Here is a 54,854-nt window from a genome sequence, read left to right as displayed (position 1 = left end):
CGGTAATGGCCTTGTGGGACACCAGCTGACGCGCTTCGGCGCGAGTGGAGCCAAAGCCCATGCGGTACACCACATTGTCCAGACGCGATTCCAGCAGGAACAGCAGATTGGCACCGGTGTTGCCGCGACGGCGATCAGCTTCTTCAAAATAGCGGCGGAACTGACGCTCCAGCACGCCATACATGCGCTTGACCTTCTGCTTCTCACGCAGTTGCAGACCGTAGTCAGACGTACGGGCACCAGAAGTGCGACCGTGCTGACCAGGCTTGGAATCGAATTTGGCCTTGTCGCCGATGGAGCGTCGTGCGCTCTTCAGGAACAGGTCGGTGCCTTCACGGCGGGAGAGTTTGGCCTTGGGGCCTAGGTAACGTGCCACTTGAACTTCCTTTTATGTCATCTTCCGCACTACAAATGCGGGAGCCACCATCAAGAGATGGTGGCGGTGGGCTTGTGAAAAATTAGATGCGACGACGCTTCTGTGGACGGCAGCCGTTGTGCGGCACCGGTGTCACGTCAGCAATCATGTTGATGCGAATGCCCAATGCGGCCAAAGCACGCACGGAGGACTCACGTCCAGGACCAGGTCCCTTGATTTCAACGTCAAGGTTCTTGATGCCCTGCTCAAGTGCTGCACGGCCAGCCACTTCGGAAGCAACCTGAGCTGCAAACGGAGTGGACTTGCGAGAGCCCTTGAAGCCTTGGCCACCCGACGAAGCCCAGGACAACGCATTGCCTTGGCGATCGGTGATGGTGATGATGGTGTTGTTGAACGAAGCGTGCACGTGAGCGATACCGTCAGCAACGTTCTTGCGGACTTTCTTGCGAACGCGCTGTGCCGCGTTATTGGAGGGAGCTTTTGCCATAGTGGTTTCTCAATCCCGATTATTTCTTCAAAGACGCAGCAGCCTTACGCGGGCCTTTGCGGGTACGTGCGTTGGTACGCGTGCGCTGACCACGCATGGGCAGACCGCGACGATGGCGGAATCCACGGTAGCAACCAATGTCCATCAAACGCTTGATGTTCATTGTTGTTTCACGACGCAGGTCACCTTCGATGGTGAACTGAGCGATCTGATCGCGAATTTTTTCCAAATCCGCGTCGGTCAAGTCCTTGACCTTCTTGGAATATGCGATGCCACAAGCTTCGCAAATCTTGCGTGCGCGGGTGCGACCAATTCCGAAGATAGCCGTGAGGCCAATTTCAGAATGCTGTTGCGGCGGAATATTGATGCCAGCGATACGTGCCATTTTCGTCCTCTAAAACTCTTGCAATTAACCCTGACGCTGCTTGTGGCGTGGATCTGTACAGATCACGCGCACAACGCCCTTGCGTCGGATAATTTTGCAGTTACGGCAAATTTTCTTGACCGAAGCCGAAACTTTCATATTTCTCTCCTAAAAACCTTCGCCATGTTCCGACTTTGAATCGCGCGGAACCTGCGATATTACTTTGCTCTGAAGATGATGCGTGCACGGGTTAAATCGTACGGCGTCATCTCAACTGTTACCTTGTCACCGGGCAGTATCCGTATGTAATGCATTCGCATTTTTCCGGATATGTGCCCCAGCACCACATGGCCATTTTCCAATTTCACACGGAAGGTAGCGTTTGGTAGGTTTTCGACCACCTCGCCCTGCATCTGTATGACATCGTCCTTTGCCATCTACCACCCCACACTGCCCTAAGAAGACTTGAAATTCGCCTTCTTCAACAGTGATTCATATTGCTGGGACATCAAGTAGTTCTGCACTTGGGCCATGAAGTCCATGGTGACCACCACAATAATCAGTAGCGACGTTCCACCGAAGTAAAACGGCACGTTGTATTTCAATATCAAGAACTCGGGCAACAAGCACACGAAGGTGATGTAGACCGCACCTGCCAAAGTCAGGCGCAACAAGATCTTGTCAATGTACTTCGCAGTCTGGTCACCCGGGCGGATGCCTGGAATGAACGCGCCACTCTTCTTCAGGTTATCTGCAGTTTCACGGCTGTTGAAAACCAGCGCCGTATAGAAGAAGCAGAAAAACACAATCGCAGCGGCATACAGCATCACATACACGGGCTGGCCTGGGCTCAGTGTGCTGGAGATATCCTTCAGCCAGCGCATGGAGTCACCCGTACTGAACCAGTTTGCCACCGTTGCCGGCAACAAGATGATGCTGGAAGCAAAGATGGGAGGAATCACACCTGCCATATTCAGCTTCAGAGGCAGATGGGAAGACTGTCCACCGTAGACCTTGTTGCCAACCTGCCTGCGGGCATAGTTGACCAGTATCTTGCGTTGACCGCGTTCCACAAACACCACGAAATACGTTACCAGCGCAACCAATACCACGATCAGCAGCGACACGATGATGCTCATGGCACCTGTGCGCACCAGCTCGAGCAGACCACCAATGGCATTGGGCAAACCTGCCGCGATACCACCAAAGATCAGGATCGATATGCCATTGCCCAGACCACGCTCAGTGATCTGCTCACCCAGCCACATCAGGAACATCGTTCCTGCCGTCAAGGTAACCACCGTAGTCAGACGGAAACCAAATCCCGGGGCGATCACCAGACCTGCAGAAGACTCCAGCGCTACTGCAATACCCAGAGACTGGAACAACGCCAGACCCAGCGTGCCGTAACGCGTGAACTGCGTAATCTTGCGACGACCTGCTTCGCCTTCCTTTTTGAGCGCCTCAAACGAGGGCAGCACATAGGTCAGCAATTGCATGATGATGGATGCCGAGATGTACGGCATGATCCCCAATGCAAAGATCGTGAAGCGAGACAAAGCACCACCGGAGAACATATTGAACAAACTCAATATGCCACCCTGCTGCCCTTTGAAGAGCTGCTGCAACTGCGATGGATCGATACCAGGCACAGGAATGTGCGCTCCGGTACGGTACACCACCAGCGCAAGCAGCAAGAAGACAAGCCGGCGACGCAAGTCACCGAACTTACCTGTCTTTGCAATATCAGCTGCGCTAGTTGCCACGTGGATATCCTTCAGTCAGCAATTCAGGCAACGCTTCCGCCAGCTGCTTCAATAGCAGCCTTGGCACCAGCAGTAGCACCGATACCGGTCAGCTTGATAGCCTTGGTGATTGCGCCGGTGTTGATCACCTTTACAACCTTGGCAATCTCACCCACGGCACCAGCTTGCTTCAGGGTCAACAGATCCACTTCAGCAACACCCAGAGCTTCCAGGGCAGTCAAAGTGATTTCTGCATTGAACTTCAGCAAATGCGACTTGAAGCCGCGCTTGGGCAAGCGACGATGCATAGGCATCTGTCCGCCTTCGAAACCAACCTTGTGGTAGCCACCGGAGCGGGACTTTTGTCCCTTGTGACCACGACCAGCCGTTTTACCCAGACCAGAGCCAATACCGCGACCAACGCGACGCTTGGCGTGTTTTGCACCCTCTGCGGGTTTGATGTCATTGAGTTCCATCATCAACCTCTTAGAGAACCTTGACCAGGTAGCTGATCTTGTTAATCATGCCGCGCACTTCAGGAGAATCCTTCAGTTCGCTGACGCTGTTGAGCTTACGCAGACCCAGGCCGCGCACGGTGGCACGGTGGGACTCTTTGGTACCAATCGGGCTACGCACCAATTGGACTTTGACGGTTTGTTGTGTAGTCATGTTTGAAATCTCCGATTACGCGAAGAGTTCTTCGACAGTCTTGCCACGCTTGGCAGCCACTTCAGCCGGTGTCGTAGACACAGACAGGGCATCCAGAGTCGCACGGACCATGTTGTAGGGATTGGTAGAACCGTGGCTCTTGGCCACGATGTCGGTGATGCCAACCACTTCGAATACGGCACGCATAGGGCCGCCTGCAATGATGCCGGTACCCTTGGGAGCCGGAGCCATCATGACGCTGGCAGCACCGTGGTGACCCATCACTTTGTGATGGATGGTGCCGTTCTTCAGGGAAACCTTCAGCATGTTGCGACGGGCTTCTTCCATGGCCTTCTGCACAGCAGCAGGAACTTCCTTGGATTTACCCTTGCCCATACCGATGCGACCATCGCCATCACCCACCACGGTCAGCGCAGCGAAGCCGAGAATACGACCACCCTTCACAACCTTGGTGACGCGGTTGATCGCGATCATCTTCTCGCGCAGACCGTCCTCAGGACCCTCGGCCTTACCTTGCATTTTTGCTTGAACTTTAGCCATTTGTGTATTCCGATCTGCTTAGAACTGCAAGCCAGCCGCACGTGCGGCATCAGCCAACGCCTTGACACGGCCGTGGTACGCAAAACCTGCGCGGTCGAATGCAACCTTCTCGATACCAGCAGCCTTGGCTTTCTCAGCCACACGCTTGCCAATGATCTCTGCTGCTGCGACGTTTCCGCCCTTGCCAGTAGCACCCAATGCCTTGCGCACTTCGGCCTCTGCCGTGGAAGCAGAAGCGATCACCTTGCCACCGTCGCCAGAGATAACGCTGGCGTAGATGTGCAGGTTGGTACGGTTCACGGTCAAACGGGCAACACCTTGTGTGGCGATGCGGATACGCGTCTGACGGGCTCTGCGAAGACGCTGCTCTTTTTTGGTCAACATGATGCAGCTCCTTATTTCTTCTTAGTTTCTTTGATCGTGATCTTCTCGTCCGCATAACGGATGCCCTTGCCCTTGTAAGGCTCGGGAGGACGAACAGAACGGATCTCAGCAGCAATCTGGCCAACGCGCTGACGGTCAGCGCCCTTGATCAGGATTTCTGTAGGTGTGGGGGTGGCCACCGAAATGCCGGCAGGCATGTCAATGTTCACGGGGTGCGAATAACCCACAGCCAGGTTCAACTTGGCGCCTGTAGCCTGGGCCTTGTAACCCACGCCGATCAGGCTCAGCTTCTTTTCGAAGCCTTTGGTCACGCCGACCACCATGTTGTTCACCAGCTGACGCATGGTGCCAGCCATGGCATCTGCTTCGCGGGATTCGTTGGCAGGGGCAAAGCTCAGCTTGCCTGCGTTATTAGCCACATTCACCAGGGTGTTCAGTGTCAATTGCAGAGCGCCACCAGTGCCTTTGACACTGATCTGGCCTGCATTGATGGACACATCCACACCTGCGGGAATGGTGACGGGAAGTTTGCCTACACGGGACATCTTAAATACTCCTCAATGTGGCTTAGGCGACGTAGCACAGCACTTCGCCACCGACACCGGAAGCGCGCGCCTTGCGATCAGTCATCACACCCTTGGGTGTTGTCACGATAGCCACACCCAATCCGTTCTGGACTTGGGGGATAGCATCGCTGCCACGGTAAACGCGCAGGCCGGGACGGCTCACACGCTCAATGCGCTCGATCACAGGGCGACCGGCGTAATACTTCAGTGCGATTTGGAGTTCAGACTTTCCACCTTCGGTAGAAACCTTGAATCCGTCGATATAGCCTTCGTCTTGCAACACTTGGGCAATCGCAATCTTCACTTTGGAAGAGGGCACGGACACTGTCGTCTTTGCCACCATTTGCGCATTGCGGATGCGTGTCAACAGGTCGGCGATGGGATCACTCATACTCATATTGGATTCTCCTGTCGCTTACCAGCTGGCCTTGACGATGCCGGGGATCTCACCGGCAAAGGCCATTTCACGAATCTTTGCACGTGCCAGACCGAAGTGCTGGAACGTGCCACGAGGACGACCGGTGATGGAGCAACGGTTGCGCTGGCGTGTGGGGTTTGCGTTGCGGGGCAACTTTTGCAGACCCAAACGGGCTGCAGCACGCTCTTCGTCAGAACGCTTTGCGTCACCAGCAATTGCCTTCAGTTCCGCATATTTTTTAGCGTACTTGGCAGCCAACTTGTCGCGTTTGAGCTCGCGCTCGATTAAAGCCATTTTAGCCACAGGTCACCTCAGTTCTTGAACGGGAAACGGAAAGCTGCGAGCAGTGCTTTGCACTCTTCGTCAGTCTTGGCCGTCGTGGTGATGCTGATATTGAGGCCGCGCAAGGCATCCACCTTGTCATATTCAATCTCAGGGAAAATGATCTGTTCTTTGACGCCGATGTTGTAGTTACCGCGACCGTCGAAAGCACGACCAGAGATACCACGGAAGTCACGTACACGGGGCAGAGCCACGGTAACGAAACGATCCAGGAATTCATACATTTGCACGCCACGCAGGGTCACCATGCAACCAATGGCCTGGCCTTCGCGGATCTTGAAACCGGCGATAGCTTTCTTGGACTTGGTTACCACGGGCTTCTGGCCAGCGATCTTGGTCAGGTCGCCCACGGCGTTGTCCATGACCTTCTTGTCGGCGACCGCTTCGCTCACACCCATGTTCAGGGTGATCTTGGTCAGGCGAGGCACTTGCATGGGCGACTTGTAGCCAAACTTGGCTGTCAGCTCAGGCGCTACTTTTTCGCGATAGTGTTGTTGAAGACGTGCCATGCTTATGCCACCTTGATTTCTTCGCCGCTGGACTTGTAAACGCGAACGCGCTTTCCATCCGCCAGCACCTTGATACCAACACGGTCCGCCTTGCCGGTAGCCGCATTGAAGATGGCTACGTTGGATTGGTGGATAGGCATGGTCTTCTCAACGATGCCGCCGGTTGTGCCTTTCATCGGATTGGGCTTGGTGTGCTTCTTCACCAGGTTGATGCCCTCTACGATGACGTGAGAGTCATCCTTGCGCAGGCTGATCTTGCCGCGCTTGCCCTTATCGCGACCTGCGATAACGATGACTTCGTCGCCTTTGCGAATCTTGTTCATGGCGGGTCCTTACAAAACTTCAGGAGCCAGGGACACGATCTTCATGAACTTCTCGGTACGCAATTCACGCGTAACCGGTCCGAAGATGCGGGTGCCGATGGGCTCCAGCTTGGCGTTGAGCAACACTGCTGCGTTGCCGTCGAATTTCACCAAAGAACCGTCGCCACGGCGGATGCCCTTGGCCGTACGAACCACCACAGCGCTGTAGACCTCGCCTTTTTTGACGCGGCCGCGCGGAGCAGCTTCTTTGATGCTAACTTTGATGATGTCGCCAACACTTGCATAGCGACGCTTAGAACCACCCAGCACTTTGATGCACAGGACGGACTTAGCGCCGGTGTTGTCGGCAACTTCCAATCGAGATTCAGTTTGGATCATTTCAAATATTCCCAACTTGCACCTGAATCAACATCTGCCTCATGGCAAACCATCTCATCAAGTCAGTCTTGGGCCCGCTGTCCGCCGCTCAAACCACTCAAGCGACCTTCATTTGGGCAGAACCTTCATACTTTTTCAAGCGAAGCCCACAATTATGCCCACGCTTTTCTGGGCGGTCAACAACTTTTTTCAAGGGACTTGCAAATAGTGGCGCGCCAACTGGATGAAATCGTCCAGTTTGGGGTCCATTCCCGCTTCTTCCTGCAGTATTTGGGCCACGCGCGGCGCCAGTTCTGCCGCCAGCCTGGCGTCCAGGAAGAGCATGCGGCAACGGCGGGCCAGCACATCTTCCACCGTGACGGCGTATTCGTGGCGCGCAGCAAAACGCACCATGGCTTCTGTCAGCCCCGCGGCAAGAACGACGCCAGCCCCCGGCAAAGCCTCCACCAGGTTTTTTTCGCTTCCGTACGAGTGCCCGCCCTCTGCCTGGCTGACCGAGACCGGGGTGAATTCCGACCCGAATTGCGCCCCGACCAGGCGTAAATCCGTGGTCTGACCTTCCGGACGTGCGGGCAACAAGTGCTTTTCTGCACATTTTTTAAGCACATCCTCCGCCATGGCGCGGTAGGTAGTCCATTTGCCGCCGGTGACGGTCACCAGCCCGCTGCGGCTGACAATCACGGTGTGCTCCCGGCTGATGGCTTTGGTGCTTTCGCCGTCCTCATCCTGGGGTTTGACCAAGGGACGCAACCCGACCCAGATGCTCTTGATATCCTTTCGCGTAGGTGCACGCTTCAGGTAGCGGGCCGACTCCTTCAAAATGAACTCCACCTCTTCCGCAAATGGCTGCGGTTCGCGCGCCAGATCATGGCGCGGCGTATCGGTAGTGCCCAGAATGACCTTGCCCAACCACGGCACGGCAAACAACACCCGTCCATCCGAGGTTTTGGGCACCATCAGTGCCGAATTCGAATCCAGGAAGTCCCGGTCCACCACGATGTGCACGCCCTGGCTGGGTGCCACCATGGGCTTGACCGCACGACCACCGCCCGCGCTGTGCGCGGCGCTGTCCATCTCGCGCAGAGAGTCCACCCAGACGCCTGTGGCATTGACCACGCAGCGCGCCTGAACCTGGTACTCCGTGCCGCTGAAGGTGTCCTGTGCCACCAGTCCGGAGATCTTCCCCTCCTTATAGAGAAGCTCCTTGACGCCACAGTAGTTGACCAGCAGGGCCCCCTTGGACGCTGCCGTGCGCGCCAGCGCCAGCGCCAGCCGCGCATCGTTGAACTGGCCATCCCAGTACAGAACGCCGCCTTTAAGACCCGCCGTACGTACCGTGGGTAACGCTTCGGCGGTGGCATGCGCGCCCAGAAAGCGGGTCTTCCCTAGCCCGGCCTTGCCAGCCAGCACGTCGTACATGGTGAGTCCGGCACCGTAGAAAGGCGCTTCCCACCAGCGATAGGACGGCACCACAAAGGCCAGCGGCTGCGCCAGGTGCGGCGCGTTGTGCAGCAGCGTGGTGCGCTCGTGCAAGGCTTCGCGCACCAGGGAAATATTGCCCTGGGCCAGATACCGTACGCCGCCGTGCACCAGCTTGGTCGCCCGTGATGAGGTTCCCTTGGCAAAGTCGTGCGACTCCAGCAGTACCACCTTGAAACCACGCGCCGCTGCGTCCAGAGCCACGCCCATGCCGGTGGCACCGCCCCCCACAACCGCCAGGTCGTACACCACATCCTCTGCCAGACGTGCCATCAGCTCAGCGCGGTGGGTCAAAAGAGGTGGCTGGGGAGTTAGCATGCGTGTTCTTTGAAAGTGGCAGATCTGCCCCGATTATCACGAAAGGAATGCCATGTCTTACCTGCTGGCCCTGGACCAGGGCACATCCAGTTCGCGCAGCATTGTTTTCGATACACCCGGCACGATCCAGGCCATGGTGCAGATGGAATTGCCGCAGATCTACCCCCAACCCGGCTGGGTGGAGCACGATGCCAACACGATTTGGCAGATGCAACGGGCCACCGCCCGCCAGGCCCTGGAGAAAGCGGGCATCACCGCCGCGCAAGTTCACGCCATAGGCATTACCAACCAGCGCGAGACCACCGTGGTCTGGGATCGCAAGACCGGCACCCCGATTCACCACGCAATCGTCTGGCAAGACCGCAGGACAGAGCCGCTTTGCGCCGAGCTGCGTGCCCAAGGTTGGGCGGACCCCATCCGCAGCAAGACGGGCCTGCTGTTGGACGCCTACTTTTCGGGCACCAAGCTCAAGTGGCTGCTGGACAACATCCCCGGCGCGCGTGCCCGGGCCGTCAACGGGGAGTTGGCCTTCGGAACCGTGGACAGCTGGCTAATCTGGAACCTGACCGAAGGACGGATCCATGCCACCGACGTGAGCAATGCCTCACGCACCATGCTGTTCAATGTGCATGCCAACCAGTGGGACACCGAGTTGCTGGCCGCTCTGGATATTCCGGTGAGTCTCATGCCCACGGTCCAACCCAGCGCATCGCACTTTGGTGAGGCGAGCCCCTCCCAACTGGGTCGCGCCATCCCCATAGGCGGTGTTGCCGGAGACCAGCAGAGCGCACTGTTCGGTCAGGCCTGCTTTCATGCCGGGATGGCCAAGAACACCTACGGCACCGGCTGCTTCATGCTGATGCATACCGGCACGGCCTTTCAAACCTCGGGCAACGGGTTGATCGCCACCAGCGCTGCCCAAACCACAGCGACACCGGAATTCGCCCTGGAAGGCAGCGTATTCGTGGGTGGCGCCGTCGTGCAATGGTTGCGTGACGGCCTGCACGCCATAGACCACAGCGCACAGGTGCAAGCCTTGGCAGAGAGCGTGCCCGACTCCGGCGGCGTGATGGTGGTGCCCGCCTTTACCGGCCTGGGCGCTCCATACTGGAAGCCCGATGCGCGCGGCTCCATCACCGGGTTAAGCCGGGGCAGCACGCTGGCACATATTGCGCGTGCCGCGCTGGAGAGCATCGCATTCCAGAGTGCTGCCCTGCTGCAAGCCATGGCGCGGGACGCAGCCAATGCAGGCAGTGCACCCGTATCCGAACTGCGCGTGGACGGCGGTGCGTGCGTCAACAACCTGCTGATGCAATTCCAGGCGGACCTGCTGGGCATTGCCGTGGTGCGCCCCGTCGTCACGGAAACCACGGCACTGGGCGCGGCCTATTTGGCGGGCCTCACCACAGGTGTGTACCAGGGCACGGAAGAACTCAGTGCCCTGTGGCGCGCCGAGCGCCGGTTCGAGCCCACCATGTCCCGTGCGCAGGTGCAAGAACACATGCAACGCTGGGAGCACGCGGTGCACCAAACCATTTTGTAAAACCATTCCCTTTCCACAAGACGATCTGTATGACACAAACCATTGCATTCATAGGCGGCGGCAACATGGCCAGCGCCATCATCGGCGGCCTCATCAAACAAGGCATGACGGCCAGCAACATCCTGGTGGTGGAGCCCTATGAGGAAGCACGTACCAAGCTCAAGGAGCTGTTCGGCATAGAGGCATTGAGTGCACCCGGCTCCGAACTGGCACGAGCCGGCCTGATCGTGTGGGCGGTCAAGCCCCAGACCTTCAAGGACGCCGCCCTGCAAACCAAGGCCTACACTGCCAACGCCTTGCACCTGAGCGTGGCCGCAGGCATACGCAGCGACAGCATCGCCGCCTGGCTGGGCAATGAACGCATCATCCGCTGCATGCCCAATACCCCGGCGCTAATCGGCAAAGGCATCACTGCGCTGTATCCGCGCACCGGGGTCAACGCTGTTGATCGCCAATGGGCGGGAGAAGTGATAGCCACCACGGGCCAGTTCCTCTGGCTGGAGCGTGAGGAGCAGCTCGATGCAGTCACCGCCATCTCGGGCTCCGGCCCGGCCTATATGTTCTATTTCATGGAAGCCATGACCGCTGCCGGGGCGGAAATGGGCTTACCTGCAGAGCAGGCCTACCAATTGGCCGTGGCTACCTTCATCGGTGCGGGCGAACTGGCGCGGGCATCCACCGAGTCACCTGAGGTGCTGCGCCAGCGCGTCACTTCCAAAGGTGGCACCACCTATGCTGCCATCACCTCCATGGACGAAAGCGGCGTGAAGGCGCTGTTTGCCAAGGCGCTGCATGCAGCCCGCAACCGCGCCAAGGAAATGGGCGACGAATTCGGCAGCGCGGCCTAGGTTTGTCACACAGGATTCACTCGGAGGGGTGAAGCTGTACCTGCGGCATGTGCCGTGGTTCAGCCCAAAGTGAGTACCTATGAACGACCAGACCATTCTTGACGCGGAAGTTGCGGTGGACGAAGAGTTTGAAACCATCGGCGACTACCACCGCATAGCCGCCCACCACTTCACTGTGGCAGCCAAACACCACCTGGCGGCTGCCGATGCCGATGACGAAGGCGACGATGAAGCCAGTGCCCGCCACACCCTGTTGGCCTATCGCCACCAGCTCAATGGCGTGCAAGCCGCCGAAATCGCCACGATGGAAAGCGACACCCTCGAAGACGCGTTCGACGTCCCCGCTGAAGAACTCTAAGACTGGCGCGCCACCGCCTGCCAATAGTCGGGCATGGCGTAATGGTCCTTGAGGAATTCGATCCACAGCCGCACCCGCAGCGGCATGTGCTTGCGCTGCGGGAACACGGCGTAGATGCCATTGGGTGGTGCCGTAAATTCCTCCAATACAGCCACCAATTTGCCTGCTGCGACTTCTGCTTCCACTTCCCAGGTGCTGCGCCAGGCAATGCCATAGCCGGCCAGGCACCAGTCATGTAGCACCTGCCCGTCCGAGCAGTCCAAGGGGCCTGCAGGCTTGAGATAGTTCACCTCACCGCCCGGCATCTGGAAAGCCCAGCCACGCGTTTGCGAGGCGTCGCTGGAAAGCGTCAGGCAGTGGAAGCGTGGCAGGTCCGCAGGCGAGCGAGGCACGCCGTGGCGCGCCAGATATTCGGGCGTGGCCACGCACAGCCGCCGGTTATCCGCCATGCGCACGCTCACCAGTGAAGAGTCCGGCATGTCGCCCACGCGCACGGCACAGTCAAATCCCTCGCCTGCAATATCTATCACCCGGTCGCTCAGGTTGAGTGAGATGGTGACTTCCGGGTGGCGCTCGTAGAAACGGGGAATGAGCGGCGCCACATGGCGCCGGCCAAAACCCGCCGGCGCCGTGATGCGCAAATGGCCGCTGGCCTTGACACCACCGGCACTGACGCTGGCTTCGGCGTTGGCAAGGTCCGACAGCAGCCGCTGGCAGTCCTCCAGAAAGGCGCTGCCCTCGTGCGTGAGCGTGATGCGGCGCGTGGTACGCACCATGAGCTTCACACCCAGTCGCTCTTCCAGCGCGTCCATGCGCCGCCCGATGATGGCTGGCGCCACGCCTTCTACGTGGGCCGCGGCCGTCAGGCTTCCGCGCGCCACCACCGCCACAAAGGACTCCATCTGCTTGAGCTTGTCCTGCGACATGGTTATTCGGGCAACAGGATGCCGCCAGCGCGCATGGCGGCAATGTCCGATTCGGAATAGCCCAGTGCCAGCAGCAGTTCGCTGCCGTGCTCGTCCAACTTGGGCGGGTCCAGGCGCAACCCCAGACGCTCACCGTCCAGCTTGAGCGGCAACAGCGGCACCTGCGTCTGGCGCCCGTCGGGCAGGTTCATGGGCGTCAGGCCGCCGGTCTGCTGCAGATGCGGGTCTTCAAACAGATGCTGCGGGTCGGTGATGGGGGCAAACGGCAGGCCGTTTTGTTCAAACACGGCGGCCAGTTCCGCGGCAGTGTGGTCTGCCAGCCGCTCCCGCAGCAGGGGGATCAACCAGGCGCGCGCCAGAACGCGGTCGTTGTTGGTGGTCAGGCGCGTATCGGCATGTAGGTCGTCAAAACCAAAGGCCTTGCAGAACACGGCCCATTGGGTGTCGCCCACCACGGCCAGGAAGATCTGCTCCTGGTCGCGCACGCTGAACACGTCGTAAATGCCCCAGGGCGAAATCTTCTGTGGCATGGGGTCGGGCGCCTTGCCAGTGATGGCAAACTGCATCATGTGCTGGGCCACCAAGAACACATTGTTCTCAAACAGCGCGGACTCCACTTCCTGCCCCTTGCCGGTGTGCTGGCGCTGCATCAGCGCGGCCATGGCACCGATGGCGCCAAACATGCCGCCCATGATGTCGTTCACGCTGCTGCCCGCGCGCAAGGGGTCGCCGGGGCGCCCGGTCATGTAGGCCAGCCCGCCCATCATCTGCACCACTTCGTCCAGCGCGGTGCGGTGGTCGTAGGGGCCGGGCAGGAAGCCCTTGTGGCTGACGTAGATGAGGCGCGCGTCCAACTTGCTCAGGGTGGCATAGTCCAGGCCCAGTTTTTGCATCGTGCTGGCCTTGAAGTTTTCGCTGACGATGTCGGCGGTGGCAATCAGGCGCAGCACCACCTCCCGGCCCTTGGCACTCTGCAAATCAATGGCCAGGCTCTTCTTGTTGCGGTTGAATAGAGGGTAGAAGCCCGCGCCACTGCCCAGCAGCTTGCGGGTGCCGTCACCGCCCAGGGGCTCGACCTTGATGACCTCGGCCCCCAGGTCTGCCAGCACCATGCCACAGGTGGGGCCCATCACCATGTGGGTGAACTCGACCACGCGGATGCCGGCCAGTGGAAGGGGTTTGCTGGGAGTGGTCATGTGCTACTACCTTCTTTTTTGTCACGAATAGATTGATATTTTTCCATATAGTGAATGGATAAGTATCGAATACAGTAGGGCAATCGGTTCAATCTCTCGGTTTTATTTTTCAACAGGGCATTCCATGGCAACCTCCTCCAGCACCCCTCGCACCCAGGTCCATCGCCTGCAGGTGGCAACCAATCTGCTCCAGTTCATTGAATCCAAGGTACTGCCCGGAACGGGCGTTACGCCGGAGGCGTTCTGGAAAGGCTTTGACGCCATCGTGGCCGATCTGGCGCCCAAGAACATTGCGCTGCTGGCCGAGCGCGACCGCCTGCAATCCGAGCTGGACGCCTGGCACAAAGCCAACCCCGGCCCCATCACCAATATGCCTGCCTACCGCGCCTTCCTGGAGAAGATCGGCTACCTGGTGGAGCAGCCCAAGAAGGTCAAGATCACCACGTCCAATGTGGACAGCGAACTCTCCAAACAGGCCGGCCCACAGTTGGTGGTGCCCATCACCAACGCCCGCTACGCACTCAACGCCGCCAACGCGCGCTGGGGCAGCCTGTATGACGCGCTGTATGGCACCGATGTGATCAGCGAAGAAAAAGGCTGCGAGAAAGTCGGCCCCAAGGGCTACAACCCCAAGCGCGGCAAGAAGGTCATCGAATACGCACGCCATGTGCTGGACCGCACCGCACCGCTGAAGAAGGGCTCGCATGTGGGCTCCACCGGCTACCGCATCAAGGACGGCCACCTGGTGGTCTCTCTGGCCGAAGGCGGAACGTCCAAGCTCAAGGACTACGACCAACTGATCGGCTTCCAGGGCGATGCCAAGAACCCCTCTTCCATCCTGCTGGCGCACAACGGCCTGCATTTGGACTTGCGTCTAGACCGCTCCACCGTCATCGGCAAATCCGACGCCGCAGGTGTGAGCGATCTGGTGCTGGAAGCCGCACTCAGCACCATCCTGGACCTGGAAGACTCGGTGGCCGTGGTGGACGCCGACGACAAGGTGCAGGCTTACGGCAACTGGCTGGGCATTCTGCAAGGCACGCTGGTGGAGTCGTTTGAAAAAGGCGGCAAGGTACTCACCCGCGGCCTCAACGCCGACCGCATCTACACCGCGCCTAACGGTAAAAAGAAGGTCACCCTGCACGGCCGCTCGCTGATGTTCGTGCGCAATGTGGGCCACCTGATGACCAACCCGGCCATCCTCTACACCGCGGCCGATGGAAGCACCCGCGAAATCCCCGAGGGCATTCTGGACGCGATGGTGACCACCACCATCGCCCTGCACGACCTGCAGCGCACCAAGAAGGACGCCATCCGCAATTCACGCAAGGGCTCGGTCTACATCGTCAAACCCAAGATGCACGGCCCCGCCGAAGTCGCATTTGCCGATGAGCTGTTTGGCCGCGTGGAGAAAGTGCTGGGTCTGCCCAAGAGCACGGTCAAGCTGGGCATCATGGACGAAGAGCGCCGCACCAGCGTGAACCTGAAGGCCTGCATTGCCGCCGCGCAAAGCCGCGTGGCCTTCATCAACACCGGCTTCCTGGACCGCACTGGCGACGAAATGCACACCGCCATGCAGGCCGGCCCCATGATCCGCAAGGGCGACATGAAGGCCAGCGCCTGGATCAGCTCCTACGAGCGCAACAACGTGCTGGTGGGTCTGTCCTGCGGACTGCGCGGACGGGCACAGATCGGCAAGGGCATGTGGGCCATGCCGGACCTGATGAAGGCCATGCTGGAGCAGAAGATTGCCCACCCCAAGGCCGGTGCCAACACCGCCTGGGTGCCCAGCCCCACCGGCGCCACGCTGCATGCGCTGCACTACCACCAGGTGCTGGTCAGCGACGTGCAAAAGGGCCTGGAAAAGATCAACGCCAACAAGGAACGCGATGCGCTGCTCAACGGCCTCCTGACCATCCCTGTGGCAGCCGCCCCCAACTGGACCGACGCCGAGAAGCAGCAGGAGCTGGACAACAACGCCCAGGGCATTCTGGGCTACGTGGTGCGCTGGGTGGACCAGGGCGTGGGCTGCTCCAAGGTGCCCGACATCCACAACATCGGCCTCATGGAAGACCGCGCCACCCTGCGCATCAGCAGCCAGCACATGGCAAACTGGCTGCACCACGGCGTGGTCAGCAAAGCCCAGATAACCGAGACCTTCGAGCGCATGGCCGCCGTGGTGGACCAGCAAAACGCCGGTGACCCGCTGTACCAGAACATGGCTGGCAACTTTGGCACCAGCATGGCCTACAAGGCCGCCACCGACCTGGTCTTCAAGGGCCTGGAGCAACCCAGCGGCTACACCGAACCGCTGCTGCACGCCTGGCGGTTGAAGGTGAAGGCGGCTGCGTAAGCCTCAGGCGGTAACCAGCTGGCGCACCGCGCGGATGTCATCCGGGCCGGTGCGGCAGCAGCCGCCTATCAGGCGTGCGCCCTTGGCTTGCCAGCGGTGGGCTTGCTCTGCGTAGGCTGCGGCCTGTGGGCTGACACCGGCCCAGACTTTTCCCTCGGCGTCGTAGTGTTCGCCGGAATTGGGATAGGCCAGCACAGGCTTGCTGGTGTGGGCCTTGGCCTGCTCCACCAGGCTGGCAACATATTCCGGCGCGGTGCAATTCACGCCGATAGCCACGATTTGCGGATAGGCCTCCAGTGCGGCCACGCAGTCCGCCAAGCGCTCACCCTGCGCGTTGTGCTCGCCATCCTTGCAGGCAAAGCTGATCCAGGCCACCGCATCGCCCTGCTCGGCCAGCACATCGGCAATCGCCAGGGCTTCGTCCAGGCACGGAATGGTTTCACAGGCCAGCAGGTCGGCACCCGAGGTGGCCAGCACCTGCAGACGCTCGCGGTGGAAGTTGGCCAGTGCAGCACGGTCCAGGCCGTAGTTGCCACGGTATTCCGAACCGTCTGCCAGCATGGCGCCGTAAGGCCCGACGGACGCCGCCACCAACGGGCGAATTCGCCCCACACGGTTGGCGGGGTCCGCCCAGAAGGCATCGCGTGCCTCCTGGGCCAGCTTGACGGAAAGGCGCATCAGATCGGCCGCCTGCGCACGGCTCATGCCACGGCGGGTAAAGGCCTCGAAGGTGGCCTGGTAGCTGGCCGTGGTGGCCACGTCGGCGCCGGCCAGAAAATAGTCTGCGTGCACGGCGCGAATGAGCTCGGGCTGCTCGATCAACAGTTTGGCGGACCAAAGCGGATCATTCAGGTTGGCGCCACGGCGTTCCAGCTCGGTGGCCAGTGCGCCGTCCAGCACCATGAGACGGTCGTTTGCGAGAAAGATTTCAATGGGGTTCAACATGCTTGCATTCATTCAAAAAACTGGCGGTCAGGTTATCCAAAGCGCATGCATGACGGCTGCAATATGCGCCCCTGAGCCGCGGGCGGGAAGCGCGCAAACGCATAAAGCGGCGGGCTGCGGGCGCCAACGGCTCAATACAGCTTGTGGCGTTTCTCGAACAGGTGCACGCCCGCAGTGATGACCAGGGTCATGCCCCCATACACCACGCCGGCCAACACCAGCGCATCGGTTGTGTAGGACTCGTTGGACAGGCGCCGGGCAATGCCGGTGAGGTCAAACACCGTGATGGTGCTGACCAGGGCCGTGGCCTTGAGCAGGGAGACAGCTTCATTGCCCAGGGCCGGGGCGGCAATGCGCAGGGCCTGGGGCAAGACGATGCGCCGCAGCATGTCCAGGCGCCCCATGCCATAGGCCGCAGCCGCCTCGAGCTGACCGTGGGGAATGGCCAGGATGGCGGCGCGCATGTCCTCTGCCATGTAGGCGGCAATATTGAGCGTCAGGGCGATAAGGCCGCAATAGAAGGCGTCTTCAAACAGCACCCAGAAGGGCGATGCACGGACCCATTCGAACTGGCTGAGTCCGTAGTACAGCAGGAACATCTGCACCAGCAGCGGGGTTCCACGAAACGCAGCGCCATAGCCACGCACCATTCTGCGCACCCAGGGGCCGCCTTGGGTTGCGCCCAATGCCAGCCCCAGCGCCAGCAACAGCCCCACCACGGACGACACGGCCCACAGCTCCAGCGTGATGACCAGGCCATCCCACAGTTCGGCGCTGTTGTCGCGCAACACGGCGAGGTAGTCGGATAAGAGTGCTTCCATGGGCTAGCGCAGATAGGGACGCTGCGCCCGGCGTTCCAGGGTGGAGACCAGCGGTTCCGTCAGGGCCAGGAGCACAAAGTACATCACGGCCGCAGTGAGCAGAAACAGAAAAGGTTCGTGGAACGCCTGCGCCGCCATATTGGATTTCTTCAACAAGTCTTCCAGCCCGACGACGGAAACCAGCGAGGTGTCCTTGAGCAAGGACTGCCACAGATTGCCCAGGCTTGGCAGGGCGATGCGCCAAGCCTGCGGCAAGCGCACCAGGAAAAATGTCTGCACCGGGGTCAGGCCCAGGGAACGCGCTGCCTCCAGTTGCCCGCGCTCCAGCGCCACGAAGCTGCCGCGAAACACTTCGGACGCATACGCACCCAGCACCAATGCCAGTGACACCACACCCGCAAAGAACGGGCTGATATCCAGGGCGCCATCCCAATAGGTGTTGATGGCGTTGGACAGGCCAAAGTAACAGACCAGCACGACCAGAAACTCAGGCACGCCACGCAGCACGCCTGCCAACACCGCCACCGGGCGGCGCAGCCAGGCATGGCGGCTGAGCTGGCATGCCGCAAACAGCAGCCCCAACAACAGCCCGCACACCAGGGACGTGCAGGCCAGTTGCACTGTCATCAGCGCACCTTGCAGCAACTGGCCTGCATAGGCCTGCAAAACATCCATCACACCTCCAGGGGAGGGTCGTCACAGCCCGCAGGCTGTGACGACCCAATTACTTGACCGTGGGGGCAATGCTAAAGGGGAATACCTTTTTGTTCTCTGCCGCAAACGTGCCGTCGGTCAGCACCTTCTTGATGGCACCATTCAGACGCACCTTCAACGGGTCGCCCTTGCGCACGGCAATGCCGGTACCTTCGCCGAACATTTCCACGTCATTCAGTGGCTGGCCGGCAAAGTCAAATCCCTTGGCCTTGCCGGTCTTGACCAGCCACTCATACGCCACGGTGGTGTCCGTCAGCGTGGTGGCAATGCGACCAGCCTCCAGGTCCAGCCAGATGGCATCCTGGTTGGGATAGGACTTGGTGGAAATACCGGACTTGCCCTTGGGCAGACGCTTCTTGAGGTATGTCTCGTGGTTGGAGCCGCTGTACACGCCCACGGTCTTGCCGCGCAAAGTAGCAGGGTCTTCGCTGATGCCGGAGCCAGTCTTGGCTACGTATTGCACAGGAGCCAAGGTGAAGAGGTCGGTAAAGTCCACCACCTTCTTGCGCTCGTCGGTGATGGACATCTGTGCCAACACCGCATCGATCTTCTTGGCCTTGAGCGCCGGAATCAGGGCATCGAAGTCCATGGTCACGTATTCACACTTGGCCTGGATCTGTTTGCAGATCACATTGCCGAGCTCGATTTCCATACCCTTGAGTTGGCCCGAAGCATCCTTGTATTCAAACGGGGGGTAATCCGACAGGGTGCCTATGCGCACCACATCTTGTGCAAAGGCCACGCCTGCGGCCATCAACAAACCACCCAGCAAACTCTTCAAAATCTGACGCTTCAATTTCAATTCCTCCAGATACGGCTGCAACAGCAGCCTCAACCAACCCGATCAAGGGCAACCATCAAGCACGCACAACCCGTCCAAACGTCTATAGGCAGCATGAAGTTGCATACAGACAGCAGTCAGAACGGACTCGCCCGGCTTGACCAAAATTGCGCTTTTGAGGCGCAAAGGAAGCTCAAGTTTCCTAAAAAGAAACGCCGCTGAGCCGCGTTGTTGGCCTGCTTTTTGCAGAAAACCCGCGCCAAATGACCGATAGACGCCGAATGACGTCGCAATCGCCAGTTGCCTACAATGAAACGATGGAAACCACCTTGGACCCGTTCGACCGGAAGATTCTGGAGTTTGTACAACGCGACTGTCAGGTCAATGCTGAAGTAATTGCCGAGGCGGTAGGGCTTTCGGCCTCCGCAGTACAGCGTCGGCTGCGCCGCTTGCGTACCGACAAGGTCATCACCGCCGAAGTCGCCGTCGTTGACCCGCGCTCCTTGGGTCCGCACATGCAGTTCATTGCCGGCATTGAGCTCAAGGACAACTACGAGGCCTTGCCCCGCATCCGTGCCTGGGTCCAAAAAGAACCCGAAGTGCAACAGCTCTTTTACGTGACAGGCGCGATGGACTTGGTTATGGTCATCCTCAGCAAAAGTGTCAAGGAATACGACGCACTGTCCGCCCGGCTGATGGCGGAGGTACCGCAGGTCATCCGCATGACCACCAACGTGGTGATCGACGCAATGAAGTTCGACATGTACGTTCCCGTCAGCGACTGAGTCCAGAAAAAGACCGGGCAACCAACTTGCGTGTCTAACCCTTGCCCTGCTCGCCAAACGCGAGCTTGTGCAGATCCACCAGACTCATCAGGGCGGTCACCACCTCGGGCTTGAAGCCCATGCGCTTCTGACCTTCGTTGTAGCCGTTGAGTACCAGGCCCTGGATGTACTCCACGCAGTCGCGGTGACCCCAGAATTTTTCGATGGCCAGTGCCACACGTACGTGACGCTCCGCAACTATGGCCAGATTCCAGTCCACACGGGCCTGCAACGGGCGCTCGTGCATAGCCATGGGACGGGTGTCCAATTCCTCGTCCTCCCACTGAAGAGTAGGAAAGCCGACTTCCGGCTTCGGTGATTTTCTGTGTATGGACACCAACGCACTCCGACAAATTGGTCAATTTATGCCCCGCACTCTACCCCAAGCCGTGCAGAATGCCCCGAAACACACTTTGACAGACAGCAAGAGTCTCTGGTTTACTGCCGCCGCATGCAAACACCGCACCTTTTGATCAATCCCCATGCCGGTGGAGGCAGAGCACGCGCGCTGATTCCGGCCCTGCAGGCCTGGGCCGCCGCACAAGCCACTCCTGCCACCGTCAAGGTGGCCGATACCGTGCCACAAGCCCTGGACTGGCTGCGCGCTCTTCCGCGGGGCGCCACCGTGGCGTTGGTAGGCGGCGACGGCACCATCAACCAGTTGCTGCCGGCGTTTCTCTCCAATGACTTGACCCTGGGCCTGATCCCACGCGGCAGCGGCAACGACGTGGCCCGCGCACTGGGGATTGCCGGCCTTTCCTGGCAGGCTGCGTTGCAACTGATCGAATCGACTCCGCCGCGCGCCATGGACGTGGGCTGGATGCGCACACCCACAGAAGAGCGCCCATTTCTTTCCAGCTTGACCGTAGGTTTTGACTCAGCGGTAGGCTTCAAGGCCTTGCATGGCCCGCGCTGGCTGCGCGGCTTGCCACGCTACCTGTTGGCCACCTTGCGTGAGTTGTCTGCGCTGCAGACGTGGGACATGCGGGTCACCCTGGATGGCGAGGACCTGCACAGCGGCACCACCCTGTTTGCATCGACCCTGAACACGCCCAGCTATGGCAGTGGCATGCCCGCGGTCCCCCATGCGCGGATCGACGATGGCAAGCTGGACGTGCTGATTGCCGGACGGTTCAACGTGCCACAAACCCTTGTCATGCTGCCGCGCCTGCTGCTGGGGCGCCATTTGAACCATCCGCGCGTTCTCAATCGCTCCTTCCACACCATGGCCGTTGCATCCGATCAACCACTGCCACTGGCAACGGACGGTGAATACGTCGGCGAATCGTCCACACTGTCAGTGAGAGTAGCGCCCGCCGCCTTGCGCGTGGTGCGCAGTAACGGCTCAAGGAATCAACGATAGGTCGCCAGGATGGCGTCCCACTCCCCCCGTTTTTTGAGATTTGCCACCGCAGCGTCAAATTGCGTGACACTGACGGGGGCGAGCTTGCTCATCGCGCAACGGGTTTCAAATTTGTCGGCGACCATTCTGTTGCTCACAAAAGCGTTGAGCTCTGGCTTCTTCAACAGCTGATAGTCCAGAAACAATTGCTCTGAAATGAAGTAGTCCACCCGGTTGGCCATGAATCGTGCCAGGTTGGTGACTTCGTTCTCGGCGTCATCGCGTACCAGCAGGCCGGACTGGAACTGTGTTTGAAGTTCCGGGTACACATAGCCAAGTACCGTACCCACTTTGCCGCGGGTCAGGTCTTGCAGGCTGCGAAGCTTCTGACCACCCTTGTTCCTCACCAGCAGATTGGCGGTGGAGAGGAACCCGCTACTCCATTGCAACTTGTCCGGCTCCTTCAGCCACACGGGACGGGTGTGGCACAGCACGTGCATGCTGCCGCTTTGCAGGACTTCTTCGACGCGCTTGCGCGGAATGGACTGAAAGACCGCGTCATACCCAAGCTCTCGGGCTATGGCGCTTTCCAGATCAACGAGGATTCCACCTTTTGCTCCGGGCTGGTCTGCCTGGCGCTCCGCAATCACCAGCGGCGCAGAGATGCTATGGTCCAGCACGAATCGCAACTCCGCCGCATTGGCGCTTCCGATGAACGCCAATAGCACTGCCAGCCATAGTGGCCGTCTATAAGTGCCGGGTCGCCTTGCTGAGAAAATCCGCATGTCTTTTGCTTGAAGGGAGAAAAGCTGAAGTACTGGAGGCTTTCAGGTCATTATCTCTTCGCTGTCCTTTCCTGCATGATCAAATCCTGACGGCGAAAAGCGCACAGCAGCGGCAACAGACTCATGACCAACAAAGGCACAATAGACGCATGCCCATACGTCCTCCCTTCATAGCCCCCCAGAGTTTCACCGATGCCGCTGAGGCGCTGGCCCAGGTGCGCCGCATCTATGACGCCAGCATCGAGCACCTGCGTATTGCCATGCAGCGCTTTGTTTCCGGTGACGAGCAGATGGACCACGTACGCGCCTGCTACCCCATGGTGCGCATCCACACCGACACCGTATCACGTGTGAGCACCTCGGACACGGCACGCCTGAGCTTTGGCTTCGTGGCAGGCCCTGGCCGTTTCGAGACCACGCTGACCCGGCCCGACCTGTACAGCGACTACTACCTGGAGCAGTTCCGCCTGCTGTTGGAAAACCACGGAGTAGAGCTGGAGGTGTGCACCAGCTCGCAGCCTATTCCTGTGCACTTCTCGTTTGCCGAGCACGACCATCTGGAAGGAAATCTGTCGGCAGAGCGCCGCATGCTGATGCGCGACGTGTTCGACCTGCCCGACCTTGCCGCCATGGATGACGGCATTGCCAACGGCACCTACGAACCCAAGCCGGGAGAAGCGCTGCCACTGGCCCTGTTTACCGCGCCCCGCGTGGACTATTCGCTGCACCGCCTGCGCCACTACACCGGCACCGGCCCCGAGCATTTCCAGAACTTCGTGCTGTTTACCAACTACCAGTTCTACATCGACGAGTTCATCGCACTGGGCCGTGCCGCCATGGCCGACCCGAACAGCGAGTACGTCGCTTTCGTGGAGCCCGGCAATGTGATCACCCGGCGCGTAGGCCTGCCGGCGCAGCCCGTGGATGCCCTGGGCAAGGAGCCGCCGCGCCTGCCGCAGATGCCGGGCTACCACCTGGTGCGCGAAGACCGCGCCGGCATCACTATGGTCAACATCGGCGTGGGCCCTGCCAATGCCAAGACCATCACCGACCACATCGCCGTGCTGCGACCCCACACCTGGATCATGCTGGGTCACTGCGCCGGCCTGCGCAATACGCAGCAACTGGGTGACTACGTGCTGGCCCACGGCTACGTGCGTGAAGACCATGTGCTGGACGAAGAGCTGCCGTTGTGGGTGCCCATCCCCGCGCTGGCCGAAATCCAGGTGGCGCTGGAACAAGCTGTGGCCGACGTGACGCAAATCCAGGGCGCAGCACTCAAGAGCATCATGCGCACCGGTACCGTGGCCAGCACCGACAACCGCAACTGGGAACTGCTGCCCGACAACACGCCGCAGCGCCGCTTCAGCCAGAGCCGCGCCGTCGCGCTGGACATGGAGTCCGCCACCATTGCTGCCAACGGTTTCCGTTTCCGTGTGCCCTACGGCACCTTGCTGTGCGTGAGCGACAAGCCGCTGCACGGCGAGATCAAGCTGCCCGGCATGGCCAATCACTTTTACCGCGAGCGGGTGGACCAGCATTTGCGCATCGGCATTCGCGCCCTGGAGCTGCTACGCGCGCAGGGAGTGGATCAGCTCCACAGCCGCAAGCTGCGTAGCTTTGCCGAAGTGGCATTTCAATAAAGCAGGGAAGCAGGCATGGCGGAAGACTTTTTCAGCGTCAGCCATCTGGTCAAGCGCTATGGCGATACCGAGGTCGTGCGCGACCTGTCGTTCTCGATTGCGCCGGGCGAGTGCCTGGGCGTGATCGGCCCCAACGGCGCAGGCAAAACCACCACCATCCGCATGTGTCTGGGCCTGACCGCTCCGGACAGCGGCACCATCCACGCACTCGGCCTGCAGATGCCGCAGGATGCGCTGGCCATCAAGCAACAGCTGGGTGTGGTGACGCAGATGGACACGCTGGACCCGGATTTCAGCTGCGCCGAAAACCTGCTGGTCTATGGCCGCTACTTCGGTTTGAAAGACAAGGTCATCAAGGAGCGCATCCCCTCGCTGCTGGAGTTCGCCTCCCTCAGCCACAAGGAAGGTGCCAAGCCGGGTGAACTCTCCGGCGGCATGAAACGGCGCCTCTCGCTGGCGCGCGCGCTGGTCAACAACCCCAAGCTGCTCCTGCTCGACGAGCCCACCACCGGGCTGGACCCGCAAGCGCGGCACCTCATGTGGGAGCGCCTGCAATTGCTACTGCAGCAAGGCAAGTCGATTCTGCTCACCACCCATTTCATGGACGAGGCCGAACGCCTGTGCTCGCGCTTGCTGGTGCTGGACCATGGCAAGAAGATTGCCGAAGGCACACCACGTGACCTGATTGCAGCGCATCTGGAGCCCGATGTGGTGGAGGTGTTTGGCAATGGCGCGCTGGCGCTGGTGGACAGCCCCATGCGCGGACTCGCGGCACGCGTGGAGGTCAGCGGCGAGACGGTGTTCTTCTACACCCACAACGCCCACGACCTGTTGCAGGCATCGGGTGCCCACCCCCAGCTGCGCACACTGCACCGCCCGGCCAATCTGGAGGACCTTTTTCTCAAATTGACCGGACGCCAAATCCGGGAGGATGCCTGACATGAATGTGTGGAGAGCCCCGTCGTTGAGTCTGCGCTTCTGGCCCGTATTCCTGCGCAACCTGCTGGTCTGGCGCAAGCTCGCCATCCCCAGCCTGGTGGGCAATATCGCCGAGCCGCTGATGTGGCTGGTCGCCTTTGGCTACGGCATGGGCGCACTGGTGGGCAAGATCACGGTGCACACGCCCGAGGGAGAGGTGGCCGTGCCCTACATCCTGTTTCTGGCCAGCGGCTCCATCTGCATGAGCGCCATGCAGGCCGCATCCTTCGAAGCGCTGTACTCGGCCTTCTCGCGCATGCATGTGCAAAAGACCTGGGACGGCATCATGAATGCGCCGGTGGGTCTGGACGACATTGTGTTTGCCGAAATGCTGTGGGCGGCCTTCAAGGCACTGTTCACCGTGACCGCCATCATTGGCGTGATGCTGGCACTGGGCATCACCCATAGCCCGAAGCTGCTGCTGGCCTGGCCGATTTTGTTTGGTGTCGGGGTGACCTTCAGTTGCATGGCACTGGTGTTCAACGCTATGGCCAAAGGGTACGACTTCTTCACCTACTACTTCACGCTTTTCCTCACGCCGGTGATGTTCCTGAGTGGTGTGTTCTTCCCGCTGGAGCAACTGCCGCAAACCGTACGCCAGGTGGCTGACTGGCTGCCTCTGGCCAGTGCCGTGGCGCTGGTGCGCCCGCTCTTCATGGACCAGTGGCCGCAGGACGCGGCGCGCCATGTGCTGGTGCTGGCCGCGTATGCGGGTGTGTCGTTCTGGATTGCCCTGGCCCTGACCCGCAAGCGTTTCGCCAAGTAGCTGCAAACTCCGCGTCAGGTGGCTGATGCATGATGTCGTCATAACAAATCGAACATCGATTCGGAGACTGCATGAGATTGGCGTTGATGTCGGATATCCACGGCAACATCCAGGCGCTGGAGGCTTGCTTGTTGCACGCGCGCGCCCAAAAGGCGCAGCGCTTTGCCTTTCTGGGCGATCTGGTGGGCTATGGCGCCAACCCGGCGGAGGTGGTGGACATTGTGATGCTGCTTACCGAAGAAGGCGCCACCGTACTCAAGGGCAACCATGACGAGATGGCGGTCACCCCGCCCGCCGACGTAAAGAACGTGGGCAGCAGCACCGCCGCCTGGACCCACCTGCAATTGAGCCCGCTGCAGCGCGCCTGGCTCAACGCCCTGCCCTTGAGCGCCCAGCTCGACAAGATGCTGCTGGTGCACGCCAGTGCCGACGGCCCCGAGCTGTGGCGCTATGTGTATGACGAGCGCGCCGCCACCGCCAGCCTGGATGCCGCAGCCGACTGGCCTGGCGTGCGTTATGTGTTCGGCGGCCACGTGCACGAGCAAAGCCTGTACTACCGTGGCTCCACCGCGGGTCTGATGAAGTTCATCCCTCAACCCGGCGTGGCCGTGCCGGTGCCGCCCCACCGCCAGTGGCTGAGTACGGTGGGCTCGGTCGGTCAGCCGCGCGATGGCAAGACCGAGGCCATGTACGCCCTGATCGATACCGAGCGCTGGCAGCTCACCTTCCATCGGGTGGGGTACGACTACCAGGCCGCAGCCAGCGCCATCCGCGCCGCCGGCCTGCCCGAATTCTTTGCGGAGCGACTGGAGAAGGGCCGATGAAACTGCTGCAGCCTGGCGCTGAACTGGACGGCTTCACCATAGAAGACTGCATCCACTCGGGCGGCATGGCCCACATCTACAAGGTGCACTACAGCGACGACCGCCCCGGCCCCGGCTTTGAAATGGCCATGAAGATTCCCCGCATGACGGCGGGCGACGGCGCTGAAAACATCGTGAGCTTCGAGGTCGAGAGCCAGATCATGCAGGTGCTCACCGGCAGCCACGTGCCACGCTTTGTGGCCGCCGGAGATCTCAGCCGCGTGCCCTACCTGGTTATGGAGTACGTACACGGCCGCACGCTGCAGCACTGGCTGGACTCCGAAATGCCGCCCTCGATCGGTCAGATCATCCACCTGGGGCTGGCGATGGCGCACGCCGTGCATGCCTTGCACCAGCAGAACACGGTGCACCTGGACCTCAAGCCGGCCAATGTACTGATCCGGGAAGACGATAGTGCGGTGCTGCTGGACTTTGGCCTTTCGTGCCATGCGCACTATCCCGACCTGCTGGCTGAGCAGTTGCGCAAGGCCGTTGGCTCACCTGCGTGGATCGCGCCCGAGCAAGTGGTGGGCGTACGCGGCGATCCGCGCAGCGACATCTTTGCCATCGGCGTCATGCTCTATCAGCTGTGCACCGGCGAATTGCCTTTTGGCGAACCGCAGACGGCTGCGGGCATACGCCAGCGCCTGTGGATGGACCCCACGCCGCCGCGCAAGCTCAAGCCTGATCTGCCGCCCTGGTTGCAGGAAGTGGTGATGCGCTGCCTGGAGCCCGAGGCGGCCCTGCGCTATCCATCCGGTGCGCACCTGGCCTTCGACCTGACCAACCCCGAGCAGATCCGCGTGACCGAGCGCGGCAAAAACACCAAGGGCACGTCGTTTCGTACCCATTTCAAGCGCTGGATCAAGGCTGCCGGCATGCACTACCAGCCCAGCCCGGTGCCCTCGCAGCAGATCAACGAAGTGCCCATCGTCATGGTCGCGGTGCCTCACAACGATGTGACCGATGCCACGCTGTACTCCCTGCGCCAGGCGGTGGCCCGCTCACTGGGTACCCGCCCGGGCGCACGCCTGGCTTGCGTGACGGTGATCTCGCCCAACCAGACCAGTGCATCGGATGAGCGCAAGAGCGAAACCAATGTGCAACGGCGCTACCTCACCAACCTGCGCCAGTGGGCCCAGCCGCTGGACCAGCCGGACCAGCAAATTTCGTTTCATGTGTTGGAGTCCAGCGACGTGGCCCAGGCCCTGCTGGACTATGCACGCGGCAACAACGTCAGCGTCATCGTCATGGGCGCGGCCACGCATGGCCTGAAAACCCAGCGCTTTGTGGCCACGGTGCCGATCAAGGTCGCCATGGATGCGCCCTGCACCATCATCCTGGTCAAGCAGGCGCTGCCGTTCGAGCATCTGGGCAGCACACCGGCAGAGCGCAGTGCGTCTGCCGGCGGCTACTCGGATTCGGACGCCGACCGGCTTTCCTGAAGCTGTCGCCGCCGATTCACACCTGGTTTTGCGATGCGCGGACCATGCGGTTTCTGCGGCTGCAAGACCACGACGGCGGTCCGACATCGCGCCATCATGGTTTCCGTGCAACTGCGACAATGGTCCGATGACCCACGCCTTTGAAACTCTAACACCCGACCTGGTACTGGACGCGCTGGAGAGCGTGGGGCTGCGCGGTGACGGCCGTCTGACGGCACTGTCGTCCTACGAAAACCGCGTCTACCAGGTGCAGCTGGAGGATGGAACCTCGGTGGTGGCCAAGTTCTATCGGCCCGAACGCTGGAGCGACCCGCAGATTCTGGAAGAGCACGCTTTTGCCGCGGAACTGATGGCGTTTGAAGTTCCCGCCATCGGCCCGCTGGTGCTGAACGGCCAGACCCTCCACCATTTTGGCGGCTTCGCGTTCAGCGTCAGCCCGCGCCGCGGCGGCCGCCCGCCCGAGCTGGATGACAGCGAGGTCCTGGAATGGATTGGCCGCTTTCTGGCGCGCATCCACACCGTGGGCGCGCGCAAGCCCTTTGTGGCACGCCCGGCCCTGAATGTGCAGACCTTTGCCGAAGAACCCATGCAGTGGCTGCTGGCGCACGATATGGTGCCGCTGGATGTGCAGTCCGCCTGGACACGCGGCGTGGAAAAGGCCATTGCCATGGTCCGCCAGCACGACACCCTGAACGCCGATGCCAAGCGCAGCGACATCCGGGTGCTGCGCCTGCATGGCGACTGCCACCCCGGCAATATCTTGTGGACTCCCGCCGACGCCGCGCCCGACCTGGGCCCGGGGCCGCACTTTGTCGATCTGGACGACGCGCGCACCGGCCCGGCGGTGCAGGATTTCTGGATGCTGCTCAGCGGCGACCGGCAGCAACGCACGCGACAACTGGGCGCGCTGGTCGATGGCTACGAGCAGTTCCGCGAATTCGACCGGGCCGAACTGGCGCTGATCGAGCCGCTGCGCACGCTGCGCCTCATCCACTACAGCGCCTGGTTGGCGCGGCGCTGGACCGACCCCACCTTTCCGGCCAATTTCCCGTGGTTCGGCAGCAGCGACTACTGGCAAGGCCAGGTGCAGATGCTAGAAGAACAGCTCGAAGCCATGGAAGAGCCGCCGCTGGTGGTGTAGGGCCGCGCCATGCTGACGCTCAACATCATCGGTGCCGGGCGCGTGGGCCAGACCTTGGGCCGGCTGTGGCAGGCCAGCGGCGCCTTTGCGGTGCAGGACGTGCTCACCACCATGCCAGCCAGCGCACAGGCTGCTTGCAATTTCATGGGCGCTGGTACGCCCAAACCCGACCTGCGTGCCATGCGGCATGCCGATGTCTGGATGCTGGCCGTGCCCGATGCGCACATCACCCAGGTCGCGCAGACGCTGTCCGAGGCTGTTGCCCTTTCTGCGCCACCAACCGGAGCAACGCCTACCATTGCCTTCCATTGCAGCGGTGCGCAGTCCTCTGACAGTCTGGCGGACCTTGCTGCGCTGGGCTGGCAGACCGCCAGCGCGCATTGCATCCTGAGCTTTGCGTCGGCGGAAGTGGCAGCCCGGCAATTTGCCGGAACCGCTTGCGCGCTGGAGGGCCATCCGTCTGCCATTGCCCTGCTGCGTGCGGCGTTTGAAGGCATCCAGGCGCACTGCTTTGAAGTGGCCAGCCAGGACAAGGTGCTCTACCACGCCGCCGCGGTGTTTGCCACCAACTTCCTGCCGGTGCTGCAATCAGTAGCCGAAGACGCCTGGCGCGCCACCGGTGTTCCGTCCGAGCTGCTGCCCCATCTGCGCGCCACGTTGTTGTCCAACGCGGTCGCCAACATCACCCGCATGGGGCCGGCACAGGCCCTGACCGGTCCGGCAGCGCGGGGCGATGTGCAAGCCATCGCACGACAGACCGCCGTGGTCAGTCAATGGGATGCGCAGGTCGGCGCCGCCTATGAGGCCCTGAGTGCCTTGGCGTTGCGTATCGCAAAGGCAAGGACCGAGGCCGAGCCCACGAAGGCCAGCACCCACTGAGCCGGACCGTTCTCGGCAAAGTCCAGCTGATCGGTGGTCAGCACATACACCGCAAACGCCACCAGCATGGCCAGCAGGCGCATAGCCCAGTGCGTGGGTGCATGCCAGCGCTGCGGCACCGTGGTCAGCAACACGCCACCCAGCAAGCCAGACAGCAATCCCAGGCTGATGCCCACGGCCACGTCACCCGGCCAGTGCGCGCCTACGGCAATGCGCGACAAGGCGGTGCCACAGGCCAGCATCAAGATCCACCAGTGGCGTTTACGCTGCGCCGGTGTGAGCGCAAAGTAGATCGCCGTGGCCACCGCAAAGGCGGTGGTGGTGTGACCGGAGGGCATGGAAACGTTGTGCAGCACCTCCCCCACGATGCGTATCTGCGCTTCGTCGATCTCGGCTGCCGGGCGCGGGCTGACCAGGAGACTTTTGCCAGCGCGCGCAAAGGCGGTGGCAAACGGAGCAGCGCAGATCCAGGCCCACATCAGGCGCGGCGCGGCCAGCAGCAAGGGCGCAGTCAGGCCCAGAATGCCCCAGCCATTGCCCATCAGCGAAAACCCGGTCCATACCGAAGCCGCCACCGGTGCGCACAAGTGGTTGATGAAGAGAAACATGCCCGGTTCCCACACATGCAGCCACAACGGTGCGGACACGACAAGAATCAGCAGTGGCAGCAGCCACAGGCGCGCTGAAAAAATATGAAAGGGCAATGTGCGCATGAAGTTTGTGTAAATGCCAGCCCTAGGGCAGAGACGCCGCGCCTGCCGCCTTTTGCGCGGCAGCCGATTGGAGCCGCGGCTCGGGGGCACCTGACCAGCCGCTGCAGGCATAGAAATCAAAATGGGCCAGGTCATACCCCAGCCGCTGGACGTTGAGCCGGTCCAGTATTGTGCATTGGGCAAAGCCATGCGCGCCCAAAGGTGTTTCGTAAGGCAGCTGCGACCAGTCCACCAGCAGTGCATTGCCACCCGGCGCCAGCTTGCCGGCCCACAGGTCAAACTGGTCAAAGCGGTCTTCCAGCACATGCACCTTCAGCGGCCGGGCGTACCAGCCGATGCGGCTGGCCAGCGTCCAGTTCTGCACTGCGACGGCGTCCAGGCCGTGCTGCGCTGCCAGTTGCCGGGCGCGCTCGCCAGCCTGATCCCAACCATGCAAGTCGGCAAACGGGTTGGGCGCGTCGGAGGACTCGGCGCTGGCCGTCTTGCCCGCCATGAATGGCATGCCCGCACTGAGCATGATGGTGGGCAGGGCCACACAGGCCAGCGCCTGCAGCAGAACGAGTACGCGCACTGTGTACGCCTTGCCGCGGGCCACGCTTTGGGCCAGACCCATCCCGGCAAACGGCGCAAGGGCCACCCAGGCGGGCGCCGTCCAGTGCGGCAGGCTGGTGCCGCCGCCCGACAGCGCTGCCAGCACGGCGAAGGGAATGAGGAAGAACAGCACCAGCAAACGCTCTGCGGGAGCCACACCACGCAGACCCGAGGCACCCCAGCACAGCAAGGGGCCGAACGCAAGCAATTGCACCAGCACAAAGCGCAGCACATGCAGGCCGCGCCAATCGCCGCCCGCGCCATGCTGCGTCTGGTAGGCAAACGACACCCAGTGGTTCTGCAGGTTCCAGACCAGCACCGGGCTCACCATCGCCAGAGCCAGCAGTGTGGCAACCCACAGCCAGGGTTTGCGCAGCAGCGCCAGTCCGTGCCCGTGCAACAGACACAGCGCGACGGCAGCGGCGCTGAAGATGGCGGTGTACTTGCTCAGGCCCGCCAGCCCCAGCAACACACCCAGCAGCAGCCATTGCGCGGGACTGTCTGCGTGCCGGGGCTCCAACAGCCGCAGGGTTTGCAGCATGAGTGCTGCCGACCAGAACATCAGCAAGGTGTCGGGCAGCAGGCCAATGCCCAGGATGTGCATCAGCGGCGCCAGCAGCAGCGCCACCAGACTCCACCAGGCCGCCTGCAGCTGCAGTGCAGACTGTGCGCACAAGCGCAGCGCCAGCCGGTAAACCAGCAGCATGGTGCCCAGCCAGAGCAGGCCGGGGATGAGCCGCAGCAACACCGTTGGCGCATCCAGTGCGACCAATGGCCACTGCACCCAACCCACCAGCGGCGGATGGTCAAAGTAGCTCAGTGCCGGGTGTACGGCATAGAGAGCGTAGTGGGCCTCGTCTACCGAGAGCCCCAGGTTGGCGCCCAGCAGCGCGTGCAGAACAAATACCAGTGCCAGCCATGACCGCGCGGGCGTTGCAAGCGCAATGGGAGTTTGCATATTCGAATTATTCAGGCGCAAGGCGACGGGTCCATCCATACAATGCCCGCAGTCTAAACTGCGCGTGTCAACGCTTTTCCGTCCCGCGCATTACGTAAAGGAAAACCATGCCCACCTACCACATTGAATTGCTCGAAGGCCGCAGCATCGAGCAAAAGCGCAAACTGGTGCAAGAGATCACACGTGTCACCGTGGAAGTGCTGGGCACCTCCCCTGAAGCGGTGGACATCATCATCACCGACGTCAAGCGCGAGAACTGGGCCACAGGCGGCAAGCTCTGGTCCGAACCGCGAAGTTAACCCACCCAACAACCGGGAGTACACTGAACCCATGTGTCAATTGCTAGGGATGAACAGCAGACTGCCAGCCAGTCTGACGCTCAGTTTCACCGGTTTCTCGCAGCGCGGTGGCTGCACCGACCACCACTCCGACGGCTGGGGTATTGCCTTCTTCGAGAGCGAGGGACAAAACCCGGGTCGCGCTGCCCGCCACTTTGTGGACAAGGAAAGTGCGGCCACTTCCCCCATCGCGCAAATGCTGCGCAGCTACCCGATCAAGAGCCACAACGTGGTGGCCCATGTGCGCAAGGCCACGGTGGGCGGCGTCACACTGGAAAACTGCCACCCGTTTGTGCGTGAGCTGTGGGGCCGTTACTGGTTCTTTGCCCACAACGGCGACCTGAAGGACTTCAACCCGCCCCTGCACGGCAATTTCAAACCCGTGGGCAACACTGACAGCGAACTGGCCTTTTGCTGGCTGATGCAGGAGCTCAACAAGTCCCACGCCAGCGTGCCCACCGTCGAAGAATTGAGCCACACCTTGCGCGACTTGGCACCACGCATCGCCAAGCATGGCACCTTCAACTTCCTGCTCAGCAACGGCCAGGCCCTGTGGGCGCATGCCAGCACCAAGCTGCATTACGTGCTGCGCCAGTATCCATTCAGCGAGGTGAAGCTCAAGGACGAGGATGTCAGCGTAGACCTGTCCGAGCTCAATGGCCCGGATGACCGCCTGGCCATCGTGGTGACCGAGCCGCTCACCACCAACGAGCATTGGGTGGCAATGCAGCCCGGAGAATTGCGCGCGTTTTGCGACGGGGCACTGCTGGTTTGACCATTTAGCGCAGCGCCTCCTCCAGCGCGTCCATGAACATGGCCGGCACATCAAAACCGGTCTGGTCGGTGATTTCCTGAAAGCAGGTCGGGCTGGTGACGTTGATTTCGGTGAGGCTGTCGCCGATCACATCCAGCCCCACCAGCAGCAATCCACGCGCCGCAAGAATGGGTCCCAGGGCTTCTGCAATGGCACGATCGGCTTCGCTGATGGGCTGGGCCACACCCTTGCCGCCAGCAGCCAGGTTGCCGCGTACCTCGCCACCCTGTGGAATGCGCGCCAGGCAATAGGGCACGGGCTTGCCGCCAATGACCAGCACGCGCTTGTCACCATCCTTGATGGCGGGCAGGAACTTCTGCACCATGATGGTCTGCGCGCCATCGGCATTCAGCGTCTCGATGATGGCGCCCAGGTTCAGGCCATCTTCCTTGACGCGGAAGATGCCGGTGCCGCCCATGCCGTCCAGCGGCTTGAGGATGATGTCTCTGTGTTCGGCATGGAAGGCGCGCACGGCGGCCGCATCGCGGGTGACGATGGTAGGGCCTATGAACTGCGGGAACTCCATGATGGCCAGCTTTTCGGGGTGGTCACGCAGCGCACGTGGCTTGTTGAACACCTTGGCACCTTCGCGCTCGGCCTGCTCCAGCAGATGGGTGGCATAGAAGAACTCGCTGTCGAAAGGCGGGTCCTTGCGCATGACAATCGCATCGAAGCTGCGCAGGGCCACGGTCTCACTGGCCGTCACGTCAAACCAATTCTCTTTGCCGCCCGTGAGGTGGATGTTGCGCACCAGGGCCTGCACCACACTACCGCGTTGCCACACGATGTGCCGGGGCTCGGTGGCCGCCACCGTGTGACCCCGGCGTTGCGCCTCGCGCATCATGGAGAAGGTGGTGTCCTTGTAGATCTTGAAGGACTCCAGCGGATCGGCAACAAAAAGAATGTTCATACGGCTCTTGTGAAAAACGGGTTCAACGGGTTTGTGGCGCTTTCCAGTGCTGCACCGCCAGTGCCACGGCACCGGCCACCACCCCCCAGAACGCAGAGCCTACACCGGCCACGGCAACCCCGCTGAGCGTGACCAAAAAGGTGATGATGGCTGCCTCGCGATCCACATCCTTGTCGAGCGCCACACGCAAGCCACCGGCAATGCTGCCCAGCAAGGCCAGCCCGGCAATGGCCGCCACCAGTTCCTTGGGGAAGGCGGTGAGCACGCCGATGATGGTGGCACCAAACAGGCCGACCAGCACATACAAGCCGCCGCAGGAGACGGCCGCCGTATAGCGGCGCTTGGGGTCGGCGTGGGCCTCGGGCCCCATGCAGATGGCCGCGGTGATGGCACTCAGGTTGAGCGAGAACGCGCCAAAGGGCGCCAACACCAGCGTGCATAAACCAGTGAGCGTGATGGTGCGCGATATCGGGATACCGGCATCGCCTCCGTTGGCCCGCTCATCGCCGTAACCCGCAGCCTTGATGGCGGCCACACCGGGCAGGTTCTGCGACGCCATGGTGACGATGAACAAGGGTAGTGCCAGGCTGACGAAGGCCGATACCGAAAACACCGGCGTGACCCACACCGGCAGTGTCAGGCCGTACTGGATGTCGGTCTGCAGAAAGCCATGGTTGAACGCCACGAACACGATGGCCACCGCCAACGTCAACGGCACGGCGTAGCGCGGCAACAGGCGCTTGCCCACCAGATAGGTCAACAGCATCAGTACCACCAGCGGCAGGGAAGTCTGTGCCGCAGTGAAGGCCGATAGGCCGAAGCGTGCCAGCACGCCCGCCAGCAAGGCGGAGGCGATGGCCACCGGGATGCGGTCCATCAGCCGCTCAAACCATCCGGTGGCGCCCGCCACCACGATGAGCGCAGCACACATCATGAAGGCGCCCACGGCATCGCCCATGTGGAAGCCTCCCGCCATGCCAGCGCTGGCCAGCACCGCCGCACCCGGCGTGCTCCAGGCCACCATCACCGGTTTGCGCCACCACAGCGAAGGCACCAACGTGCACAAGCCCATGCCCAAGCCGATGGCCCACATCCAAGAGGCCATCACCTCCGGTGTGGCACCAAATGCCTGAGCCGCCTGGAAAACGATGGCAATGGAGCTGGTAAAGCCCACTAATACGGCTACAAATCCTGCGCTGAAGGCGGAGATGCTCCAGTCCTTGAAAAACTGCATAGAAAAAGAAACTAGATTTCGATCTTGCTGCCCAGCTCCACCACGGAGTTGTTGGGCAGGTTCAGGAAGTCTGCCGCGGCACTGGCATTGCGGTGCATCTGCGCAAACAGCTTCTCGCGCCACGGAGCCATGCCTTCGCCCAGCGTGGGCACCACGGTATCGCGCGAAAGGAAGTAGCTGGTGGTCATGGCATTGACATCACAGCCACGCCCCTTGATCTGCTGCAGTGCCTTTGGAATGTCGGGGTCGTTCTTAAAGCCATAGTTGACAGTGACCTGCCAGCAGTCGTGCCCTAGCGAGTTCACTTCCAGGCGCTTGTTCATGCCAACCCAAGGGATCTCATGGCTGCGCACGGTAACAAACAGATTAGTCGTGTGCATGACTTTGTTGTGCTTGAGGTTGTGCAGCAGCGCGTTGGGCACGGTACCCGATTCCGCCGTCAGAAAAACAGCTGTACCTTCCACACGCACTGGCGGGCTTACAAACACCGCCTCCAGGAAACTGGGCAAATCAATGGCATCGGCCGCCAGCTTCTGGTTCATCAGGCGACGTCCATCCTTCCAGGTGGACATGATGACGTAGAGGCCCACGGCCATGGCCAACGGAAACCAGCCACCCTGGGCAATCTTGAGCGAGTTGGAAGCAAAGAACGAGGCGTCAATAACAAAGAAAAGCCCGGTGGAGGCAATGCACAGCCAGAGTGGGTATTTCCAGCCATAGCGCACCACGAAGAAGGTCATGACGGTGGTGATGATCATCACCAGGCTGACCGAGATGCCGTAGGCCGCGGCCAGTGCGTCGGATGAACCAAACATGACAACCGCCAGCACCACGCCAAACATGAGTGTCCAGTTGACCGCCGGAATGTAGATCTGACCGGTGTCCTTGATGGAGGTGTGAAGAATGGTCAGACGCGGCAAAAAGCCCAGTTGAATGGTCTGCTTGGTAGCCGAGTAGGCACCGGAAATCAAGGCCTGCGAAGCAATTACCGTGGCTGCCGTGGCCAGCACCACCAGCGGTATCAACGCCCACTCGGGCGCCATCAGAAAGAACGGGTTTTGTGCGGCCTCCGGATCGGCCAGCACCAAGGCACCCTGACCAAAATAGTTCAACGCAAGGGAGGGCATGACCAGACCAAACCATGCAATACGGATAGGTTGCTTTCCGAAGTGCCCCATGTCTGCGTACAGCGCTTCAGCGCCCGTCAGACACAGGAAGACAGCACCTAGGGTAATGAAGGCCAACGCATGGTGCTCCACCATGAAGCCAAAGGCGTAGGTTGGCGACAAGGCCCAAAGAACAAACGGGTTTTGCACGATCTGCACCAGTCCCATGACACCAATGGCAATGAACCAAAGCACCGTGACGGGACCAAAGAACTTGCCAATGTCACCTGTGCCACGTCGTTGCACCAGAAACAGGCCGGCCAGCACCATCAACGAGATGGGGACCACATAAGGTTTGGCCGAGGGCGTGATGATCTCCAGACCTTCGACTGCCGACAGCACGGAGATGGCCGGTGTAATGACTCCATCCCCGAAGAAAAGCGCCACACCGAATACCCCCAGAACAATCAGAATGCCGCGCACGCGCGGGGTGTCCTTTGTCGACAGCGAAGCCAGCGCCAACAGCGCCATGAGGCCACCTTCGCCATTGTTGTCGGCCCGCATGATGAGCACGACGTACTTGATGGAAACAATACCCGTAAGCGCCCAGAAGAAGAGCGACAGCACGCCCAGCACGTTGGTAGGGGTGATGGGCACGTGCCCGCTGACAAATACTTGCTTGAAGGCGTACAGCACACTGGTGCCGATATCCCCGTAAACCACACCGATAGCGCCCAGGGTCAGGGCGGCAAGAGACGATTTTGATGCTGACACAAGTTGCCCCGGCCCATTGAAGGACCGGTATCCATTCCGTTCGGGAGCGCTATTTTGCTCTCGCTCCCCTTGGGCGCAAGCCCTAATGAAGCAAATATTTGCGCTGCCTTGTTGCGGCGCAACAACTACCCGACTCAGTCGTAACGTTCGGCTTGCGGGTCGGTCACTTCCAGCTCATAACTGGCCGCCAACATGGCCAGACGCCCCACTACACCGTACATGTAGAAACGGTTGGGTGCGCTGGCGCCAGGCCGCACGCCGGGCTGCGGCAGATGGGTGCTCTCGTTGAATGCCAACGGGACAAAGCTGGACCCGGGTGCATTCAGGTCTTCGTCGATGCCACGCTCTGCATGGATGCGGTAGAAGCCACCCACCACATAGCGGTCCATCATGTAGACCACGGGTTCGGCCACTGCGTCGTTCATGCGTTCCAGCGTGAGCACGCCCTCTTGCAGGATCAGTTCCTGCTCACCCTGGAAGGGGCTGCCTGCGGCGTTGCGGGCTTTCTTGGCCAGTGCAGCCACATCCTTGGCATCACGCACAGTCATCAGACCCGCGCCACTGCCCCGGTTGTCGGCCTTGACCACGACAAAGGCTTTTTCCTTGATGCCGTATTCCTTGTACTTCTTCTTGACCTTGGCCAGCAGCGCATCGACACGCGCGGTCAGCGCGTCCAGACCATCCGTGGTACCCAGATCGATGCCGCCACAGCTGTCGAACATGGGGTTGATGAGCCATGGGTCCACACCGATGAGCTTGCCAAAGCGTTTGGACACTTCCTCATAAGTCTTGAAGTGGGTGCTGCGCCGGCGCGTGCTCCAGCTCGCGTGCAACGGAGGCAGCAGATACTGCTCGTTGATATCTTCCAGAATGCCGGGAACACCGGCCACCAAGTCGTTGTTGAGCAGAATGGTACAGGGGTCGAAGTCCTTGACACCCAGCCTGCCCTTGTTGCGAATCACCGGCTCCAGCGTCAGCGTTTCGCCATCGGGCAAACGCAGCGTGGTGGTCTTCTTCACGTCCGGGCTGATGGAGCCAAGGCGCACATTGAGCCCCGCCATGTGGAAGATGCGGCGCAGTTGGGCCAGGTTGCTCAGGTAAAAGGTGCTACGGACATTGTTCTCCGGCACGATCAGCAGGTTACGCGCCTCCGGGCAGATCTTTTCGATGGCGGCCATGGCGGCCTGCACGGCCAGGGGCAGCATGGCAGGCGTCAGGTTGTTCCAGCCGCGCGGGAACAGGTCGGTGTCCACCGGGGCCAGCTTGAAGCCGGCGTTGCGCACGTCCACCGAGCAATAGAACGGCGGCGTGTGCTCCATCCACTCCAGACGGAACCAGCGCTCGATGGCCGGCATGGAGTCCAGCACGCGCTGTTCCAGTTCGTTGATGGGGCCGGTCAGGGCAGTGACGAGGTGCGGAACCATGCGGTGCTTTCAAAAATGCGTTTCTACTTTTTCATCGGGGGAACGCTGTTAGATGGAGCCGATTGCGCCGTGTTCAAGCGCGTTCACCAGCTATTTGCGTACATCCCCGTCGCCCAGCACCACGTACTTGAGCGAGGTCAGTCCTTCAATACCCACCGGCCCGCGGGCGTGGAACTTGTCGGTGCTGATGCCGATCTCGGCGCCCAGGCCATATTCAAAGCCATCGGCAAAGCGGGTGCTGGCGTTGACCATGACACTGGCCGAGTCCACCTCGCGCAGGAAGCGCTGGGCGTGCATGTGGTCGCGGGTGATGATGGCGTCGGTGTGGTGGCTGGAATAGCGGTTGATGTGCGCAATGGCTTCATCCACGCCCGCCACAACCTTGACGCTGATGATGGGCGCCAGGTATTCCTCAAACCAGTCCTGCTCGGTCGCATCGGCCAGCTTGGCTTGGGCCACACCTTGCAGCAGGGCACGGCTCTCTGCGCACACGCGCATCTCCACGCCTTTGTCAGCGTAGACCTTGCCGATCAGGGGCAGGAACTGCGCTGCCACACCACGCGCCACCAGCAAGCCCTCGGCGGCATTGCAGGGGCTGTATTTGTTGGTCTTGGCGTTGTCGGCCACCTTGACGGCCATGGCGATGTCGCAGGGATCGTCCACATACACATGGCAGTTGCCATCCAGGTGCTTGATGACCGGCACCTTGGCATCGCGGCTGATGCGCTCAATCAGGCCCTTGCCGCCGCGCGGGATGATCACGTCCACGTACTGGGGCATGGTGATGAGCTGGCCCACCACGTCGCGGTCGGTGGTCTCCACCAGTTGCACCGCATCGGCGGGCAGGCCGTTCTCGGTCAGGGCCTGCTGCACCAGCTTGGCCAATGCCTTGTTGGACTCGATCGCTTCCGAGCCGCCGCGCAGGATGCAGGCGTTGCCACTCTTGATGGACAGGCTGGCCGCTTCGATGGTCACATTGGGACGGCTCTCGAAGATCATGCCGAACACGCCGATGGGTACGCGCATCTGGCCCACACGAATGCCGCTGGGCTGCTGGCGCATGCCGATGATCTCGCCAATCACGTCGGCCATACCAGCCAGCTGCTCGCAACCATCGGCACAGGTCTCCAGCACCTTGGGGGTGAGCTTGAGGCGGTCCACCATGGGCGCCGCCAGACCGGCAGCCGTGGCGCGTTCCAGGTCCCTGGCGTTGTCCACCTGCAGGGCCTGGGTGTTCTCGCGCAGCAAGGCCGCCAGACGGCGCAAGACCTTGTTCTTAACTGCGGCGGACGCTGCGGCCATGACGCTGGAGGCGGCCTTGGCCTGCACACCCAGGGACTGGGAGTATTCGGAGATGTTGAGCGCGTTCATGTCGACATTTTCGCAGAACGCCGGGAGCCGGAAATCAGCCCTCTGAAAGCGGGCTCAATGCGGGCTGCGGGTGGCCTGCTGGGGTGCACACAAATGGCACAGCTCCAGGGCGAGTTGGTGCAACGCCTGCCAGCCGCTCTGCGGCCAATCGGGTTGCTTCAAGCCCTTGACGATACCGTCCACAAGATGCGCGGACTGCAGCAGATCGGCCAATGCCGATGCGGAAAGACGTGGCAGCACCCGCTCGAACAGGCGCTCCTTGTTGCCCCAGATGCGGTTCTCGCGCAGCGCCATGGGCAACGGTTTACCCTGGGCCATGGCGTCCTTCACCCGCTTGAGGGCACGGATGTCTTCAGCCAGGGTGTAGTGCACCAGCACCTCGGCCTCGCCCTCAGCCTGCAATCCGTCGAGCATGCGCTGCACACGTTCGGGCCTGCCCGCCAGGACGGATTCCGAAAGTTTGAATACGTCGTAGCGCGCTACGTTGAGCACCGCGCTTTCGATCTGCTCGAAAGTCAGCACGCTGCCTTGCAGGTCGGCGGGAAACAGCAACGCCAGCTTCTGGATCTCCTGATGGGCCGCCAGCAGATTGCCCTCCACGCGATCGGCAAAAAACTGTAAGCTGCGTTGCCCGGCCTCGCCAGGCTCCACGCGCAACCCCTGCGCACCCAGGCGCTGGGCAATCCACTGCGGCAGTGCGCTGCGCTCCACCGGTTGCACTTCCAGCGTAATGCCATTGCCGTCCAACGCCGCGAACCAGGCGCTGGACTTGGTCATCTTGTCCAGTCGCGGCAGCATCACAATGGTCAGAACCGCGTCGTTGCCCTGGGCGGCCTCAGCCAATTGCTGCAGGGCCACGCTGCCGTCCTTGCCCGGCTTGCCGCTGGGGATGCGGATTTCAATGATCTGCTTGTCGGCAAACAGGCTGAGCGAGCCGCCGGCTGCCAACACCGCACTCCAGTCGAAGTGCGCGCCGGCCACGGTGTGGGAACTGCGCTCGGAAAAGCCTTGGGCACGGGCATGGGTTCGTATGGCATCCAGCGCCTCCTGCACCAGCAGCGGCTCGTCACCATGCAGCGTGTACAGACTCTTGAGTCCACGCTGCAGATGGTTGGCGAGTTGCCCTGGGGAAACTTGCATGACGCGGACTTACTCGGCAGCTGCGGGCTTGACTGCGGCAAGACGCCGCATCAGCTGCTGCACCACATCGGATTGCATATCGCGATAGAGCAATGCCTCTTCCGTTTCCTTGGCCAACACGGCGGACTCGTTGAAGCTGATGCTGCGGTGCTGCTCGATGACGGATGGGGCGATCACATCGTCACCCTTGCTGCTGCGCAGGCGGAACCTGACCGTCAGGCGCAGTTCGTATTCACGCACTTGGCCGGAGGCATTGACGCCTACCACCACCTTCTCACGCACCTCTTGCAGGATATCCAGAATCACTTCTGGAACCTCGCCGCCAGCCTTGGGCGCCACGGGGCGCCAGGAGTCTCCCAGGTAGCGCGCCATGTCCCCTGCCACACCGGAGGCGTTTTCCGGCGTCACGGCGATGGTACGAAAGGGCAGCGCCTGGCTGGTGCGCAGCTTGAAGCCGCAACCGGCAATGGCCGCTACAGCCACAAGGGCCAGCACGGAGCGCCGCAGAATGTTCACTTACACCACCACATTGACAAGGCGACCGGGCACCACCACAACCTTCTTGGGCTGGGCACCGGCTGCGTGGCTGACAAACACAGGGCTGGCCAATGCTGCCGCCTCTATCGTCGCCTTGTCGGCGCCGGCTGCGACCACAATGGAGCCGCGCAGCTTGCCATTGATCTGCAACACCAGCTCGATTTCGTCCTGCGCCAGGGCAGTGGCATCCACTTGCGGCCACGGCGCATCCAGCAGATCGCCCAACTGCGCGGCGTAACCCAGCTCCGACCACAGCGTGTGGGCCAAATGCGGTGTCGCCGGGTACAGGCAACGCAGCAGGATGCCGAAGCCTTCGATCAGCGCCACTTGCGCACCGGCGCTGTCCACAGCCTTGAAGTCGTCCAGGGCGTTGATCATCTTCATGGCGCCGGAAACCACGGTGTTGTATTGCATGCGCTGGTAGTCGTAGTCCACCTGCTTGAGCACGGTGTGCATTTCCAGACGCAGGGCCTTGGCCTCCTTGCCGAACTCCACGGCCTGCAGGCTGCCCGCCTGGGCCACGCTGGCCTGCGCCTTGGAGAAGTCCATGGTGGAGAGCTTGTAGCCGAAGTTCCAGACGCGGCGCAAAAAGCGGTAGCTGCCTTCCACTGCCGCGTCGTTCCACTCCAGTGTGGCCTCGGGCGGGGCAGTGAACATGGTGTAGAGGCGTGCGGTGTCGGCGCCGTAGCGCTCGATCAGGTCCTGCGGGTCCACACCGTTGTTCTTGGACTTGGACATGGTGCCCACGCCTTCGTAGTCGATGGCAGTCCCTGCGGGCAAATCACCCACCTGTTTGGTCAGCTTGGCACCCACGACCTTGCCGGAGGCGTCCAGCACATGCTCCACGTCAGCGGGCCAGAAATATTCCTTGCCGCCCTTCTCGCCCTTGCGGGAATAGATGTGGTTGAGCACCATGCCTTGCGTCAGCAGCTTGGTAAAGGGTTCATCCACCTTTACCAGGCCCAGGTCGCGCATCACCTTGGTCCAGAAGCGCGCGTACAGCAGGTGCAGGATGGCGTGTTCGATACCGCCAATGTACTGGTCCATGCCGCTGCCGCCAGTGGCCTTGTTCTGGTCGGCCATCCAGTAGTCGGTGCCACCGTCCACCATCTTGTCGAGGTTGTGCGGATCGCAATAGCGCATGTAGTACCAGGAGCTGTCCACAAACGTGTCCATGGTGTCGGTTTCGCGGCGCGCGGGCTTGCCGCACACCGGGCAGACCACGCCGGCGTGGAAGCCTTCGTGCTTGTGCAGGGGGTTGCCGGAACCATCGGGCACGCAGTCCTGCGGCAGCACCACGGGCAGGTCTTTTTCAGGCACGGGCACAGCACCATGCTCGTCGCAATGGATGATGGGAATCGGCGTGCCCCAGTAGCGCTGGCGGCTCACGCCCCAGTCGCGCAGGCGCCAGGTGGTCTTTTTCTCGCCCAGACCCTTGGCGTTCAGCGCGTGGGCCACAGCGTCCACCGCCTCCTGATAGTTCAGGCCGCTGAATACATCGGAGTTGACCGTCACGCCACGCTGCTTGTCGGCATACCAGTCCTGCCAGCGCTCGTGGTCGTAGGTCAGGCCATCAATGTGGACCACGTCGTGGATGGCAATACCGTATTTCTTGGCGAAGGCGAAGTCGCGCTCGTCGTGTGCGGGTACCCCCATCACGGCGCCGTCGCCGTAGCTCATCAGCACATAGTTGCCCACCCACACTTCCACCGGACGGTGTGTCAGGGGATGCACCACCTGCAGGCCGGTGGCCATGCCCAGCTTGTCCTTGAGCGCGAGTTCGGCCTCGGTAGTACCGCCGGCCTTGCATTCCTCAATGAAAGCGGCCAGCTTGGGGTTGGTCTTGGCCGCGTGCTGGGCCAAGGGGTGTTCCGGTGCAACCGCGCAGAAGGTCACGCCCATGATGGTGTCGGCACGGGTGGTGAACACGTACATGTGTCCGTCGCCAATGAGCTTGCCATCATCACCAGCAATGCTGTGGGTGAACGCAAAGCGCACACCCTCGCTCTTGCCGATCCAGTTTTCCTGCATCAGGCGCACGCGCTCCGGCCAGCCGTTGAGCGTGGCCTTGTCGTTGCCCAGCTGCACGTGGTCCAGCAGCTCTTGCGCGTAATCGGTGATCTTGAGGTAGTAACCGGGAATCTCGCGCTTCTCCACCGTGGCACCGGTTCTCCAGCCCTTGCCGTCGATCACCTGCTCATTGGCAAGCACGGTCTGGTCCACGGGGTCCCAGTTGACGATCTGGGTCTTGCGGTAGGCAATGCCCTTCTCCAGCATCTTCAGAAACAGCCACTGGTTCCACTTGTAGTAGCTCGGGTCACAGGTAGCGACCTCGCGGCTCCAGTCGATGGCCAGCCCCATGGCCTGCATCTGGCCCTTCATGTAGGCGATGTTCTCGTAGGTCCACTTGGCCGGCGGCACTTTGTTCTTGAGTGCGGCGTTCTCGGCAGGCAGGCCGAAGGCGTCCCAGCCCATAGGCATGAGCACGTTGTAACCGTTCATGCGCAAGTAGCGCGTGAGCATGTCGTTGATGGTGTAGTTGCGCACGTGGCCCATGTGCAGCTTGCCACTGGGGTAGGGCAGCATGGAGCAGGCGTAGAACTTCTTGCGTGGCTTGCCGTTGGCATCCAGCGCGTTTTCCACCACTTGGTAGGCATTGCGGCCGCTCCACAAAGGCTGCGCCCAATGGGCTTGCGCTGCTTTTTCTACGTCGAGGTGCTGGTATTTGTCTTGCATGGGTGTTGACGCGGCCCATTGGCCGCAAAGGAAGTGCTTGGAGTGATTTTAGGCGCTGCGCCACAGGCCATCCTGGCGCAGCCCGACAACCGCCTTGGGAAGCAGCCGATGGCAGGTTACGACTTGGCTTTGTCCGGCGCTTGCGCAACAAAGCCGATGCGGCTCAAACCAGCCTTTTGCGCCTGCCCCATGACTTCCACCACGCGACCATAAGGAACGGTGGTATCTGCACGCAAACGTACTTCTGCCTCTGGATTGGCCTTGGCCGTCTTGTCCAGCAGAAGATCGAGTGACTCCGTCGTCTGCAGCGCGTCTTCGACAAACACCTGACCGCCACGGTCAATCGTGATTTCCACAAACTTGGGCGCATTCGACGCCGTGGCCGAAGCCTTGGGCAAATCCACCTGCACCGAGCTGACCATCAAGGGCGCGGTGATGATGAAAATAACCAGCAGCACCAACATGACATCGATCAACGGTGTCATGTTGATGTCGCTCATGGGTGCGGAGCCTTGGCTGCGCTCCAATTTACCGAAGCTCATGGTTCTTGCGTCAGCAACAGTTCGCGCAGGTCGCGGGCGAAGCCTTCCAGATCCGCCTCGATGCGCCCGATGGAGCGGCCCAGTATGTTGTAGCCCAGCACCGCCGGAATGGCCACAGCCAGGCCAGCGGCGGTCATGATGAGGGACTCCCCCACCGGTCCGGAGATTTTCTCTATGCTGATCTGCCCTGCTCCGGCGATGCCCATCAGTGCGTGGTAGATACCCCAGACGGTTCCCAGCAATCCAACGAAGGGGGCAGTGGAGCCTACGGTCGCCAGCAACACCTGGCCCGACTGCAACTTGCGCAGCGCGGCATGCAAGGCACCACGCAACACCCGGGTGAGCTGCTGCGAACGGTCTCCCCTGCTAGCCATATTGCCTGCACCCGGCTCCACTGCAGCGGCCGTCACCAAGGCGGCAACCAGTTGCTCCCGATCCAGTGCCCGAACCACAGACAAACCATCTTCATAAGAGGCTGCCTGCCAGAACGCCTGGGTACTGCGGCCCACGTCTTTGGATGCACGCTGCAACAACCACGACTTCCATAGCAGGACTACCCAGCTGCCTACGGACATCAGCAACAAGAGCATGGCCACGGCGCTGCTCACAGCGTCGCGACGAAAGAGCAGATCGAGTGCGTTCACTTCAGCCCCAGTACATCAAACATGTCAAACATCCCGGACTTGCGTCCAGCCAGAAAACGCACAGCCCGCAAACTGCCCTGTGCGTAGGTGACGCGGCTGGAAGACTTGTGGCTGATCTCGATGCGCTCGCCAATGCCGGCAAACAGCACGGTGTGATCGCCCACGATGTCACCGCCGCGTATCGTGGCAAAACCGATGCTCGAAGGGTCCCGCTCACCGGTCACCCCTTCACGCGCATAGACAGCGCAATCCTTCAGGTCCCGCCCCAAGGCGCCGGCAATGACTTCACCCATCTTGAGCGCGGTACCCGAGGGCGCGTCCACCTTGTAGCGATGATGGGCCTCCACGATCTCAATGTCGTATCCGGTGGAAAGAACCTTGGCCGCCATCTCCAGCAACTTGAGTGTGACGTTCACGCCCACGCTCATGTTGGGCGCCATCATGATGGCGATGTCCTTGGAAGCCGCATCGATTTCGGCTTTCTGTGCCTCGGTAAACCCGGTGGTACCTATCACCATGGATACACCCAGTTCGCGGCACACACGTACATGCTCCAGCGTGCCTTCGGGGCGCGTAAAGTCAATCAGCACCTGACTGTTCGCAAGACCAGCGCGCAGGTCGGACGTGATCAACACGCCGGTGGGCTGCCCGGAAAAGGAACCTGCATCCTTGCCAATGGCTGGGCTGGAGGCGATATCCAGCGCACCGGTCAACGTGCAGTCGTCGGCAGCGCGCACCGCATCAACCAACATCTGCCCCATTCGGCCGGAGGCGCCAGCAACTGCAATTCTGTGGGTCATGGTCCCGATCCTGTCCTGGGAAATTGAAAGTAGTTATTTGCCCGTGGGCTCAAGTGGAGGGTACACAGAAGCCGCCTTGGCCGCAGGCGCCGCAGCGGCCGGTTTGGCTGGGGCCGGGAATTTCTCAAGGCTTTCCGCCGAGGCTTCCATGGGCGGAAGCTTTTCGGGCGGGGCCATGGGTTTGAGGGTAGCCACAAATTCGGCCTCGGAGGGGAGATCATCCGCCTCATACCGATCCAGGTTCTCGCCCTTGAAGTAGACGGTCACGTGGCGGGATTGCGGCTCCACACCCTGGCGACGAAAGGTAAACACATAGTCCCAGCGATCCGCGTGGAAAACACTTGTAAGCAAAGGTGTACCCAATATATCCCGCACGACGCTGCGGGGCATTCCGGTCTTCAGGGCATTGACCTGTTCACGCGTCACCACATTGCCTTGCACGCGGTCAATGCGGTAGGGCGAAACAACGTCCAACCAGCTCTTGGTAGAGGGCGCACTGGAGCATGCTGTCAGGCTCCCGATCAGCAAGGCCAGCGGCAGCAGAAAAGGACGCAAACGAAAAGTGTCAAGCATGAATGGGGGAGTGAGCGATATGATCGGACCATTGTAGCGGTTGGGCCTCTGCCGGGCGGCTGAGCTTTTCCGGCGTTTCAGACACCATGACCAACATCGACGAACTCAAGAACACCGGCCTCAAAGCCACTGCACCGCGCCTGAAAATTCTGGAAGTTTTCCAGCGCGGCAAGCATCGCCACATGACGGCCGAGGACGTGTACCGCATCTTGCTGGATGAACGCTCCGATGTGGGTCTGGCGACGGTCTACCGCGTACTGACCCAGTTCGAACAGGCTGGCATTCTGATCCGCAGCCATTTCGAGAGCGACAAGGCTGTCTATGAGCTCGACGAGGGGCAGCACCATGACCACTTGGTGTGCCTGGATTGCGGCAAGGTGGAAGAGTTTTACGATCCGGAAATTGAAAAGCGCCAGCACGCAGTGGCCAAGGCCAAGGGCTTCACCATTTCCGACCATGCACTGAGCCTGTACGCACACTGCAACCGAACCAACTGCCCCAACCGCAGCACCTGAGTGGTCGGGGCCATGCCGGGGCAATCAGCCCTGCGCCATGGCCTTGCGATGCCGCTCCACAAACTCCTGATAGGTATCGATACCGCGCAACTGCAGGATGGTGTTGCGCACGGCAGCCTCCACCAGCACGGCGATGTTGCGACCGGCCACCACCTGGATCACCACCTTGCGCACCGGCACACCAAGAACGTCCTGGGTAAGCGGCTCATAGGGGATGCGCTCGTATTCGCGCTCCAGGGTTTCGCGACGCACCAAATGCACGATGAGCTTGAGTCGCATCTTGCGGCGTACCGCGGTTTCACCAAAGATGGCGCGGATGTCGAGCAGGCCGATGCCACGCACCTCCAGCAGGTTTTGCAGCAACTCCGGGCAGCGCCCTTCAATCGTGGTTTGGTTGATGCGAAACAGGTCCACGGCGTCGTCGGCCACCAGACCGTTGCCGCGGGAAATCAGCTCCAGGCCCAGCTCGCTCTTGCCCAGACCGGATTCACCGGTAATGAGTACGCCCAGACCCAGAATGTCGATGAACACGCCGTGCATGGAAGTGCGGTCGGCAAAGTGTTTGGACAAATACGCACGCAGCACATCAATCACAAAGGCTGATGATTCGCGCGTGGAGAACATGGGTATTTGCGCCCGTTCGCACATGGACAGCAGTGCTTGCGGCGCGGTCTGACCGTCAGCCAGGACCAGTACCGGCGGCTCCAGCGTCACGATGCGTGAGACGCGGCGGGCACAGTCTTCTGGTGCCGCATTGGTGATGTAGGCCACCTCGCGCTCACCCAGAATCTGCACACGGTACGGATGGATGTAGTTGAGATAGCCCACCAGATCCGCACCCGAGCGGGCGGCGCGCACAGCCACTTCGTCAAAGCGGCGCTCGGAAGCACCCAGGCCTGCCACCCACTCCCAGCGCAAGGTCCCGCGGAACTCCTCGAACAGGACGTCAGCGCTGACTGCAGTGGGTTTCACAGGGCGAGTGCGGGGAGATTCAGGCCGTGCGAGCGGACTGCCAGCCTGCAATCAGGCTGTGCAGATGCAAGGAGTCTGTCGTCTTTGTCATTTCGTCGCGCAAACTTGCGTCACTGAGCAATTCGGCGATTTCAGAAAGGATTTCCAGGTGTTTCTGCGTAGCAGCCTCTGGCACCAAAAGGAAGATCAGCAGATTGACTGCTTGGTCATCCGGTGCATCAAACCCGATTGGCTGAGCCAACTGAAACACCGCAGCCAGCGGGGCCTTCAGGCCTTTGATCCGGCCATGGGGAATGGCCACGCCATGACCCAGCCCTGTGGAGCCCAGTCGCTCCCTGGAAAACAGGCTGTCGGTCACCAGCGCACGGCTGAGACCATGTTGGTTCTCAAATAGCAAGCCGGCCTCTTCGAAAGCGCGTTTCTTGCTGGTGACTTCCACTTGCGCAATGACTTGCGCGGGAGGCAGGATGCGGGCGAGTTGGTTCATGATGGAGTGGTGCGATTATGCACATAAAAAAACCGCCCTGATCAGGGCGGTTTGAGCGGATTCTACTGTGAATTACATCAGTCGCTTGGGAGCGTCATGGTGGTGGTTCTGCACTCTGTCCTTGTGGCGCACCACCTGACGATCCAGTTTGTCCACCAGTTCGTCGACCGCAGCATAGAGGTCTTGATGGGAACTTTCGGCGAACATATCGCTACCTTTTACGTGAATGTTGCACTCCGCTCGCTGCCGCCGCTCCTTTTCCTTCTGCTTTTCCACCGTGAGCAACACCTTGACATCGACCACCTGATCAAAGTGCCGCATGATGCGGTCCAGCTTGACCGTTACATAGCTGCGCAAGGCTGGGGTCACTTCCAGGTGATGACCACTGATTGTCAAATTCATAAATAGCCTCCAGTTACTCTCGGGGTTGAAAAAGCGCTCGCAGAACACGAAGCGCACAGAAGAATCAAACGACTTTCGAACTGCATTGTTTTCACTATGCACCCGAAAATAGGGGTTGGCAACGACATTTTTTTGATGCGCCGCAACATCGTGAGGCCATTGCTGGTTGCGTGCTCGTCTTTGGCCTTTTAATCCATCCATTTGCCCCCACACCAAGCCCCATGGCCACTTCAATCAAGCTATCCCGCGCAATTGCTCCCGTATCCAGCTTCAAAGGAATCCAGTCCACCAGCTACGTCCTGGCGGGCGGACTTTGCGTTGCCATCCTGGTGTATGGGCTCCTGCCGGGGTTGCTGGCGGTCTGCCTGGGCCATCTGCTGGCCACCTTGCTGGTGGGCAACGATAGAAAGCGTGGTCCGCACCTGCGTCCGGCCTGGGCGGCTGCTCTGGTCGTGGTACTGCCCATCGCGGCAATGGTCCTGCTGGCGCTCAATGCCAAAGGAGTTGCATTTGGCGCCGTGGCCCAGTACCAGGCATTGCTGCACCATCTGGCGGGCACCGTGCTGGAGATACGGCAAAAGCTGCCGCCAGACCTGGCTTCCCACCTGCCCGATGAACTGCTGGCCGCGCAAAGCTGGCTGGTGCAATACCTGCAATCGCAGGCCCGCGCGCTGACCGGGTTCGGAACCGCAGGATTGCGCGGTGCATTGCTCGTGTACGTGGGATTGGTCGTGGGCGCGCTGATGGTGGGCACACCCGAGCCGCTCAGCCGCGGCCCTCTGCGCCAGGCCCTGCGCCAGCGTGGCAGCGATTTCATGAAAGCCTTTCGCCAGATCGTGGTGGCGCAGTTCTGGATTGCCGCATTCAATGCGGCTTGCACCGCAGTCTTCCTGTGGGGCGCGCTGCCTCTGGCTGGCGTGACTATTCCATACACCACCACACTGATCAGCCTGACGTTTGTGGCCGGTCTGATTCCCATTGTGGGCAACCTGCTGTGCAACAGCGTGCTCACGGTAGCCGGGGTTTCCGTATCGCCCGCCGTCGGTTTGGCCTGCCTGCTGTTCCTGGTGGCCATCCACAAGTTTGAATACTTCATCAATGCCAAAGTGGTTGGCAGGCGTACCAACACAGCCGCCTGGGAACTGCTCACGGTGATGTTCATCGGCGAGGCCATTTTTGGCATGGCCGGTCTGGTGGCGGCCCCTCTGTACTACGCCTACGTCAAACGCGAGTTGCATGACGCTGCGCTGATTTGATCGGCGCAATATTTCTGCAAGACGGCCTCTTTGCGCATTGGCACCGCCTTGCGGTGCGATAATTTCGCCCATCTCAGCTCTTGGAGAACACTCCTTGGAAAACTACCCCAGTCGGTAGCTTTCAACTCCCACTCATGCACCGGGGTTGAAAGCGGACCCTAGCCCCTTGCATTGATTCCAAACCCTTGGGAGTGAGCCATGCTCAACATCTTTACGCTTGCCAATGGACGCCTCTTCCAGGAAGAGATCGAGTCCCTGGAGGAGCTCTCCAAATTCCAACCCATCTGGGTGGACCTTGAATCGCCGACGCTGGAAGAAAAGCGCTGGATCAAACAGTATTACGGTCTGTCCATTCCCGAAGACGCGATGGACGAGGACATCGAAGAATCCGCGCGTTTCTACGCCGAAGACAATGGCGAGATCCACATCCGCAGTGACTTTCTGGTCGCCGACGATGACGAGCCGCGTGCCGTACGCGCTGCGTTCATCCTGAATCTGGTCAACGACGATCTGCGCAGCAAGGGCATCCTGTTCTCCATCCATGATGAAGACGTGCCGGTGTTCCGTCTGCTGCGCATGCGTGCGCGCCGGGCTCCGGGCCTGATTGAAGATGCCAAGGAAGTACTGCTCAAACTGTTCGACGCTGATGCCGAGTACTCAGCCGACACGCTGGAAGGCATTTATGACGAGCTGGAAAAGGTCAGCAAGAAAGTACTGTCCGGCAGGGTGACCGACGCCATCGCCGGTGAAGCACTTGCGGCCATTGCACGCCACGAGGACATGAGCGGACGCATCCGCCGCAATGTGATGGATACCCGCCGCGCCGTGAGTTTTCTGATGCGCAGCAAGATGCTGACTGCCGAGCAATTCGATGATGCGCGGCAGATTCTGCGCGACATCGACTCGCTGGACAGCCACACTGCCTTCCTGTTCGACAAGATCAACTTTTTGATGGACGCCACGGTGGGTTTCATCAACATCAACCAGAACAAGATCATCAAGATTTTCTCGGTGGCCAGTGTCGCCCTGCTGCCGCCCACCCTGGTGGCCAGCGTGTACGGCATGAACCTGAAATTCCCCGAGCTGGAAATTCTGGGCGGCTGGAGCTACCCCTACACCGTCAGCATGATGATCGCCAGCGCGCTGGTACCCATGTGGTACTTTTACAAGCGCGGCTGGCTGTCCTGACAGGTCCGCACGAACTCCGCGATGATGCGTCGGGCATAGACGCTGGCCACGTCCCGGACAAACACCGGGAAGTCCGCATGCGCCGTATCGTCCGCCCGGTCGGAGATGGCGCGCACCGCCGCAAAGGGCAAGCCGTAGTCGTGGCAGACCTGGGCTACGGCAGCTCCTTCCATCTCCACCGCCAGCGGCTCGTGGCCATGGAGGCGCAAGGTGTCCACAATGCGCGCAGTCTCTTCCTGTCCGTTGACAAAGCGGTCCCCGCTGGCAACCAGCCCCTGGTGCACCATGGGGGCACGCCCCGCGTGTTGCACGCCTTGCAGGCCCACCACACAGGCAAACACCAGCGCCCGAGCCAGCGCAGCATCGGCGCCGATGGCGGTCTGTCCGGTCAAGGGAATCTGGTAGCGCGGGAACAGGGGTGAAGCATCCATATCGTGCTGCACATAGCCAGTGCCCACCACCACATCGCCCACCTGAACATTGCGCCCCACGCCACCGGCGACACCAGTGAACACGATGGCACCCACACCAAAGCGCTCTATGAGGGCGGCACTGGTGGTCGCAGCGGCAACCTTGCCGATGCGGGACAAGGCCAGCACGACTGGCAGGCCATCAAGCGCACCCTGCCAGAATTCTCGCCCGGCATGGGTCACGCGTTGCGCGCCCTGGAGTTGATCCACCAGGCCCGCCTGCTCTTCAGCCAACGCGCTCAGAATGGCCAGAGGACGCGCAGCCGAAATCATTTCTCGCGCAACTCACGGCGCAGCACCTTGCCCACCGGCGTCTTGGGAAGTTCATCACGGAACTCGACGATCTTGGGCTGTTTGTAACCGGTGAGGTTTTCCTTGCAGTAGGCACGCACATCGGCTTCGGTCAGAGCCGGGTCCTTGCGCACAATGACCAGCTTCACCGCTTCACCGGACTTGGCATCGCTCACGCCCACGCAAGCACATTCCATTACGCCTGGCATCTGGCCAATCACGTCTTCCAGTTCATTGGGGAAGACGTTGAACCCGCTGACAAGAATCATGTCTTTCTTGCGGTCCACAATCTTGAAGAAGCCGCGTGCATCCATCACACCGATATCGCCGGTCTTGAAGTAGCCATCGGGCGTCATGACCTTGGCGGTTTCATCGGGGCGCTGCCAATACCCGGCCATGACCTGCGGCCCCTTGATGGCAATCTCACCGGATGCCCCGGCGGGCGCATCATTGCCTTCATCGTCCAGCAGCCGGAGATAGGTGCTGGGCAACGGCACACCGATGGTGCCGGTGTATTCGGTTGAAGTGACCGGGTTGCAGGTCACCGAGGGTGAGGTTTCGCTCAGGCCATAGCCCTCGCAAATCGGGCAGCCGGTCTTCTCCAGCCACAACTTGGCCACGGCGCTCTGCACGGCCGTGCCGCCTCCTACAGCCACCTTCAGGTGACTCCAGTCCACAGTATGGAAATCGGGATGCACGGCCAGCGCATTGAACAGGGTATTGACCGCCGGCAGACTGTGGATGGTGTGCTTGGAGAGTTCCTTGAGTACGGCCGGAATATCTCGCGGATTAGGGATAAGTATCAGCTTGCCCCCGGTACGCATGGACAGCATCATGCCCACCGTGAACGCAAAGATATGGTAGAGCGGCAAGGCACAGACAGTGGTGGGCTGCTCCCCGGCAGGCACCTTGGCCATGACCGGCGCATTCCATGCTTCGGACTGCAAGGTGTTGGCCACCACATTGCGATGCAACAGCACGGCGCCCTTGGATACGCCCGTGGTTCCACCGGTGTACTGCAGCACAGCCACATCTTCGGCCTTGTAGACCGGTTTGGTGAACATCGCCTTGGCGCCCCGTGCCACCGCCTGGTTGAATCGCACGGCAGTAGGCAGGTTGAAGGCGGGAACCATCTTCTTGACGTTGCGCACCACGTAGTTCACCAGTGCGCCCTTGAGAGTGCCCAACTGGTCGCCCATGGCACACAACACCACGTGCTTGACCGGCGTGGCGGCGATGCACTTCTCCAGCGTGGCGGCAAAGTTCTCAATGATGACAATGGCCTTGGCGCTGCTGTCCTTGAGCTGCTGCTCCAGTTCGCGCGGCGTGTACAGCGGATTCACATTCACCACCACCATGCCGGCACGCAGAATCGCCGCCACTGCCACAGGGTATTGGGGTACGTTGGGCATCATGATGGCCACGCGATCACCCTTGACTAGACCCAGGCTTTGCAGATAGCCAGCAAACGCCTGGCTCAAGGTGTCCACCTGGGTGTAGGAAACATCCTGCCCCATGAAGCTGTAGGCAACCCGATCCGCGTATTTGTGGAAACACTCTTCCATCAAATCGACGAGCGAGCCGTAGACGCTCGCATCGATGTCCGCAGGCACGCCCGCCGGGTAACTCTCAAGCCAGATACGTTCGACCATGTGTTTTGTCTCCATCCTTTTCACAGGACTCCAACGTGGCACATCAGAATGTGCCGCTGCGCCAGTCTGCTGTGTTTATTCGATCGCTTTGGTCATGTCCTCAACGACCTTCTTGGCGTCTCCAAACACCATCATGGTCTTGTCCATGTAGAAGAGTTCGTTGTCCAGACCGGCGTAGCCCGCGGCCATGGAGCGCTTGTTCACGATCACCGTCTTGGCCTTGTAGGCCTCCAGAATCGGCATGCCGTAGATCGGACTGCCCTTGGTGTGCGCCGCCGGGTTCACCACGTCGTTGGCGCCCAGGATGATGGCCACATCGGCCTGACCGAACTCGCCGTTGATATCTTCCATCTCGAACACCTGGTCA

At 60.9% G+C, this 54,854-nt stretch carries 63 protein-coding genes (1 of these 63 running past the window's edge); 18 read left to right on the top strand and 45 right to left on the bottom strand.

The window, feature by feature from the left end; translation table 11 throughout:
- From rpsD to AC1RMF_RS23890, 17 genes are all read right to left on the bottom strand, one after another.
- Positions 1–376, bottom strand: partial view of a 30S ribosomal protein S4 gene (gene rpsD / locus AC1RMF_RS23970; RefSeq protein WP_342620442.1) — the 5' portion only. Its footprint begins 248 nt before the window's first position; only the first 376 of its 624 coding nucleotides appear in the window; the start codon lies at positions 374–376; its stop codon lies beyond the left edge, outside the window.
- An 82-nt stretch (positions 377–458) separates the two neighbouring features.
- A complete protein-coding gene (rpsK, locus tag AC1RMF_RS23965; RefSeq protein ID WP_342620441.1) occupies positions 459–863 on the bottom strand; it encodes a 30S ribosomal protein S11 in 405 nt (134 codons plus the stop codon).
- A 19-nt stretch (positions 864–882) separates the two neighbouring features.
- Positions 883–1,248 (bottom strand): 30S ribosomal protein S13, encoded by a 366-nt coding sequence (gene rpsM / locus AC1RMF_RS23960; protein ID WP_342620440.1) that lies wholly within the window; start codon positions 1,246–1,248, stop codon positions 883–885.
- 24 nt (positions 1,249–1,272) lie between these two features.
- On the bottom strand, positions 1,273–1,386 hold the full coding sequence (gene rpmJ, locus AC1RMF_RS23955; protein ID WP_012348927.1) for a 50S ribosomal protein L36: 114 nt from the start codon (positions 1,384–1,386) through the stop codon (positions 1,273–1,275).
- A 59-nt stretch (positions 1,387–1,445) separates the two neighbouring features.
- On the bottom strand, positions 1,446–1,664 hold the full coding sequence (gene infA / locus AC1RMF_RS23950; RefSeq protein ID WP_342620439.1) for a translation initiation factor IF-1: 219 nt from the start codon (positions 1,662–1,664) through the stop codon (positions 1,446–1,448).
- An 18-nt stretch (positions 1,665–1,682) separates the two neighbouring features.
- Complete coding sequence (secY, locus tag AC1RMF_RS23945) at positions 1,683–2,993, bottom strand: preprotein translocase subunit SecY (RefSeq protein WP_342620438.1); 1,311 nt, start codon at positions 2,991–2,993, stop codon at positions 1,683–1,685.
- A 23-nt stretch (positions 2,994–3,016) separates the two neighbouring features.
- Complete coding sequence (gene rplO, locus AC1RMF_RS23940) at positions 3,017–3,448, bottom strand: 50S ribosomal protein L15 (protein WP_342620437.1); 432 nt, start codon at positions 3,446–3,448, stop codon at positions 3,017–3,019.
- A 10-nt stretch (positions 3,449–3,458) separates the two neighbouring features.
- Positions 3,459–3,641: a 50S ribosomal protein L30 gene (rpmD, locus tag AC1RMF_RS23935; RefSeq protein WP_342620436.1), complete on the bottom strand. Its 183-nt coding sequence runs from the start codon at positions 3,639–3,641 to the stop codon at positions 3,459–3,461.
- A gap of 15 nt (positions 3,642–3,656) precedes the next feature.
- Positions 3,657–4,181 (bottom strand): 30S ribosomal protein S5, encoded by a 525-nt coding sequence (gene rpsE / locus AC1RMF_RS23930; RefSeq protein WP_342620435.1) that lies wholly within the window; start codon positions 4,179–4,181, stop codon positions 3,657–3,659.
- Positions 4,182–4,199: 18 nt separating this feature from the next.
- Positions 4,200–4,565 carry a 50S ribosomal protein L18 gene (rplR, locus tag AC1RMF_RS23925; RefSeq protein WP_342620434.1) on the bottom strand — a complete coding sequence of 122 codons (366 nt, stop codon included), beginning with the start codon at positions 4,563–4,565 and terminating at the stop codon, positions 4,200–4,202.
- Between the two features lie 11 nt (positions 4,566–4,576).
- Positions 4,577–5,110 carry a 50S ribosomal protein L6 gene (rplF, locus tag AC1RMF_RS23920; protein ID WP_342620433.1) on the bottom strand — a complete coding sequence of 178 codons (534 nt, stop codon included), beginning with the start codon at positions 5,108–5,110 and terminating at the stop codon, positions 4,577–4,579.
- Between the two features lie 22 nt (positions 5,111–5,132).
- The gene (rpsH, locus tag AC1RMF_RS23915; RefSeq protein ID WP_342620432.1) at positions 5,133–5,528 is read right to left on the bottom strand and encodes a 30S ribosomal protein S8; all 396 of its coding nucleotides are present in this window, start codon (positions 5,526–5,528) and stop codon (positions 5,133–5,135) included.
- Between the two features lie 18 nt (positions 5,529–5,546).
- Positions 5,547–5,852: a 30S ribosomal protein S14 gene (gene rpsN / locus AC1RMF_RS23910; RefSeq protein WP_313874944.1), complete on the bottom strand. Its 306-nt coding sequence runs from the start codon at positions 5,850–5,852 to the stop codon at positions 5,547–5,549.
- Between the two features lie 8 nt (positions 5,853–5,860).
- Positions 5,861–6,400: a 50S ribosomal protein L5 gene (gene rplE, locus AC1RMF_RS23905; RefSeq protein WP_342620431.1), complete on the bottom strand. Its 540-nt coding sequence runs from the start codon at positions 6,398–6,400 to the stop codon at positions 5,861–5,863.
- A gap of 2 nt (positions 6,401–6,402) precedes the next feature.
- The gene (gene rplX, locus AC1RMF_RS23900) at positions 6,403–6,723 is read right to left on the bottom strand and encodes a 50S ribosomal protein L24 (protein WP_342620430.1); all 321 of its coding nucleotides are present in this window, start codon (positions 6,721–6,723) and stop codon (positions 6,403–6,405) included.
- 9 nt (positions 6,724–6,732) lie between these two features.
- On the bottom strand, positions 6,733–7,101 hold the full coding sequence (gene rplN, locus AC1RMF_RS23895) for a 50S ribosomal protein L14 (protein ID WP_007861702.1): 369 nt from the start codon (positions 7,099–7,101) through the stop codon (positions 6,733–6,735).
- A gap of 189 nt (positions 7,102–7,290) precedes the next feature.
- On the bottom strand, positions 7,291–8,898 hold the full coding sequence (locus AC1RMF_RS23890; RefSeq protein ID WP_493144835.1) for a glycerol-3-phosphate dehydrogenase/oxidase: 1,608 nt from the start codon (positions 8,896–8,898) through the stop codon (positions 7,291–7,293).
- 52 nt (positions 8,899–8,950) lie between these two features.
- Here AC1RMF_RS23890 and glpK point away from each other — a divergent pair, with 52 nt between their 5' ends.
- The 3 genes from glpK to AC1RMF_RS23875 all read left to right on the top strand — a co-directional run bounded on the left by glpK (position 8,951) and on the right by AC1RMF_RS23875 (position 11,647).
- Positions 8,951–10,441 (top strand): glycerol kinase GlpK, encoded by a 1,491-nt coding sequence (glpK, locus tag AC1RMF_RS23885; RefSeq protein ID WP_493144834.1) that lies wholly within the window; start codon positions 8,951–8,953, stop codon positions 10,439–10,441.
- A gap of 29 nt (positions 10,442–10,470) precedes the next feature.
- Positions 10,471–11,289: a pyrroline-5-carboxylate reductase gene (gene proC / locus AC1RMF_RS23880; RefSeq protein ID WP_493144832.1), complete on the top strand. Its 819-nt coding sequence runs from the start codon at positions 10,471–10,473 to the stop codon at positions 11,287–11,289.
- A 79-nt stretch (positions 11,290–11,368) separates the two neighbouring features.
- Positions 11,369–11,647 carry a hypothetical protein gene (locus AC1RMF_RS23875; RefSeq protein WP_342620426.1) on the top strand — a complete coding sequence of 93 codons (279 nt, stop codon included), beginning with the start codon at positions 11,369–11,371 and terminating at the stop codon, positions 11,645–11,647.
- Here AC1RMF_RS23875 and AC1RMF_RS23870 read toward each other — a convergent pair.
- Positions 11,644–12,573, bottom strand: coding sequence for a LysR family transcriptional regulator (locus tag AC1RMF_RS23870; protein WP_493144829.1), 930 nt, complete (start codon positions 12,571–12,573; stop codon positions 11,644–11,646). The genes AC1RMF_RS23875 and AC1RMF_RS23870 overlap by 4 nt on opposite strands.
- A gap of 2 nt (positions 12,574–12,575) precedes the next feature.
- Positions 12,576–13,769, bottom strand: a complete 1,194-nt coding sequence (locus tag AC1RMF_RS23865) for a CaiB/BaiF CoA transferase family protein (protein ID WP_493144827.1) — start codon at positions 13,767–13,769, stop codon at positions 12,576–12,578.
- 124 nt (positions 13,770–13,893) lie between these two features.
- On the opposite strand from AC1RMF_RS23865, the gene AC1RMF_RS23860 reads away from it, so the two are divergent.
- Positions 13,894–16,122, top strand: coding sequence for a malate synthase G (locus tag AC1RMF_RS23860; RefSeq protein ID WP_493144826.1), 2,229 nt, complete (start codon positions 13,894–13,896; stop codon positions 16,120–16,122).
- Positions 16,123–16,125: 3 nt separating this feature from the next.
- On the opposite strand, the gene mmuM is transcribed toward AC1RMF_RS23860, so the two are convergent.
- The 4 genes from mmuM to AC1RMF_RS23840 form a co-directional block, all read right to left on the bottom strand.
- Entirely contained in the window at positions 16,126–17,067 is a 942-nt protein-coding gene (gene mmuM / locus AC1RMF_RS23855; protein ID WP_493144824.1) for a homocysteine S-methyltransferase, read from the bottom strand.
- Positions 17,068–17,198: 131 nt separating this feature from the next.
- Positions 17,199–17,888 carry an ABC transporter permease gene (locus AC1RMF_RS23850; RefSeq protein WP_493144822.1) on the bottom strand — a complete coding sequence of 230 codons (690 nt, stop codon included), beginning with the start codon at positions 17,886–17,888 and terminating at the stop codon, positions 17,199–17,201.
- 3 nt (positions 17,889–17,891) lie between these two features.
- Positions 17,892–18,563, bottom strand: a complete 672-nt coding sequence (locus AC1RMF_RS23845; RefSeq protein ID WP_493144820.1) for an ABC transporter permease — start codon at positions 18,561–18,563, stop codon at positions 17,892–17,894.
- Between the two features lie 49 nt (positions 18,564–18,612).
- The gene (locus tag AC1RMF_RS23840; protein ID WP_493144818.1) at positions 18,613–19,398 is read right to left on the bottom strand and encodes a transporter substrate-binding domain-containing protein; all 786 of its coding nucleotides are present in this window, start codon (positions 19,396–19,398) and stop codon (positions 18,613–18,615) included.
- Positions 19,399–19,700: 302 nt separating this feature from the next.
- Here AC1RMF_RS23840 and AC1RMF_RS23835 point away from each other — a divergent pair, with 302 nt between their 5' ends.
- Positions 19,701–20,168 carry an Lrp/AsnC family transcriptional regulator gene (locus AC1RMF_RS23835; RefSeq protein ID WP_493144816.1) on the top strand — a complete coding sequence of 156 codons (468 nt, stop codon included), beginning with the start codon at positions 19,701–19,703 and terminating at the stop codon, positions 20,166–20,168.
- A gap of 34 nt (positions 20,169–20,202) precedes the next feature.
- On the opposite strand, the gene AC1RMF_RS23830 is transcribed toward AC1RMF_RS23835, so the two are convergent.
- Positions 20,203–20,460, bottom strand: a complete 258-nt coding sequence (locus AC1RMF_RS23830) for a hypothetical protein (protein WP_493144815.1) — start codon at positions 20,458–20,460, stop codon at positions 20,203–20,205.
- Positions 20,461–20,658: 198 nt separating this feature from the next.
- On the opposite strand from AC1RMF_RS23830, the gene AC1RMF_RS23825 reads away from it, so the two are divergent.
- Positions 20,659–21,570 carry a diacylglycerol/lipid kinase family protein gene (locus tag AC1RMF_RS23825; protein ID WP_342620416.1) on the top strand — a complete coding sequence of 304 codons (912 nt, stop codon included), beginning with the start codon at positions 20,659–20,661 and terminating at the stop codon, positions 21,568–21,570.
- Here the strand turns inward: AC1RMF_RS23825 and AC1RMF_RS23820 are convergent.
- Positions 21,561–22,271, bottom strand: coding sequence for a substrate-binding periplasmic protein (locus tag AC1RMF_RS23820; RefSeq protein WP_493144813.1), 711 nt, complete (start codon positions 22,269–22,271; stop codon positions 21,561–21,563). The genes AC1RMF_RS23825 and AC1RMF_RS23820 overlap by 10 nt on opposite strands.
- A gap of 212 nt (positions 22,272–22,483) precedes the next feature.
- Between AC1RMF_RS23820 and AC1RMF_RS23815 the strand changes: the two genes are divergently transcribed.
- The 7 genes from AC1RMF_RS23815 (at position 22,484) to AC1RMF_RS23785 (ending at position 30,049) form a co-directional block, all read left to right on the top strand.
- Entirely contained in the window at positions 22,484–23,977 is a 1,494-nt protein-coding gene (locus AC1RMF_RS23815) for an AMP nucleosidase (RefSeq protein WP_493144812.1), read from the top strand.
- A 15-nt stretch (positions 23,978–23,992) separates the two neighbouring features.
- Positions 23,993–24,916, top strand: a complete 924-nt coding sequence (locus AC1RMF_RS23810) for an ATP-binding cassette domain-containing protein (protein ID WP_493144810.1) — start codon at positions 23,993–23,995, stop codon at positions 24,914–24,916.
- Positions 24,909–25,721: an ABC transporter permease gene (locus tag AC1RMF_RS23805; RefSeq protein WP_493144808.1), complete on the top strand. Its 813-nt coding sequence runs from the start codon at positions 24,909–24,911 to the stop codon at positions 25,719–25,721. The genes AC1RMF_RS23810 and AC1RMF_RS23805 overlap by 8 nt, the downstream gene beginning before the upstream one ends.
- 71 nt (positions 25,722–25,792) lie before the next feature.
- Positions 25,793–26,545 (top strand): metallophosphoesterase family protein, encoded by a 753-nt coding sequence (locus tag AC1RMF_RS23800; RefSeq protein WP_493144806.1) that lies wholly within the window; start codon positions 25,793–25,795, stop codon positions 26,543–26,545.
- Complete coding sequence (locus AC1RMF_RS23795) at positions 26,542–28,029, top strand: serine/threonine protein kinase (protein WP_493144805.1); 1,488 nt, start codon at positions 26,542–26,544, stop codon at positions 28,027–28,029. Before AC1RMF_RS23800 ends, AC1RMF_RS23795 begins: the two co-directional genes overlap by 4 nt.
- A gap of 127 nt (positions 28,030–28,156) precedes the next feature.
- The gene (locus AC1RMF_RS23790) at positions 28,157–29,170 is read left to right on the top strand and encodes a serine/threonine protein kinase (protein ID WP_493144803.1); all 1,014 of its coding nucleotides are present in this window, start codon (positions 28,157–28,159) and stop codon (positions 29,168–29,170) included.
- 9 nt (positions 29,171–29,179) lie between these two features.
- Positions 29,180–30,049, top strand: a complete 870-nt coding sequence (locus tag AC1RMF_RS23785; protein ID WP_493144801.1) for a Rossmann-like and DUF2520 domain-containing protein — start codon at positions 29,180–29,182, stop codon at positions 30,047–30,049.
- On the opposite strand, the gene AC1RMF_RS23780 is transcribed toward AC1RMF_RS23785, so the two are convergent.
- Together AC1RMF_RS23780 and AC1RMF_RS23775 are read right to left on the bottom strand one after the other, a co-directional pair.
- A complete protein-coding gene (locus tag AC1RMF_RS23780; protein ID WP_493144799.1) occupies positions 29,968–30,762 on the bottom strand; it encodes a phosphatase PAP2 family protein in 795 nt (264 codons plus the stop codon). The genes AC1RMF_RS23785 and AC1RMF_RS23780 overlap by 82 nt on opposite strands.
- Before the next feature lie 22 nt (positions 30,763–30,784).
- On the bottom strand, positions 30,785–32,311 hold the full coding sequence (locus AC1RMF_RS23775) for an ArnT family glycosyltransferase (RefSeq protein ID WP_493144797.1): 1,527 nt from the start codon (positions 32,309–32,311) through the stop codon (positions 30,785–30,787).
- Positions 32,312–32,418: 107 nt separating this feature from the next.
- Between AC1RMF_RS23775 and AC1RMF_RS23770 the strand changes: the two genes are divergently transcribed.
- A complete protein-coding gene (locus AC1RMF_RS23770; protein WP_493144795.1) occupies positions 32,419–32,610 on the top strand; it encodes a 4-oxalocrotonate tautomerase in 192 nt (63 codons plus the stop codon).
- A gap of 31 nt (positions 32,611–32,641) precedes the next feature.
- Positions 32,642–33,424, top strand: coding sequence for a class II glutamine amidotransferase (locus AC1RMF_RS23765; protein WP_342620404.1), 783 nt, complete (start codon positions 32,642–32,644; stop codon positions 33,422–33,424).
- A gap of 4 nt (positions 33,425–33,428) precedes the next feature.
- Here the strand turns inward: AC1RMF_RS23765 and gshB are convergent, their stop codons facing one another.
- From gshB to AC1RMF_RS23705, 12 genes are all read right to left on the bottom strand, one after another.
- Positions 33,429–34,373, bottom strand: coding sequence for a glutathione synthase (gene gshB, locus AC1RMF_RS23760; protein ID WP_493144793.1), 945 nt, complete (start codon positions 34,371–34,373; stop codon positions 33,429–33,431).
- A 22-nt stretch (positions 34,374–34,395) separates the two neighbouring features.
- Complete coding sequence (locus AC1RMF_RS23755; RefSeq protein ID WP_493144791.1) at positions 34,396–35,607, bottom strand: benzoate/H(+) symporter BenE family transporter; 1,212 nt, start codon at positions 35,605–35,607, stop codon at positions 34,396–34,398.
- Positions 35,608–35,618: 11 nt separating this feature from the next.
- A complete protein-coding gene (locus AC1RMF_RS23750; protein WP_342620401.1) occupies positions 35,619–37,487 on the bottom strand; it encodes a potassium transporter Kup in 1,869 nt (622 codons plus the stop codon).
- 134 nt (positions 37,488–37,621) lie between these two features.
- Positions 37,622–38,911 (bottom strand): glutamate--cysteine ligase, encoded by a 1,290-nt coding sequence (gene gshA / locus AC1RMF_RS23745; RefSeq protein ID WP_493144789.1) that lies wholly within the window; start codon positions 38,909–38,911, stop codon positions 37,622–37,624.
- Positions 38,912–39,001: 90 nt separating this feature from the next.
- Complete coding sequence (locus tag AC1RMF_RS23740) at positions 39,002–40,282, bottom strand: glutamate-5-semialdehyde dehydrogenase (RefSeq protein ID WP_342620399.1); 1,281 nt, start codon at positions 40,280–40,282, stop codon at positions 39,002–39,004.
- 54 nt (positions 40,283–40,336) lie between these two features.
- A complete protein-coding gene (holA, locus tag AC1RMF_RS23735) occupies positions 40,337–41,422 on the bottom strand; it encodes a DNA polymerase III subunit delta (protein WP_493144786.1) in 1,086 nt (361 codons plus the stop codon).
- A gap of 9 nt (positions 41,423–41,431) precedes the next feature.
- Positions 41,432–41,938 (bottom strand): LPS-assembly lipoprotein LptE, encoded by a 507-nt coding sequence (locus AC1RMF_RS23730; protein WP_493144784.1) that lies wholly within the window; start codon positions 41,936–41,938, stop codon positions 41,432–41,434.
- Positions 41,939–44,695, bottom strand: a complete 2,757-nt coding sequence (gene leuS / locus AC1RMF_RS23725; protein WP_493144782.1) for a leucine--tRNA ligase — start codon at positions 44,693–44,695, stop codon at positions 41,939–41,941.
- A gap of 116 nt (positions 44,696–44,811) precedes the next feature.
- Complete coding sequence (locus AC1RMF_RS23720) at positions 44,812–45,237, bottom strand: ExbD/TolR family protein (protein ID WP_342620395.1); 426 nt, start codon at positions 45,235–45,237, stop codon at positions 44,812–44,814.
- Positions 45,234–45,881, bottom strand: coding sequence for a MotA/TolQ/ExbB proton channel family protein (locus tag AC1RMF_RS23715; RefSeq protein ID WP_493144779.1), 648 nt, complete (start codon positions 45,879–45,881; stop codon positions 45,234–45,236). The genes AC1RMF_RS23720 and AC1RMF_RS23715 overlap by 4 nt, the downstream gene beginning before the upstream one ends.
- Entirely contained in the window at positions 45,878–46,681 is an 804-nt protein-coding gene (dapB, locus tag AC1RMF_RS23710; RefSeq protein ID WP_342620393.1) for a 4-hydroxy-tetrahydrodipicolinate reductase, read from the bottom strand. The genes AC1RMF_RS23715 and dapB overlap by 4 nt, the downstream gene beginning before the upstream one ends.
- A 33-nt stretch (positions 46,682–46,714) precedes the next feature.
- The gene (locus tag AC1RMF_RS23705) at positions 46,715–47,254 is read right to left on the bottom strand and encodes an outer membrane protein assembly factor BamE (RefSeq protein ID WP_342620392.1); all 540 of its coding nucleotides are present in this window, start codon (positions 47,252–47,254) and stop codon (positions 46,715–46,717) included.
- Positions 47,255–47,340: 86 nt separating this feature from the next.
- On the opposite strand from AC1RMF_RS23705, the gene fur reads away from it, so the two are divergent.
- Positions 47,341–47,769, top strand: coding sequence for a ferric iron uptake transcriptional regulator (gene fur / locus AC1RMF_RS23700; RefSeq protein ID WP_342620391.1), 429 nt, complete (start codon positions 47,341–47,343; stop codon positions 47,767–47,769).
- A 24-nt stretch (positions 47,770–47,793) separates the two neighbouring features.
- Here fur and hprK read toward each other — a convergent pair whose 3' ends face one another.
- The 3 genes from hprK to hpf form a co-directional block, all read right to left on the bottom strand.
- Positions 47,794–48,741 (bottom strand): HPr(Ser) kinase/phosphatase, encoded by a 948-nt coding sequence (gene hprK, locus AC1RMF_RS23695; RefSeq protein ID WP_342620390.1) that lies wholly within the window; start codon positions 48,739–48,741, stop codon positions 47,794–47,796.
- A gap of 19 nt (positions 48,742–48,760) precedes the next feature.
- Positions 48,761–49,228, bottom strand: a complete 468-nt coding sequence (locus AC1RMF_RS23690; RefSeq protein ID WP_342620389.1) for a PTS sugar transporter subunit IIA — start codon at positions 49,226–49,228, stop codon at positions 48,761–48,763.
- 72 nt (positions 49,229–49,300) lie between these two features.
- Positions 49,301–49,630 carry a ribosome hibernation-promoting factor, HPF/YfiA family gene (hpf, locus tag AC1RMF_RS23685; protein WP_342621071.1) on the bottom strand — a complete coding sequence of 110 codons (330 nt, stop codon included), beginning with the start codon at positions 49,628–49,630 and terminating at the stop codon, positions 49,301–49,303.
- A 221-nt stretch (positions 49,631–49,851) separates the two neighbouring features.
- Here hpf and AC1RMF_RS23680 point away from each other — a divergent pair, with 221 nt between their 5' ends.
- Together AC1RMF_RS23680 and AC1RMF_RS23675 are read left to right on the top strand one after the other, a co-directional pair.
- Positions 49,852–50,886, top strand: coding sequence for an AI-2E family transporter (locus tag AC1RMF_RS23680; RefSeq protein WP_342620388.1), 1,035 nt, complete (start codon positions 49,852–49,854; stop codon positions 50,884–50,886).
- 198 nt (positions 50,887–51,084) lie between these two features.
- Positions 51,085–52,074 (top strand): magnesium and cobalt transport protein CorA, encoded by a 990-nt coding sequence (locus AC1RMF_RS23675; protein ID WP_342620387.1) that lies wholly within the window; start codon positions 51,085–51,087, stop codon positions 52,072–52,074.
- On the opposite strand, the gene AC1RMF_RS23670 is transcribed toward AC1RMF_RS23675, so the two are convergent.
- The 3 genes from AC1RMF_RS23670 to AC1RMF_RS23660 form a co-directional block, all read right to left on the bottom strand.
- Entirely contained in the window at positions 52,050–52,817 is a 768-nt protein-coding gene (locus AC1RMF_RS23670; protein WP_342620386.1) for a 5'-methylthioadenosine/adenosylhomocysteine nucleosidase, read from the bottom strand. The genes AC1RMF_RS23675 and AC1RMF_RS23670 overlap by 25 nt on opposite strands.
- Positions 52,814–54,487 (bottom strand): long-chain-fatty-acid--CoA ligase, encoded by a 1,674-nt coding sequence (locus tag AC1RMF_RS23665; protein ID WP_493144774.1) that lies wholly within the window; start codon positions 54,485–54,487, stop codon positions 52,814–52,816. The genes AC1RMF_RS23670 and AC1RMF_RS23665 overlap by 4 nt, the downstream gene beginning before the upstream one ends.
- 75 nt (positions 54,488–54,562) lie before the next feature.
- Positions 54,563–54,854, bottom strand: a 292-nt coding sequence (locus AC1RMF_RS23660) for an NAD(P)(+) transhydrogenase (Re/Si-specific) subunit beta (protein ID WP_493144772.1), incomplete at its 5' end; no start/stop codon positions are given.

This window comes from Rhodoferax sp. GW822-FHT04A08 (assembly GCF_058801025.1).
This window is presented reverse-complemented; position numbering and strand designations above follow the sequence as displayed.

Bases quoted from the DNA above. Each gene is read 5' to 3' on its own strand.
- rpsK (WP_342620441.1), bottom strand. From the start codon at position 863: ATGGCAAAAGCTCCCTCCAATAACGCGGCACAGCGCGTTCGCAAGAAA.
- rpsM (WP_342620440.1), bottom strand. From the start codon at position 1,248: ATGGCACGTATCGCTGGCATCAATATTCCGCCGCAACAGCATTCTGAA.
- rpmJ (WP_012348927.1), bottom strand. From the start codon at position 1,386: ATGAAAGTTTCGGCTTCGGTCAAGAAAATTTGCCGTAACTGCAAAATT.
- infA (WP_342620439.1), bottom strand. From the start codon at position 1,664: ATGGCAAAGGACGATGTCATACAGATGCAGGGCGAGGTGGTCGAAAAC.
- rplO (WP_342620437.1), bottom strand. From the start codon at position 3,448: ATGGAACTCAATGACATCAAACCCGCAGAGGGTGCAAAACACGCCAAG.
- rpmD (WP_342620436.1), bottom strand. From the start codon at position 3,641: ATGACTACACAACAAACCGTCAAAGTCCAATTGGTGCGTAGCCCGATT.
- rpsE (WP_342620435.1), bottom strand. From the start codon at position 4,181: ATGGCTAAAGTTCAAGCAAAAATGCAAGGTAAGGCCGAGGGTCCTGAG.
- rplR (WP_342620434.1), bottom strand. From the start codon at position 4,565: ATGTTGACCAAAAAAGAGCAGCGTCTTCGCAGAGCCCGTCAGACGCGT.
- rplF (WP_342620433.1), bottom strand. From the start codon at position 5,110: ATGTCCCGTGTAGGCAAACTTCCCGTCACCATTCCCGCAGGTGTGGAT.
- rpsH (WP_342620432.1), bottom strand. From the start codon at position 5,528: ATGAGTATGAGTGATCCCATCGCCGACCTGTTGACACGCATCCGCAAT.
- rplE (WP_342620431.1), bottom strand. From the start codon at position 6,400: ATGGCACGTCTTCAACAACACTATCGCGAAAAAGTAGCGCCTGAGCTG.
- rplX (WP_342620430.1), bottom strand. From the start codon at position 6,723: ATGAACAAGATTCGCAAAGGCGACGAAGTCATCGTTATCGCAGGTCGC.
- rplN (WP_007861702.1), bottom strand. From the start codon at position 7,101: ATGATCCAAACTGAATCTCGATTGGAAGTTGCCGACAACACCGGCGCT.
- AC1RMF_RS23890 (WP_493144835.1), bottom strand. From the start codon at position 8,898: ATGCTAACTCCCCAGCCACCTCTTTTGACCCACCGCGCTGAGCTGATG.
- glpK (WP_493144834.1), top strand. From the start codon at position 8,951: ATGTCTTACCTGCTGGCCCTGGACCAGGGCACATCCAGTTCGCGCAGC.
- proC (WP_493144832.1), top strand. From the start codon at position 10,471: ATGACACAAACCATTGCATTCATAGGCGGCGGCAACATGGCCAGCGCC.
- AC1RMF_RS23875 (WP_342620426.1), top strand. From the start codon at position 11,369: ATGAACGACCAGACCATTCTTGACGCGGAAGTTGCGGTGGACGAAGAG.
- AC1RMF_RS23870 (WP_493144829.1), bottom strand. From the start codon at position 12,573: ATGTCGCAGGACAAGCTCAAGCAGATGGAGTCCTTTGTGGCGGTGGTG.
- AC1RMF_RS23865 (WP_493144827.1), bottom strand. From the start codon at position 13,769: ATGACCACTCCCAGCAAACCCCTTCCACTGGCCGGCATCCGCGTGGTC.
- AC1RMF_RS23860 (WP_493144826.1), top strand. From the start codon at position 13,894: ATGGCAACCTCCTCCAGCACCCCTCGCACCCAGGTCCATCGCCTGCAG.
- mmuM (WP_493144824.1), bottom strand. From the start codon at position 17,067: ATGTTGAACCCCATTGAAATCTTTCTCGCAAACGACCGTCTCATGGTG.
- AC1RMF_RS23850 (WP_493144822.1), bottom strand. From the start codon at position 17,888: ATGGAAGCACTCTTATCCGACTACCTCGCCGTGTTGCGCGACAACAGC.
- AC1RMF_RS23845 (WP_493144820.1), bottom strand. From the start codon at position 18,563: ATGGATGTTTTGCAGGCCTATGCAGGCCAGTTGCTGCAAGGTGCGCTG.
- AC1RMF_RS23835 (WP_493144816.1), top strand. From the start codon at position 19,701: ATGGAAACCACCTTGGACCCGTTCGACCGGAAGATTCTGGAGTTTGTA.
- AC1RMF_RS23830 (WP_493144815.1), bottom strand. From the start codon at position 20,460: ATGGCTATGCACGAGCGCCCGTTGCAGGCCCGTGTGGACTGGAATCTG.
- AC1RMF_RS23825 (WP_342620416.1), top strand. From the start codon at position 20,659: ATGCAAACACCGCACCTTTTGATCAATCCCCATGCCGGTGGAGGCAGA.
- AC1RMF_RS23815 (WP_493144812.1), top strand. From the start codon at position 22,484: ATGCCCATACGTCCTCCCTTCATAGCCCCCCAGAGTTTCACCGATGCC.
- AC1RMF_RS23810 (WP_493144810.1), top strand. From the start codon at position 23,993: ATGGCGGAAGACTTTTTCAGCGTCAGCCATCTGGTCAAGCGCTATGGC.
- AC1RMF_RS23805 (WP_493144808.1), top strand. From the start codon at position 24,909: ATGCCTGACATGAATGTGTGGAGAGCCCCGTCGTTGAGTCTGCGCTTC.
- AC1RMF_RS23800 (WP_493144806.1), top strand. From the start codon at position 25,793: ATGAGATTGGCGTTGATGTCGGATATCCACGGCAACATCCAGGCGCTG.
- AC1RMF_RS23795 (WP_493144805.1), top strand. From the start codon at position 26,542: ATGAAACTGCTGCAGCCTGGCGCTGAACTGGACGGCTTCACCATAGAA.
- AC1RMF_RS23790 (WP_493144803.1), top strand. From the start codon at position 28,157: ATGACCCACGCCTTTGAAACTCTAACACCCGACCTGGTACTGGACGCG.
- AC1RMF_RS23785 (WP_493144801.1), top strand. From the start codon at position 29,180: ATGCTGACGCTCAACATCATCGGTGCCGGGCGCGTGGGCCAGACCTTG.
- AC1RMF_RS23780 (WP_493144799.1), bottom strand. From the start codon at position 30,762: ATGCGCACATTGCCCTTTCATATTTTTTCAGCGCGCCTGTGGCTGCTG.
- AC1RMF_RS23775 (WP_493144797.1), bottom strand. From the start codon at position 32,311: ATGCAAACTCCCATTGCGCTTGCAACGCCCGCGCGGTCATGGCTGGCA.
- AC1RMF_RS23770 (WP_493144795.1), top strand. From the start codon at position 32,419: ATGCCCACCTACCACATTGAATTGCTCGAAGGCCGCAGCATCGAGCAA.
- AC1RMF_RS23765 (WP_342620404.1), top strand. From the start codon at position 32,642: ATGTGTCAATTGCTAGGGATGAACAGCAGACTGCCAGCCAGTCTGACG.
- gshB (WP_493144793.1), bottom strand. From the start codon at position 34,373: ATGAACATTCTTTTTGTTGCCGATCCGCTGGAGTCCTTCAAGATCTAC.
- AC1RMF_RS23755 (WP_493144791.1), bottom strand. From the start codon at position 35,607: ATGCAGTTTTTCAAGGACTGGAGCATCTCCGCCTTCAGCGCAGGATTT.
- gshA (WP_493144789.1), bottom strand. From the start codon at position 38,911: ATGGTTCCGCACCTCGTCACTGCCCTGACCGGCCCCATCAACGAACTG.
- AC1RMF_RS23740 (WP_342620399.1), bottom strand. From the start codon at position 40,282: ATGAACGCGCTCAACATCTCCGAATACTCCCAGTCCCTGGGTGTGCAG.
- holA (WP_493144786.1), bottom strand. From the start codon at position 41,422: ATGCAAGTTTCCCCAGGGCAACTCGCCAACCATCTGCAGCGTGGACTC.
- leuS (WP_493144782.1), bottom strand. From the start codon at position 44,695: ATGCAAGACAAATACCAGCACCTCGACGTAGAAAAAGCAGCGCAAGCC.
- AC1RMF_RS23720 (WP_342620395.1), bottom strand. From the start codon at position 45,237: ATGAGCTTCGGTAAATTGGAGCGCAGCCAAGGCTCCGCACCCATGAGC.
- dapB (WP_342620393.1), bottom strand. From the start codon at position 46,681: ATGACCCACAGAATTGCAGTTGCTGGCGCCTCCGGCCGAATGGGGCAG.
- AC1RMF_RS23705 (WP_342620392.1), bottom strand. From the start codon at position 47,254: ATGCTTGACACTTTTCGTTTGCGTCCTTTTCTGCTGCCGCTGGCCTTG.
- fur (WP_342620391.1), top strand. From the start codon at position 47,341: ATGACCAACATCGACGAACTCAAGAACACCGGCCTCAAAGCCACTGCA.
- AC1RMF_RS23690 (WP_342620389.1), bottom strand. From the start codon at position 49,228: ATGAACCAACTCGCCCGCATCCTGCCTCCCGCGCAAGTCATTGCGCAA.
- hpf (WP_342621071.1), bottom strand. From the start codon at position 49,630: ATGAATTTGACAATCAGTGGTCATCACCTGGAAGTGACCCCAGCCTTG.
- AC1RMF_RS23680 (WP_342620388.1), top strand. From the start codon at position 49,852: ATGGCCACTTCAATCAAGCTATCCCGCGCAATTGCTCCCGTATCCAGC.
- AC1RMF_RS23675 (WP_342620387.1), top strand. From the start codon at position 51,085: ATGCTCAACATCTTTACGCTTGCCAATGGACGCCTCTTCCAGGAAGAG.
- AC1RMF_RS23670 (WP_342620386.1), bottom strand. From the start codon at position 52,817: ATGATTTCGGCTGCGCGTCCTCTGGCCATTCTGAGCGCGTTGGCTGAA.
- AC1RMF_RS23665 (WP_493144774.1), bottom strand. From the start codon at position 54,487: ATGGTCGAACGTATCTGGCTTGAGAGTTACCCGGCGGGCGTGCCTGCG.